This is a genomic window from Terrabacter sp. 2TAF16 (assembly GCF_052115065.1).
Taxonomy (GTDB): Bacteria; Actinomycetota; Actinomycetes; order Actinomycetales; family Dermatophilaceae; genus Terrabacter.
The window spans coordinates 55,957-105,160 of sequence record NZ_JBFRFZ010000013.1 but is presented as its reverse complement, the minus strand read 5'-3'; the positions used below and the strand labels follow the sequence as shown (position 1 = coordinate 105,160).

39 protein-coding genes and 4 tRNA genes are annotated in these 49,204 nt (G+C 68.2%); 18 read left to right on the top strand and 25 right to left on the bottom strand.

Annotated features, from left to right (window positions below):
• A partial coding sequence (locus tag AB4Z14_RS18410; protein WP_442276462.1) for a hypothetical protein occupies nucleotides 1-481 on the bottom strand: 481 nt, incomplete at its 3' end.
• 346 nt (nucleotides 482-827) lie between these two features.
• Here AB4Z14_RS18410 and AB4Z14_RS18405 point away from each other — a divergent pair.
• Nucleotides 828-2,018, top strand: a complete 1,191-nt coding sequence (locus tag AB4Z14_RS18405; RefSeq protein ID WP_442276461.1) for a TRAFAC clade GTPase domain-containing protein — start codon at nucleotides 828-830, stop codon at nucleotides 2,016-2,018.
• A 1,155-nt stretch (nucleotides 2,019-3,173) separates the two neighbouring features.
• A complete protein-coding gene (locus AB4Z14_RS18400; protein WP_442276460.1) occupies nucleotides 3,174-3,809 on the top strand; it encodes a hypothetical protein in 636 nt (211 codons plus the stop codon).
• 214 nt (nucleotides 3,810-4,023) lie between these two features.
• Here AB4Z14_RS18400 and AB4Z14_RS18395 read toward each other — a convergent pair whose 3' ends face one another.
• On the bottom strand, nucleotides 4,024-5,187 hold the full coding sequence (locus AB4Z14_RS18395; RefSeq protein WP_442276459.1) for a hypothetical protein: 1,164 nt from the start codon (nucleotides 5,185-5,187) through the stop codon (nucleotides 4,024-4,026).
• A gap of 1,589 nt (nucleotides 5,188-6,776) precedes the next feature.
• Entirely contained in the window at nucleotides 6,777-7,106 is a 330-nt protein-coding gene (locus AB4Z14_RS18390; RefSeq protein ID WP_442276458.1) for a histone-like nucleoid-structuring protein Lsr2, read from the bottom strand.
• Between the two features lie 296 nt (nucleotides 7,107-7,402).
• Between AB4Z14_RS18390 and AB4Z14_RS18385 the strand changes: the two genes are divergently transcribed.
• Complete coding sequence (locus tag AB4Z14_RS18385; RefSeq protein WP_056756236.1) at nucleotides 7,403-7,627, top strand: helix-turn-helix domain-containing protein; 225 nt, start codon at nucleotides 7,403-7,405, stop codon at nucleotides 7,625-7,627.
• Entirely contained in the window at nucleotides 7,624-8,892 is a 1,269-nt protein-coding gene (locus AB4Z14_RS18380) for a site-specific integrase (protein WP_442276457.1), read from the top strand. The genes AB4Z14_RS18385 and AB4Z14_RS18380 overlap by 4 nt, the downstream gene beginning before the upstream one ends.
• Before the next feature lie 73 nt (nucleotides 8,893-8,965).
• On the opposite strand, the gene AB4Z14_RS18375 is transcribed toward AB4Z14_RS18380, so the two are convergent.
• Nucleotides 8,966-9,055 (bottom strand) — tRNA-Ser (locus tag AB4Z14_RS18375).
• A gap of 10 nt (nucleotides 9,056-9,065) precedes the next feature.
• Nucleotides 9,066-9,569, bottom strand: a complete 504-nt coding sequence (locus AB4Z14_RS18370; RefSeq protein ID WP_442276456.1) for a nucleoside deaminase — start codon at nucleotides 9,567-9,569, stop codon at nucleotides 9,066-9,068.
• Between the two features lie 17 nt (nucleotides 9,570-9,586).
• Here AB4Z14_RS18370 and upp point away from each other — a divergent pair, with 17 nt between their 5' ends.
• On the top strand, nucleotides 9,587-10,225 hold the full coding sequence (gene upp / locus AB4Z14_RS18365; RefSeq protein ID WP_442276455.1) for a uracil phosphoribosyltransferase: 639 nt from the start codon (nucleotides 9,587-9,589) through the stop codon (nucleotides 10,223-10,225).
• Between the two features lie 47 nt (nucleotides 10,226-10,272).
• On the opposite strand, the gene AB4Z14_RS18360 is transcribed toward upp, so the two are convergent.
• From AB4Z14_RS18360 to AB4Z14_RS18350, 3 genes are all read right to left on the bottom strand, one after another.
• Nucleotides 10,273-13,200 (bottom strand): BTAD domain-containing putative transcriptional regulator, encoded by a 2,928-nt coding sequence (locus tag AB4Z14_RS18360; protein WP_442276454.1) that lies wholly within the window; start codon nucleotides 13,198-13,200, stop codon nucleotides 10,273-10,275.
• A gap of 145 nt (nucleotides 13,201-13,345) precedes the next feature.
• Entirely contained in the window at nucleotides 13,346-13,924 is a 579-nt protein-coding gene (locus AB4Z14_RS18355; RefSeq protein WP_442276453.1) for a hypothetical protein, read from the bottom strand.
• 152 nt (nucleotides 13,925-14,076) lie between these two features.
• Nucleotides 14,077-15,066 (bottom strand): small ribosomal subunit Rsm22 family protein, encoded by a 990-nt coding sequence (locus tag AB4Z14_RS18350; protein WP_442276452.1) that lies wholly within the window; start codon nucleotides 15,064-15,066, stop codon nucleotides 14,077-14,079.
• A gap of 150 nt (nucleotides 15,067-15,216) precedes the next feature.
• On the opposite strand from AB4Z14_RS18350, the gene AB4Z14_RS18345 reads away from it, so the two are divergent.
• The 4 genes from AB4Z14_RS18345 (at nucleotide 15,217) to AB4Z14_RS18330 (ending at nucleotide 18,980) form a co-directional block, all read left to right on the top strand.
• Entirely contained in the window at nucleotides 15,217-15,387 is a 171-nt protein-coding gene (locus AB4Z14_RS18345) for a hypothetical protein (RefSeq protein WP_200959120.1), read from the top strand.
• Between the two features lie 18 nt (nucleotides 15,388-15,405).
• The gene (locus AB4Z14_RS18340) at nucleotides 15,406-16,206 is read left to right on the top strand and encodes a PH domain-containing protein (protein ID WP_442276451.1); all 801 of its coding nucleotides are present in this window, start codon (nucleotides 15,406-15,408) and stop codon (nucleotides 16,204-16,206) included.
• A gap of 175 nt (nucleotides 16,207-16,381) precedes the next feature.
• Complete coding sequence (locus AB4Z14_RS18335; protein WP_056826209.1) at nucleotides 16,382-17,881, top strand: APC family permease; 1,500 nt, start codon at nucleotides 16,382-16,384, stop codon at nucleotides 17,879-17,881.
• A gap of 163 nt (nucleotides 17,882-18,044) precedes the next feature.
• Nucleotides 18,045-18,980 carry a hypothetical protein gene (locus AB4Z14_RS18330; protein WP_442276450.1) on the top strand — a complete coding sequence of 312 codons (936 nt, stop codon included), beginning with the start codon at nucleotides 18,045-18,047 and terminating at the stop codon, nucleotides 18,978-18,980.
• A gap of 114 nt (nucleotides 18,981-19,094) precedes the next feature.
• On the opposite strand, the gene pntB is transcribed toward AB4Z14_RS18330, so the two are convergent.
• From pntB to AB4Z14_RS18315, 3 genes are all read right to left on the bottom strand, one after another.
• Nucleotides 19,095-20,483, bottom strand: a complete 1,389-nt coding sequence (gene pntB / locus AB4Z14_RS18325) for a Re/Si-specific NAD(P)(+) transhydrogenase subunit beta (protein ID WP_056774202.1) — start codon at nucleotides 20,481-20,483, stop codon at nucleotides 19,095-19,097.
• A 6-nt stretch (nucleotides 20,484-20,489) separates the two neighbouring features.
• A complete protein-coding gene (locus AB4Z14_RS18320; protein WP_056774205.1) occupies nucleotides 20,490-22,058 on the bottom strand; it encodes a Re/Si-specific NAD(P)(+) transhydrogenase subunit alpha in 1,569 nt (522 codons plus the stop codon).
• Between the two features lie 187 nt (nucleotides 22,059-22,245).
• Complete coding sequence (locus AB4Z14_RS18315) at nucleotides 22,246-23,193, bottom strand: helix-turn-helix domain-containing protein (protein WP_235508688.1); 948 nt, start codon at nucleotides 23,191-23,193, stop codon at nucleotides 22,246-22,248.
• A 309-nt stretch (nucleotides 23,194-23,502) separates the two neighbouring features.
• On the opposite strand from AB4Z14_RS18315, the gene AB4Z14_RS18310 reads away from it, so the two are divergent.
• The 6 genes from AB4Z14_RS18310 to xylB all read left to right on the top strand — a co-directional run bounded on the left by AB4Z14_RS18310 (nucleotide 23,503) and on the right by xylB (nucleotide 30,590).
• Nucleotides 23,503-24,867 carry an ABC transporter substrate-binding protein gene (locus tag AB4Z14_RS18310; protein WP_056774211.1) on the top strand — a complete coding sequence of 455 codons (1,365 nt, stop codon included), beginning with the start codon at nucleotides 23,503-23,505 and terminating at the stop codon, nucleotides 24,865-24,867.
• Between the two features lie 110 nt (nucleotides 24,868-24,977).
• Nucleotides 24,978-25,928 carry a carbohydrate ABC transporter permease gene (locus AB4Z14_RS18305; RefSeq protein WP_056774214.1) on the top strand — a complete coding sequence of 317 codons (951 nt, stop codon included), beginning with the start codon at nucleotides 24,978-24,980 and terminating at the stop codon, nucleotides 25,926-25,928.
• Nucleotides 25,925-26,767: a carbohydrate ABC transporter permease gene (locus tag AB4Z14_RS18300; protein WP_056826203.1), complete on the top strand. Its 843-nt coding sequence runs from the start codon at nucleotides 25,925-25,927 to the stop codon at nucleotides 26,765-26,767. The genes AB4Z14_RS18305 and AB4Z14_RS18300 overlap by 4 nt, the downstream gene beginning before the upstream one ends.
• On the top strand, nucleotides 26,764-27,549 hold the full coding sequence (locus AB4Z14_RS18295) for an SDR family oxidoreductase (protein WP_442276449.1): 786 nt from the start codon (nucleotides 26,764-26,766) through the stop codon (nucleotides 27,547-27,549). The genes AB4Z14_RS18300 and AB4Z14_RS18295 overlap by 4 nt, the downstream gene beginning before the upstream one ends.
• Nucleotides 27,550-27,645: 96 nt before the next feature.
• Nucleotides 27,646-29,172: a mannitol dehydrogenase family protein gene (locus tag AB4Z14_RS18290; protein WP_442276448.1), complete on the top strand. Its 1,527-nt coding sequence runs from the start codon at nucleotides 27,646-27,648 to the stop codon at nucleotides 29,170-29,172.
• A complete protein-coding gene (xylB, locus tag AB4Z14_RS18285) occupies nucleotides 29,145-30,590 on the top strand; it encodes a xylulokinase (protein WP_442276447.1) in 1,446 nt (481 codons plus the stop codon). Before AB4Z14_RS18290 ends, xylB begins: the two co-directional genes overlap by 28 nt.
• Before the next feature lie 121 nt (nucleotides 30,591-30,711).
• Here the strand turns inward: xylB and AB4Z14_RS18280 are convergent, their stop codons facing one another.
• The 8 genes from AB4Z14_RS18280 to AB4Z14_RS18245 all read right to left on the bottom strand — a co-directional run bounded on the left by AB4Z14_RS18280 (nucleotide 30,712) and on the right by AB4Z14_RS18245 (nucleotide 39,934).
• The gene (locus tag AB4Z14_RS18280) at nucleotides 30,712-31,095 is read right to left on the bottom strand and encodes an SHOCT domain-containing protein (protein WP_056826198.1); all 384 of its coding nucleotides are present in this window, start codon (nucleotides 31,093-31,095) and stop codon (nucleotides 30,712-30,714) included.
• A gap of 109 nt (nucleotides 31,096-31,204) precedes the next feature.
• Entirely contained in the window at nucleotides 31,205-31,915 is a 711-nt protein-coding gene (locus tag AB4Z14_RS18275) for a flavodoxin family protein (RefSeq protein WP_442276446.1), read from the bottom strand.
• A gap of 112 nt (nucleotides 31,916-32,027) precedes the next feature.
• A complete protein-coding gene (locus tag AB4Z14_RS18270; RefSeq protein ID WP_442276445.1) occupies nucleotides 32,028-32,843 on the bottom strand; it encodes a DUF4328 domain-containing protein in 816 nt (271 codons plus the stop codon).
• A 122-nt stretch (nucleotides 32,844-32,965) separates the two neighbouring features.
• On the bottom strand, nucleotides 32,966-34,726 hold the full coding sequence (gene argS / locus AB4Z14_RS18265; protein WP_442276444.1) for an arginine--tRNA ligase: 1,761 nt from the start codon (nucleotides 34,724-34,726) through the stop codon (nucleotides 32,966-32,968).
• 192 nt (nucleotides 34,727-34,918) lie between these two features.
• The gene (locus AB4Z14_RS18260; RefSeq protein ID WP_442276443.1) at nucleotides 34,919-36,739 is read right to left on the bottom strand and encodes a sunset domain-containing protein; all 1,821 of its coding nucleotides are present in this window, start codon (nucleotides 36,737-36,739) and stop codon (nucleotides 34,919-34,921) included.
• A gap of 270 nt (nucleotides 36,740-37,009) precedes the next feature.
• Entirely contained in the window at nucleotides 37,010-38,653 is a 1,644-nt protein-coding gene (locus tag AB4Z14_RS18255; RefSeq protein WP_442276442.1) for an AMP-binding protein, read from the bottom strand.
• Between the two features lie 133 nt (nucleotides 38,654-38,786).
• Nucleotides 38,787-39,635, bottom strand: a complete 849-nt coding sequence (locus tag AB4Z14_RS18250; RefSeq protein ID WP_056775249.1) for an alpha/beta fold hydrolase — start codon at nucleotides 39,633-39,635, stop codon at nucleotides 38,787-38,789.
• 226 nt (nucleotides 39,636-39,861) lie between these two features.
• Nucleotides 39,862-39,934: transfer RNA gene (locus AB4Z14_RS18245), tRNA-Arg, on the bottom strand.
• A 442-nt stretch (nucleotides 39,935-40,376) separates the two neighbouring features.
• On the opposite strand from AB4Z14_RS18245, the gene AB4Z14_RS18240 reads away from it, so the two are divergent.
• Both AB4Z14_RS18240 and AB4Z14_RS18235 read left to right on the top strand, forming a co-directional pair.
• Nucleotides 40,377-42,221, top strand: a complete 1,845-nt coding sequence (locus AB4Z14_RS18240) for a phosphoenolpyruvate carboxykinase (GTP) (RefSeq protein WP_442276441.1) — start codon at nucleotides 40,377-40,379, stop codon at nucleotides 42,219-42,221.
• 213 nt (nucleotides 42,222-42,434) lie between these two features.
• Nucleotides 42,435-42,929 (top strand): DUF6328 family protein, encoded by a 495-nt coding sequence (locus AB4Z14_RS18235; RefSeq protein WP_442276440.1) that lies wholly within the window; start codon nucleotides 42,435-42,437, stop codon nucleotides 42,927-42,929.
• A gap of 236 nt (nucleotides 42,930-43,165) precedes the next feature.
• On the opposite strand, the gene AB4Z14_RS18230 is transcribed toward AB4Z14_RS18235, so the two are convergent.
• Nucleotides 43,166-43,252, bottom strand: a tRNA-Ser gene (locus AB4Z14_RS18230).
• A gap of 191 nt (nucleotides 43,253-43,443) precedes the next feature.
• On the opposite strand from AB4Z14_RS18230, the gene AB4Z14_RS18225 reads away from it, so the two are divergent.
• Nucleotides 43,444-44,970, top strand: a complete 1,527-nt coding sequence (locus AB4Z14_RS18225) for an LCP family protein (protein ID WP_442276439.1) — start codon at nucleotides 43,444-43,446, stop codon at nucleotides 44,968-44,970.
• Nucleotides 44,971-45,073: 103 nt separating this feature from the next.
• On the opposite strand, the gene AB4Z14_RS18220 is transcribed toward AB4Z14_RS18225, so the two are convergent.
• The 5 genes from AB4Z14_RS18220 to cysK form a co-directional block, all read right to left on the bottom strand.
• On the bottom strand, nucleotides 45,074-45,277 hold the full coding sequence (locus AB4Z14_RS18220) for a cold-shock protein (RefSeq protein ID WP_013491183.1): 204 nt from the start codon (nucleotides 45,275-45,277) through the stop codon (nucleotides 45,074-45,076).
• A 228-nt stretch (nucleotides 45,278-45,505) separates the two neighbouring features.
• Nucleotides 45,506-46,504 (bottom strand): dihydropteroate synthase, encoded by a 999-nt coding sequence (folP, locus tag AB4Z14_RS18215; RefSeq protein ID WP_442276438.1) that lies wholly within the window; start codon nucleotides 46,502-46,504, stop codon nucleotides 45,506-45,508.
• 616 nt (nucleotides 46,505-47,120) lie between these two features.
• Nucleotides 47,121-47,211, bottom strand: a tRNA-Ser gene (locus AB4Z14_RS18210).
• A gap of 167 nt (nucleotides 47,212-47,378) precedes the next feature.
• Nucleotides 47,379-48,128, bottom strand: a complete 750-nt coding sequence (cysE, locus tag AB4Z14_RS18205) for a serine O-acetyltransferase (protein ID WP_442276437.1) — start codon at nucleotides 48,126-48,128, stop codon at nucleotides 47,379-47,381.
• 49 nt (nucleotides 48,129-48,177) lie between these two features.
• Nucleotides 48,178-49,107 (bottom strand): cysteine synthase A, encoded by a 930-nt coding sequence (gene cysK / locus AB4Z14_RS18200; RefSeq protein ID WP_056774255.1) that lies wholly within the window; start codon nucleotides 49,105-49,107, stop codon nucleotides 48,178-48,180.
• Between the last annotated feature and the right edge of the window lie 97 nt (nucleotides 49,108-49,204).

Sequence of the window (49,204 nt, the reverse complement as noted above, 5' to 3'; positions counted from 1 at the left end):
GTCCCGTGCGACCTGACGCTGCGGAACACCATCCGCAACCAGTCGCCGGATCAGAGCCCAATCCTCCACTGAGATCACCCATCCAATCTGTCTGGGTGGCCTCGTTTTCGACCGTCGCTATGGCCTCGTTTTCAAGCGTCGTCGACACCCGCTTGGCGCGGAGATCTGCGGTCACCGCATCGAGCAGTTGGCCCACGAGTTTGGCTGTCCGCGCGCTCTGCATCATCTGACCGCCCACCTTGCCTACGCCGGAGATTCGTATGGTTGAGCCACTTTGGGAGGGCACGACCTGAGCGGTGAAGTTCTCGCCCCAGGTGAACGCACTGGCTCCGCTACTAAACTGGCAGCTCAGAGTGAAGTCGTCGGCGGCCTTCAACTTGAATCGCTTGCGAACGGAGTCGGTGAGCGCCGTGAATGCCTCTGCCGGAGGCACTGGGAAGTACCGCTCGCTGTTGTCCTGCTGACTACCGAAGATGCCCACGTGAACCCCTGTCTCGATGTTGGTGTCTAGCGGGAAGACGCTAGGTCATGGATGAGTTCCGGGGGTCAAGACGCGCACTTTAGCGATCGAGCATGAGGCGCCGCGTCTGCACCGTGCGGGCTGCTGACCCCTTGCCTTACGTGCCCTGCTGGTGGAGACGGTGCGGCTCTCATCTGCCGCCTTGACACGCCTGCGCGCGACCCCGAGTGGGTCATCCATGGAGCCGGCCACTCAACGGTCGTAGTCCGGCGCAGGCCCAACGGAGCCCGAGCGACGCATGAGCCCGCTCCTATACCGCTCTGCCCCGCATCCGCGGGCCCGCACGCGGGTGAGGTACGTTCCCGCCATGCCGAAATACCCCAGGATCCGAGAGCAGCACATCGCCGTGTTCGGCGAAAGTGGCTCCGGGAAGACCGTGCTGGTGTCGTCCTTCTTCGGACCGACACAGGAGGGCTCGTACTCGAACGACCTGTGGGACCTCGTCGCCGACGACACAGGCCAGGGCAATCGGCTTTACCAGAACTATCTCGGCATGAGAGACCGAGCGACGGCGCCGATGCCCACTCGATTCGCGGCCACGACGTACTACTTCTCTGTGAAGCTGAAGGGCGGCGACAACTCCGCAGGGAAGAAGCGGCCCTTCGACGCCTTGCGGATCGCATGGCACGACTACCCGGGGGAATGGTTCGAAGAGTCGCCGGCCAACGAGGAGGAGGCTGGTCGCCGTGTAAACACCTTCCGGTCCTTGCTGCGGTCCGACGTGGCGCTCTTCCTGGTCGATGGTCAGAAGCTGCTGGACTACCGGGGGGAGGAAGAGCGGTACCTTAAGTCGCTGCTGACGAACTTCCGCCAAGGCCTGCTGCGTTTGAAGGAAGACTTGCTGGCCGAGGAAGACCGTCTGGTCGAGTTCCCGCGCATCTGGGTCCTGGCACTCTCCAAGGCCGATCTCTTTCCAGACTGGGACATCCACTCGTTCCGCGACCTCGTAATCGGCAAGGCCGCAGAGCACATTGAGGCCCTGCGCGCGACGCTCCAAGATCTGGTGGAGACACCCGAAGCGCTGTCAGTCGGCGAAGACTTCATGCTGCTCTCCTCGGCCAGATTTGAGCTTTCCTCGGCCACCCCTGACCCGGTACAGATCGACGTGACGCAGCGGGTCGGACTCGACCTGATCCTGCCCGTGGCCTCGTTGCTCCCCCTTGAGCGCCGAGTCCAGTGGAACGAGCGCATGGAGATCCCCAGGAAAGTACTGGAGACACTTGCTGACGGTGCCGAGACGCTGGCCGTGGCCCTGACCGCCGGCAAGTCGATCGGCGTCGACAGACTGCTGGCCAAGTTGCCCGCGGTCGGGCCCCTCGCGAGCAAGGCAGCGCTCCCCGCCCTGATTGCGGCCGCCAAGATGGGTGGGTCGCAGCTCAAGCAAGTGAACGCCCAGGCCCGCGAGAACCACGACTACCTAAGTGCCACGCTGACGCAGTTCAAACTGGACCTCGATCAGGGCGTCACGGATCGGCTGCTAGTCCGGAGCCGGAAGTGAGCCCTGAGCCTGGGCCGCCCGAGGGGCTCATCTGGGCTACCCGCGGACGTTCCTGGGGATTCCGCTTCCTTCTCGACGGGCGCCTGTCCGACCCGCTTTCCGTCTACGAAGAGCTCTTTGCGAACTTAGAGGACGAGCCGGCGACTTATTGCCGCGCCGCCGAGAGGCTCGCTCTGCGCTTTCCCGATCCATTGGGCCGCAGAGATGCAGCAGGTCGAGTGATTCCGCACGAATTTGTCGTTTTAGGGGACCTAGCCCAGCAGATCCTCTCGGTAGAAGACGGCCTGCGAGAGGTCTGGCCTCGTGTAGCAGCTGCCTATGCCCGGATTTGGGATGCCGCCAGCCCACCCTCGGCCGCAGACCTCGGCTTCGGCACGCAGCTCTAGGCGAGGGCTTGGGCTGTCGTTGAAACCGCCGCCCACCCCACGCCCAGCTCGCCGAATCGCGATGCCGCGAGTGTCACCAACGTCGGACGGGGCAGCCCAATTGCGTCACTTCGCCGCGTAGCGCCCTCGTGGACGCAGCGTCGATCCGCCCACTATGGGCGTGGCAAACCGCCCAGTTTGGTCTGCGAGCTTCTACCCGGCTGCAGGACGAAATCCGCGTATTTGACCCGCGTCGAGGGAGTCACGTCCCGACAGTAGGCGGGCGCCTCCTTGGGTCGTCCGAGAGTCGCATCGGACCATCCGAGACGTCGCCATCCCGGGCCGCCGCCACGACTCGCGTCTTTAAACGAGTGCCTAACCGCAGATGTCGGCTACCGCTAAACGCATTGGCGTGCCTTGGAACTCAGAATCGGGAAGCTTGTCTTTCTCCTTGGGGCAGCGGCCAGTTTCTCGATAAAGGCTTCGTCGTTAAGCATCTCTTGGATGGTCGCGCTAAGCACCTTCGCCTATTTGCAGCCGGGTTGCCTTACTGGCCAGGACGAATCGAGCGTCCTTACCCATGTCGGGATCTCCATCGTCGCCGAAGCGGCCTGTTCGGAACATTACCTCCGCCTGTTCGCAGCCTGTAAATCCTTCGTCCTTCATGTGCGCGTAGTTATACATACTGCGACCTATGTGTCAACGCTGCCTCAGATGACTGTGACGGAACCACTCTGTCTGGGACTGCGTCGATGTAACATTGGGGTCAACGTGCGATGAGGGGGAGTTGATGGGACGCACACGAAAACTGGCTGGTTCTTCGGGGGCTAAGCGCAACAATACGTCGGCGACCGTAGAGGCCGAACGCTACACAGCGCTTAATCGGTACGCACCCATGGTCATAGGCCTGATCGCGGCGATACTCGGGCCCATTGTCTCCGTCGTGATCGTGAATATGCAATCAGACAAGACCATAGATGAGGCCCGCTTCACAAAACTGTACGATGAGCGCAAGGCGGCATACGCCAAACTGATAGCAGACGTGGAGCGACTGTCGAACGTACGGAATGATCTGCAACTTCTCAGCAGCAAGACCTTCCCGATCCCGGACAATGCGCCACAGCTTAGAAAGTACATGGCTGACTCGGGAACGATGCTCGCGACGATCGTCCTCGACATGTCTGCTATTTCATTCGTAGGGGGCGACAAGACCATTTACTCAGCAAACCTCATGACAAACGGGCTCTTCCAGACAGTGACTGACCTCGAGTGTGGTTTGAGTACCGGGACCATCTGCAAAACAGGCAAGTCAGCATCGAGGGATGAAGTCATCGAGGACCAGAATAATCAGTGGGTCCTCATCGACCAAACGAAGGAGCAGTTCCTGAGGGATGCACGCGCAGAACTTGTGGGAGAAGGTAACTGAAACCCCGGAGTGCAAGTCAGTCTGCCAGCGGGGTGAGCGCGCCTGCGGCCATCGGGCGGACGCGTTTGCCTGTCCAGGGCACCAGCACCGGTGCATATCCCACCGGCCTGCCCTCCACGTTCCGATCTCGGTCTTTCCTGGACGAGCACGGCTCCGTGGTTGTTGGCCGAGTCGACCTCAACACCTCCATCAGGTGCAGGACCCAACGCTTCCGCTAACGCAACTGAATGTTGAATTTTACGCGCCACCGCCCACCACTGCCGCTAAATATGTACGTGAATGGGAATCCTCTGAGCGGGGCCTTGCCTTTCAGGGAGGCATCATGCCCCATAAAGGTGAAGAGCCTAAATTCAAATGCGTCGTTTGCAAGCGTCACAAGACGGGTCTGGCTGCCGATGAGGTCGTCATCGTTATCAAATATATCGAAGAACCAGTCGACAATGTCATCGAACCAAGACTTGACGTACGAAGCGATGAATTTTGCGACGGCAGGTGGGATGGGGATGCCCACCCACGCCCCTCCTACAATGATCCCTCTCTCGACCAGTTCTTGAGTTACGATGTCTTGGATGTACTTTTCGGCCTCACGCAGAACAGCATCGTACGTGCCATCATCCTTCTCCACTGCATCGATCTTGAAGGATAGCGTTCGAGGAAACTTCTTGCTCGTGGTGTCCAAATCGATCGTAGCCAGTACTGGATTCGGGTAAGCTTGATTCGGAAAAGTGACAAGAGTTCCTTCATCTCGACTACCCAACCGGTTCAAAACTGAGTCCACCTTGCCGCTCTCACTGATAGTGGTAACCGCGAGGTGGACGGTGTCCGTCGCATGATGCAGCCAATCGTCATCGTTTGAATTCTCGACAGTTAGCTCTTCAATGACCAGGTCGACGTGACGAACCCTTGGATCCTTCGGCGCGACTTTCAAGGGCGCTTGACTATGCGTCCGCGCTGCCTTGGCGTCCTCGAGCTGGGTTCGCACAAGGCTCGGTATCGTTGCGAAGCTTCGTGCGGGAACTGCATGGCTACGATTGCTCAGAGAATCCAACTCTGAGCGAACAGCCGAGTTCAACCCCGGCAGGCCTCGCGTCGTCCGCGCATTGAGAGGCGTGGAGATCTCGAGCTTAACGAACGGCCCTAGGAGCGCTGCGCGCTGGGATAGGTCGAGGTTGGCTTGACGCCTGAAGTAACCCTCCACATTTGGTCGTACCGTCCGCGGCAATGTTGCAAACATATCTGCGAATCGTCTCTCAGCACCTGGCCTCTTAAATTCGCCAATAACGTGCCGTTCGCCGGCCAGGAGAAACTCCTGGAAAGCCCGGTGGCCCAGCGCGAGACCAGCTGCCGAGACTGGCAGATCGTCGGATGTTGCTGCCATGATAATTCCCCTCATTCCGCATTGATGCAGTCAGCCCAGTGGACTCGGCCAAACCCCTATGCTCCTCGCGCGGTCTAACAACTGTCAACGCTCATGCAACGACCGTCCCGAATGGGCATGGATAGTGGAATATTGACAATTGTCATGCTTTTTCATGCCGAGCTACAAACAGCGTTAATTGAAGCGTTTACCATTGGCCGGCGGGATAGAGTCTGCTGGTTCGCCTGTCCTATGGCGGATCTCTCGACGGGGCAACTGCCGTTTTACGAGCTGACCACTCAACCGTCCCAGGTCCCTCAGCGGCACTCCTCGCCGCGGACCTTCGGCAACCGCGGCGGCTCGGCCCGTCCGCCCACCACGCAGCATCGCCATGACGAGGCTCAGCTCGTTCCGCGTGACAGGCCAGCCAAGCGCACCACAGCAGGCCAAGTGCTCCCTTAAGCCGCAGTCTGCGAGATTCAGAGTGAGTCTTTCCGCCGCGATTTCTCCTAGGACCGCACCTAAACCGCGACCTTGAACAAGGGGACGGGCGCCACTTTACTCCGGCCCTACTGCCGCGGAAACGGGGTGACAAGTATGCTCAAGACTACGTTCGAGCAGCGCGTCCGAAATGTCTAGTTGGGAGACTGATGAACTCTCAGGGAAGTAGTAACAACACGGTCGCATGGGCTGGGCTAGTTGTAGCCGTCCTAGCCGCACTCGGTACGATCGCACAAGCCGCTCTCACAATCCCGGCGGTGCAACAGTCTGTCACTGTCCCATGGGCCCCTCAAGGAAAGATTGAGAGTCCCGGGGTAGATGGCCATATCACCAAGCGGACTACTCTGGTCTCAGGGAGCTCGAATCACATCCCTGCAGACTTCTCCCTGGTTCTGGTCGTCATGCCAACTGACGACACGTCCTATTACCCGGAATTCCCTTTTCGACCCACAACCGAAGACTGGACCCTAGCAAAAGTCGATTTCGGCGGGGTGGGCGCCCAGAAGAAGCCAGATCACTTCCTTCTCTCACTTTATAGTGCCACGCCTGATGCTGCGCGCCTAGTAGCGAATCTTATCAATGCGAGCCGCGAGGGTGGTCTCAAGTCTCTACCCTCCACGGGACTGTCCCTCCTTGATCAACACTATGTAACTCGCGACAAATAGTGCTCGCTGGCTTCGATGCCGGTTCGACCGACAGCAGATCGCCCTGAGCACCCGGCTGATGCCCCGAGCCCCAACACGCAACCTGCGTCACATCGCCGCGAAGCGACTCCTCAGCTCGGAGAAGATTGGTTGTGGACCACTCCGCAGAGGCCGCGGAGTTACAGTCGGCGGTCTGGTTGCTCACGTGTGAAGTGAGGTCATCCACGTCGCGCCATCCCTCCCACGCTGCCTGACGCGTGAGTCCGACGGGCGGCGGCGCAACCTCCGACCACGCAACTGCGCCTTGGCGGGCTGTGCGCACCAGTCGGGTCTGGGCCCTTGCGTGTTACGTGCGACAGCGGGCCCGCTGCACTGACCAATCCCTCGGGAGCGAGAATCACTGAAAGCACGACGAACGCGAAGGTCGCCCGCCCTTGCCGGGGCGGGCGATCTTCGTCGCTGGTCTCAGCGAGAGGCGTTGAAGGCGTCCTGAACGTCTTGGCTGATCCGGCCCCGGTCTGAGACTTTGTGGCCGTTGGCGCGCGCCCAATCCCGGATGACCTGAAGCTGGCTCTTGTCCGTCTTTCCGGCGGGCGACCTGGTCGACGAGCGGCGCCCACCGCCGATCTTCCGCGCTCTGCTCGTGAACGGCTCGAGCGCCGCGATCAGCTTCTCCTCGTTCTCCTTGGAGAGGTCGATCTCGTACTGAGTGCCTTGGAGGCTGAACTGGATCGTGGAATCGGCGGGTCCACCGTCGATGTCATCGTCCAGAATCGTCTGAATTCGCTGTGCCATGCCTTGGGTTCTCCAACTGTTTGATGAATCCCTGCGGCAGCATCGAAGCACACGCAATGGGCGGCTGGCTACTTCGTCGCGAGTGGAAGGCGACGCATACGGACGACAACGCTTTCTGCTGCTCCATCCGCGGGCTGTGTTGAGCAGAGAGGCACCCTCTCCTAGACAGAGCCGGGCCCGCTCATCAACCGATGGTCGGGATGGCGCGTCACATAGATCAGGATGCACACGAAACGCGTGGTGCCCCGCTCGGGTCGGTCTTGGTTCTATCAGTACGCCAACGTTCAGGAGTCACCATGTCCGTTCAGACGGAGCGCATCGTCTACACGGTGGAAGAAGCCGCAGAGAGGCTCGGCGTCGGGCGCACGCTTGTCTACGCGCTCGTGCGCAGCGGCGACATCGAGTCAATCGCCATCGGTCGCCTGCGTCGCATCCCGTGCGACGCCCTCGACGACTTCGTGGCCCGCCTTCGCGCGCTCGCTTCTTCGCCCGGCGACAGTGGCGACTCCGGCATCGGATGACACTGACGATGACCTCGTCAATGTCACGACAGCCAAATGGCCGCTCGTCTATCTACAAGGGCAGCGACGGATCATGGCATGGACGTGTGACCGTCGGCATTCGCGACGACGGAAGGCCTGACCGTCGCCACGTCCGGTCCGCGACGAAGGCTGGCGTAACCGAGAAGGTGCGTAGGCTCGAGAAGCACCGTGAGCAGCGCACGGTTCCGACAGCCGGCACCCGGTGGACCGTTGAGAGTTGGCTCACGCACTGGCTCGACAACGTCGTGACCGGGCACGTCAAAGCCACGACGCTGTCGGCGTACCGCGTCGCCGTAGGTCACCACCTCATCCCCGGGATAGGCGCACACCGTCTCGAGCTCCTGGAGCCCGAGCACCTCGAATCCCTCTATCGCCGGATCCTGACCCAGCCCACCAAGTTCAGCGCCGAGACGAAGCCCGCAACCGTCCACCAGGTTCACCGCACCATCCGAACCGCGCTCAACGAAGCCGTCCGCCGTGGCCACCTACCCCGGAATCCGGCCACCATCGCCCGAGCACCCCGGGTCGTCCCACCCGACATCGAGCCGTTCACCGTAGATGAGATCCGGAGACTGTTCGTCGCGGCCGCTGAGTCACGCAACGGCGTCCGCTGGGTCATGGCCCTCGCCCTTGGCCTGCGCCAGGGCGAGGTACTTGGCCTCAAGTGGACCGACATCGACCTCGACAACGGGGTCCTGACCGCTCGCCGCTCACTCCTGCGCCCCAAGTACGCCCACGGCTGCGAGGGCACGTGCGGCAAGGCGCAGGCCGGCCACTGCCCAGAGCGTGTCCGCATCAACCCGGAGACAGACACGACGAAGTCCCGCGCCGGCAACCGGCAGGTAGGTCTGCCACCGCAGCTCGCCACCCTTCTCCAGCACCACTTGCACGTCCAACAGGAAGCGCACGTCCACGCCGGCAACGCATGGCATGAGGGCGGGTGGGTGTTCACCACCGAGACGGGCGACCCCATCAACCCCCGCACCGACTGGTCTCACTGGAAGGTCCTGCTCCAGCGGGCAGGCATCCGTGATGGACGACTTCACGACGCTCGCCACACCGCAGCGACCGTGCTGCTCATGCTCGGGGTGAGCCAAACCACGATGATGAGCATCATGGGCTGGTCCAACCCCGCCATGGCCCAGCGCTACGCCCACGTTGTCGCACCGATCCGGGACGACGTCGCACGCCAAGTCGACGGGCTCCTGTGGCCGGGGCTCGAGAGCCCGGCGGACCTCGAATGAGACCACAACTGAGACCGCCACGAGAAACGCCGGTCCGGGCCCTGAGGCTCGAACCGGCGTTTCTGCAGGTGACTGGCGGTGGCGGTGGGATTTGAACCCACGGTGGAGTTACCCCCACACACGCTTTCGAGGCGTGCTCCTTAGGCCGCTCGGACACGCCACCGGGAGAGACCTTACCCGAGCCTCCGGCCCTCGAAGAAATCGACCAGCAGGGCCGCCGACTCCTCCGCTCGGACGCCCCCGACGACGTCCACGACGTGCGTCGCGAGCGGGTCCCGCGTCAGGTCCCAGACCGATCCGCACGCCCCCGCCTTGGGGTCCCAGGCGCCGAAGACGACCCGCTCGACCCGCGCCGCCATCGCCGCACCGGCGCACATGACGCACGGCTCCAGCGTCACGACGAGCGTGCAGCCGTCAAGTCGCCAGGAGCCGAGCGATTGCGCCGCCTCACGCAGCGCGACGACCTCGGCATGGCCCGTCGGGTCACCCCGCTCCTCACGGATGTTCCGCCCGCGCCCCATGACTCCGCCCTCGGGGCCGACGACGAGGGCGCCGACGGGGACGTCCTGCGAGCCGACGGTCGCCGCTGCGAGGTCGAGCGCCTGGCCGACCCAGGCCGCATACGTCTCCGGGGCCGGGACGGAGCTCTTGTCGGGGGTCTCGGATCTCTTCGCCACGCGATAAGTTTCCACCCATGGACGTCCATGTCGCAGACCACCCGCTCATCGCCCACAAGCTGACCTACCTGCGCGACAAGCGGACCGACAGCCCGACCTTCCGGCGCCTCGCCGAGGAGCTCGTCACCCTGCTCGCCTACGAGGCCACGCGCGACGTCCGTGTCGAGCCGTTCGAGATCGAGACGCCGGTCGCGCCGACCACCGGCATCAAGCTCTCCAACCCCAAGCCGATCATCGTCCCGATCCTGCGCGCGGGGCTCGGCATGCTCGACGGCATGGTCAAGCTGCTCCCGAGCGCCGAGGTCGGATTCCTCGGGATGATCCGCAACGAGGAGACGCTCGAGGTCTCGACCTACGCGAACCGCCTGCCCGACGACCTCAACGGCCGACAGGTGTTCATCCTCGACCCGATGCTCGCCACCGGCGGCACGCTCGTCATGGCGATCGACTACCTCACGGCCAAGGGCGCCCGCGACATCACCGCAGTCTGCCTGCTCGCCGCGCCCGAGGGCATCCAGCACCTCGAGGACGAGCTCGCCGACAGCGACATCCCCGTCAAGGTCGTGCTCGGCACCATCGACGAGAAGCTCAACGAGAAGGGCTACATCGTGCCCGGGCTCGGCGACGCTGGCGACCGCCTCTACGGCGTCGTCTGACCCGACACCCCCGGCGTATGCCGTTGGGCATCGTGTGACGACAGGGCTCAGTCGCGTTGTGGCGGGGTCGCGCTAATGCCGGCATCGGCGCCCCGGCGCCCGAATCCGGCTGCGAACTCGATCGCCTGCTCGACCAGTTCGGGGACGCCACCCGGCGCCGGGAGCGCCCCGCGCTCCAAGGTGGCCGTGACCTCGTGTCGTTCCGCCGTCGACAGCAGGGGGTCACTCAGGGCACAGTCGACGCCGAAGTGCTTCTGCGCCAAGGCTGCCGAGCGCTGGAGAAGCCTCCGCCCGGGCTGGTCCTGGCCGGCTATGCAGGCCGCCAGCCCGATGGCCGCGACACTCTCGAGCAGGAAGCCCGAGTCGTGGTGCGACGGTGCGGTCCGCAGACCCGCGAGCAGCACCTCCGCGGCGCCGAACGCGTCTCCTGCCTGGAGGAGGGCGAAACCGAGCTGCTGCTGGGACTGTGCGAGCGGGAACGACGGTCCGAGGCGCAGACTGAGGCGGAGGGCCTCGGTCGCGACCTCGAGAGCGGCCTCGGTCGCCTCTCGGAAGAGCTCCACGAGGGTCACGTCCTGCAGGGCGAGCACCGTCTCCGCGTCGCCGGACGCGAGCCCGAGCTGTGCCAGGGCGTGGTCGCGCGCATCGTCGTAGCGCCCGCTGCGCAGCGCGGCCCAGCCGGCGGCGGAGTGCGCGACCCGGAGCAGCGGCCGGCTGCCGCTCGCCTCGGCTCGGGCCAGGCCCTCGCGTGCATGCCGTAGGGCGCCCTCCGCATCGGAGCCGTCCGCGTGCAGGGCGCACAGCGAGGTGTGCCCGATGACAAGCCACGTGACATCGTCGTCGGGCACGTCGACGACCGCCGCCAGCAGCTCCTCGGCCCGCGGGTCGCTGGTCACGTAGGCCGCAGAGCCCGCCCCGACCATTGCCTTGGCCCGCGCCGGGTGGGAGATCCCGGCGTCGAGGGCCGAGAGGAGGCCGGCGAGTGTCTCGTCGGCAAGGCCCAGCACCGCGTAGACCCGCCGACCGCGCAGCAGGATCTCGGCCGCCTCGTCCGCCCGCCCGCTGCCCGTCAGGTGCTGCAGCGCCCATCGGGTCGTCGAAAGGTCCGCCCGCGCGGCTGCGAGAGTACGCGCATCGGGCTGATCCAGCGGGTCGCTGCGACGGGCCCGCTCGACCCAGAGGGCCGCCACCGCATCCGCCACCGCATCCGGCCCCGACCGGTCTCTCCCCGTGTCACGCGCCGCGCGGGCCACCGCACGCACCGTGTTGAGCATGGTGAACCGGCGCCCGGCCTCGGTCTCGATGGCTCGCAACAGGGCCGCGCGAACGAGCTCGGCCACGACCGCCCGCGCTGCTGGAACATCGAGCCCGGCAACGGAGCCGACGGCCACCGCGGTCTCGAGGTCGAACGTCTCGGGCAGCGACGCCAGGTCCTCGAAGCACCGCCGAGACTGGACGGGCAGCAGGTCGAGGCTCCAGCCCACGAGGTCCTCGAGCGAGTCCTGTCGCCCGTGGCCGCCCAACGTACGTGGCACGCCCGTGGCGGGATCGAGCTCCGCGAGCAGGTCGTTGGGTCCTAGGACCGTGAGGCGGGCGCTCACGAGCTCGATGGCCAGCGGGAGGCCGTCCACGCGCTCGCAGATCCGGGTGATGACGGGTCGCCACGCCTCGACGTCGAACGAGGGCAGGTGCGCCCGCGCCCGCTCCCCGAAGAGCTCGACGCCGTCCGTCCCGGGGTCGAGCGGCTCGACCTCGATGACCACCTCACCGAGGACCCCCAGTGGCGACCGGCTCGTGGCCAGCACCCGGAGGGTTGGGACCGCCTCGAGCAGCACTTGCAGGGGTGCGCCGAGACCCGGCAGCTGCTCGAGGTTGTCGAGGACGAGGACGTCGTCCCGGCCCGACAGCATCGCGGCGTCGGCGTGCAGGTCGTCGACGCCGAGCACCGCCGCGATCGCCGCCGACGCCTCACGCAGGTCGGTCAGGTGCTCGAGTGGCAGCCACGCCAGCGGTCGACGGGCTTCCTGCAGCTCGGCCGCGACGGCGAGCGCCAACCGGGTCTTTCCCACACCACCTGGCCCGGTCAGGACGACGAGACGGTCACCGCCGTTCAGGTGGGAGAGCACTCGGGCCATCCGGTCTGTCCCGCCGACAACCGCCGTGAGGGGCACCGGGACCGTGCCCGACTCGGACGACACCGGGGCCGAGGCGATCAGGGACGGGTCCTGGTTCAGGATCCGGTCCGCGAGCTGGCGCAGGTCGGGGCCGGGGTCGATGCCCGACTCGTCGAGCAGGTGCTCGCGCGCCGACCGGTATGCCTCCATCGCCTCGCCCTGACGACCGGACCGGTAGAGGGCGAGCATGAGGTGCTGCCACGGCCGCTCCCGGTCGGGGTGCTCGCGCACGAGCCCCTGGAGCTCGGCCACGAGCGTCGCTGCCCGACCACGAGCCAGGTCAGCCTCGATGCGGTCGTCGAGGGCGGCCATCCGCTCCTCGAGCAGCTCGGACACCCAGTCGGCTGCGAAGGGCTCGTCCGCCAGATCGGCGAGCGGCGTGCCTCGCCACTCTTCGAGGCCTTGGGCGAGAAGGGTCGCCGCCGTCTCGGGCCGGCCCTGGGCGAGCAGCTCGCGACCGCCTCGGACCGCCCTCCGGAAGCGCTCCACGTCGACCTGGTCGGGCGCCGCCACGAGCTCGTAGGCCTCCCGGTGACCGATGATGCAGCTCGGGGCGCGCGCGGGACGGTTGGGTTCGAGCACCCGCCTCAGGGTCGAGACGTAGACCTGCACGTTCTGGCGGTAGCGCGGCGGCACCTGCTCGCCCCACACACCCTCGGCCAGCCGGTCGAGGGACACGGCCACGTTGGCCCGCAGCGCCAGCTGGGCCAGCACCCCTCGCTGCTTGGCGCCACCGACGTCGAGGGACCGCCCGTCGTCGCCGAGCACCTCCGTCGGTCCGAGAAGTCTGATCAGCACCACGGCCCCCACGTGACGACGCAGCCAAGGGCCGGCCCTGCGGCCCGTTGGTCGGAAGACTAGACCCGGCGGGGTCGCGTCACGGCCACAACGCAGAGGTCGGCCCGCGCCCGTGCGGGCGACCGGCCGACCTCCCTCGCTTCCCAGATCAGGGGATGTAGCAGTAGGAGCTCGTGGAACGCGAGTAGGAGGCGTAGGTGAAGTTGCCCTGCGCGACCTGGTGGGGGAAGAAGACGTCCTTGCCGACGAGGCCCGCGCTGTTCGCACCGATCCAGCCATAGGTCATGCGCACCTGGTAGTACGCGTTGTGCGGCAGACCGTAGAACGTCCACGAGGTCGGCATCCAGCTGCCGGTGATCGTCCACGGGTTGCTGTTCAGGTTGTCGCCGAGCGCGGCCTGCGTCGCTCCGGTCCGGTAGGACTGCCACCCGTACGACGTCCAGATGTACAACCTGGGCGACCACGCCACCGCGTTGTTCGGGTAGTAGCGCATGTCCGGGGCCACGGCGGTCACTGCGGACGCGCCGCACTCCGTGTGGAAGTTCGTCGAAGGGGCGATGGCCGCGGAGGCCGAGGCGGCTGTGGCGACGCTGAGGCCGACGATGGCCCCGGCGACCAGGAGCAGCGCCAGGAGGCGGCTGCGGATGCGGGTGAGCGTGGTGCTGGCGGTGGTGCGGACGGTGGTGGGGGCGGTCTCGGTGATCGCGGTGCCCGACGTGGTGCTCATCTCTGTCTCCTTGATCGGGGCTTCGGCCGGAGCCTCCGCCGCTCGTTCTGGCTGATGACAGCAACACTGGCGAGCGGCACTTCAGCCCGACTTCAGGCACGACTTCAGCCGGCGAGGTGAGGGGCGACGCGAGGGGCGACCCCGACAAGACCTCAGGGAAGGACGTCGCCCCACTCGGCGTCGCGCGCCCTGCGGTAGCGCTCCCCCGACTTCTTGGAGACGACCTCGCGACCCGCGGTCCCGTCGGGGCGGCAGACCTGGAACTCGACGAGTCCCTTGCGCTTCAACGGGTGTCGGAGGATGCGCCCCGAGATCTCCTCTGGGGTCGGAGGTTCGAGCACGCCGGGAGCGGCGGCCGCGACCCACGAGAACTTCTCGTCCTCGTAGGACAGCTCCGCTCCCTTGAGCCGACGATGCTCGGCGGACCGGCTCACCCGAGCCGCGAAGTGGCACCAGTCCCCTGGTGCGAGAGGGCATTCCATCGAATGCGGACACGGGCCGAGCAGGGTCCAGCCGGCCCCGAGCAGAGCCGATCGGACGCGGAGCACCCGGGCGTAGCCGTCGGGCGTCCCCGGCTCGGCGACGACGACGGCGCGGCCGCGGCGCATCGCGTCGGCGACGAGCCCGTCCTGCTGGGTCTCGTCGAGCTCGCTCAACACGTACGACACCGTCACGAGATCGGCGTCGAGCTCGGGCCAGGCGCCGGCGACACCGCGCCGGAACGTCGCGCCCGTCAGCGCGGGCGACGTCGCGTCGGCGACGAGGTCACGGCCGAGGGCCAGGGCGTCCTCCACCTGGTCGAGCACCGTGACCGACTCGAGCGAGTCGAAGGCGCCCGCGGCCGCCCACGCCGCCGCGCCCGTGCCGCCACCGAGGTCGAGCATCGAGCGCGGCGCCAGACCGCGGTCGGCGAGGTCGACCATGACCCGCGAGAGCGCCGCGTGCGTCGCCGGCATCCGGTAGGCGGCATACGCGGCGACGTGCACCCGCGAGGCGAGGATCGGCGCCGACGCAGGGGCGACCGACCGGTAGCGCGACACGAGCGCCTCGGTCGCCCGGGTCAGCTCGCGTCCGTCGACCCCACGCGTGGCGCGGCTCAGAGCGGCGCGCAGCTCGGCGGCATACGCTGGCGTTCGCGACACTCGTGGAGGATAGCGGCGACGTGGAGGTCAAGCCGACACGCGGGCGCCGGTGCCGCACCCCACCAGTCACGTACGGCACACTGGTCCCACCCCTGTGCCGTGGGGCTGTCAGGGCAGCGCCAGCACCTTCCCTCCAAGGAGCGACACACCATGGGCCCCAAGGCCAAGAAGATCATCCTGATCATCGTGCTCGCGTTCTTCGTCTACGCCGTGTTCACGTCCCCCGACAAGGCTGCCGACATCGTCAGCAACATCTGGGGTGTCCTCGTCGACGGCTTCAACGCGATCCTCAGGTTCTTCAACTCCTTGCTCAACCGCTGAAGCGAGCACACTGAGCTCATGGCCTTGATGCGGAGCACGGAGGTGCCGGCGGGACTGGCGCCGATCCTGCTCCCGGGCGAGCGACTCGTCACCGCGGTGCGTGCGCACTGGGGCAAGCTCGCCGAGCCCGTCGCGACGATGCTCCTGGGACTCACCGCTGCCGTGTGGGTCGACTCCAACGTCACCAAGGCCACCCAGGCCGTCGGCACCATCTTCTGGTGGCTCTTCTTCGGGCTGCTCGCCCGCCTCCTGTGGTGCCTGCTCGACTGGAGCCACAACTGGTTCGTGGCCACCGACAAGCGGCTGCTGTTGCGCTACGGTCTCATCTCCCACAAGGTCGCGATGATGCCGTTGCTCAAGGTCACCGACATGAGCTACGTCCGCTCCATACCCGGCCAGTTCCTCGGCTACGGCAAGTTCGTCCTCGAGAGCGCGGGCCAGGACCAGGCCCTCCGCGAGGTCAAGTGGGTGCCCAACCCCGACCAGACCTACCGCGACATCTGCGCGGAGATCTTCCACATCGTCCCGCCACCCGGCGACGAGGACTTCGAGGAGATCGATGACGAGTTCCCTGACGACACAGGGCAGCCCGGCGGTCAGATACCGCCAGTGAGCCCGATCGCCCCAGGTGGCGGCACGGCATATCCCGACGTCCACCGCACCCACAACCCGATCCAGGACCGTCTCGACTCCTACTCGCGGGCCGTCCCGATCCAGCGGCCGTCCGGCGGGAGCGAGACCGTCTACGAGAGCGACGACCGCAAGCGTCGCCGGCGCGGCGCTGACACCGGCCCGATCTGGCCGCGCTCCGACGACTGAGCCGCTCCAGCAAGATCGTCCTCCGAGTGAGCGGAATCCGTCGGGGCGGGTACCACTGGGTAGTCGCGGCATCCCCGCGGCGCGCGGCCAACGACGCCCGGGCAGGACTCGCAGGCGGTCGCGCTCCCCGCTAGTTTGTGATGATCCGCCCGTCACCGACCGCTCGGAGGTCAGCATGAGCGTGTTCCGCACCAAGTCGGTCGAGGCCTCGATGGCCTCGTCCGAAGAAGCCGACCACAAGCTGAAGAGGACACTCAGCGCCCTTGACCTCACGGTCTTCGGCATCGGTGTCATCATCGGCGCCGGCATCTTCACGCTGACCGGCAGAGCCGCCAAGGACTACGCCGGTCCGTCCATCGCCCTGTCGTTCGTCATCGGTGCGATCGTCTGTGGCCTCGCCGCGCTCTGCTACGCCGAGTTCGCGTCGACGGTTCCCGTCTCCGGTTCGGCCTACACCTTCTCCTACGCGACGCTCGGCGAGCTCGTCGCGTGGATCATCGGCTGGGACCTGCTTCTCGAGCTCATGCTCGGCGCGAGCGTCGTCGCCCAGGGGTGGTCGCAGTACTTCGTGACCTTCCTGGAGCAGCTGGGAGTGACCTGGCCGGAATCGGTCGGGCCGGGGTCGCACTTCGACCTGCCGGCCTTCCTGCTCATCGCCGGCCTGACGCTGCTCATCGCCTGGGGCATCAAGGAGTCGCTGCGCGTCAACCTCGTGCTCGTCGGCGTCAAGCTCTTCATCGTGCTCTTCGTCATCTTCGCGGGCATCCAGTTCATCAACCGCGACAACTGGTCGCCGTTCATCCCGCCGTCCCAGCCGGGCAAGGCCGCAGAGGGCCTGACGACGCCGCTGCTCCAGGTCATCACCGGCATGACTCCCGCGACGTACGGCGTCATGGGCATCATGGCCGGCGCCGCCATCGTCTTCTTCGCCTACATCGGCTTCGACGTCGTCGCGACGACGGCCGAAGAGGCCAAGAACCCGCAGCGTGACCTGCCCCGTGGCATCCTCGGCTCGCTCGCCATCTGCACCCTGCTCTACGTGGCCGTCACGCTCGTCATCACCGGCATGCAGAACTACAAGGACATCGACCCCGATGCGGCGCTCGCCACGGCGTTCAAGTCCGTGGGCAAGGAGGGCTACGCCACGCTCATCTCGGCCGGCGCCGTCGCCGGCCTCACCACAGTGGTCATGACCCTCATCATCGGCGCGACCCGCGTGACGTTCGCGATGAGCCGTGACCGCCTGATCCCGGCCGGACTGGGCCGGACCAACCCGCGCACGAGCACCCCGGTCAGGCTCACGCTCATCATCGGCACCGTCGTCGCCCTCATCGCCTCGCTGACCCCCATCGGCAAGCTCGAGGAAATGGTCAACATCGGCACGTTGACCGCCTTCATGCTGGTCTCGCTCGCCGTCCCGATCCTGCGCAAGCGGCGCCCCGACCTCAAGCGCTCGTTCAAGGTGCCCGGCAACCCGGTGGTGCCGTGGCTGTCCGCGGCCGCCTGCTTCTACCTCGTGCTCAACCTCTCGGTCGAGACGTGGATCCGGTTCGTCATCTGGATGCTGCTGGGCTTCCTCATCTACTTCCTCTACTCCCGCCACCACAGCAAGCTGGCAACGGGCGAGGAGGAGGAAGGTCGCCGAGCAGCCCCCGAGGTCCTCAGCGAACGCTGACCTCGCCCCACCTCGCCCCACCTCTCCCACCGAACGCGGCGTTCGGTCTCGAACTCACTGCTAGAACAGAGCTTTCGAGACCGAACGCCGCGTTCGGTCTGTTGGGGGTGAGTTGTCCACAGGCCCTTGGCAGGCAGATCGCGTATGCCGCCACGATGGGCCCATGAACCTGCACCATCTCGCTCCCTCCGGGGTCTTCTCCGCCGCAGCAGCGCGCATGAGCGGGATCAGCGGCGCTCTGCTGCGGAGTCTGGTCGCGCGCGGCGAGTGCCACCCGCTCCATCGAGGCTGGTACTCCGTGCAGCGGCCGACCAGCGACAAGCACCGCCACCGGCTGCGTGTGACGGCCCTGCTCGAGGAGTACGCGGGTCTGGTGATGGCCTCCCACGCCTCGGCTGTGGCGGTGCTGGACCTGCCGGACGAGGGCATCGACTGGGGGACGGTGCACCTCATGTGGCGAGACCCCGAACGCCCCTTTCGTGCCTTCAGCCGCGTCCACATCCACGAGCTCGTCGAGCACCCGCGACTGCAGCACCGAGGCCAAACGGTCGACCTCGGCCTGGCTGCCGTCCAGGTCGGGCTGCACAGCCAGATCGGCATGCTGGTCGTCGCCGACCACTGTCTGCGCAAGGGGTTGACGACGAGCGAGTCCCTCACTGCGGCGGCTCGGAGCCTACGCGGCCACCGCGGTGTCACACGTGCCAAGGCGGCCGTCTCGTGGTGCGACTCGAGACACGAGTGGCCGGGCGAGACGCTGACCGCCCACGTGCTTCGAGGGCTGGGCTATGCCTTCACTCCCCAGCTCGAGATCGCCCGGCGCGAGCACCCCGGACGGTCCTTCTACGCCGACTTCCACCTCGATGGCACCAACGTCCTGGTCGAGTTCGACGGGAAGGTGAAGTACGACCCCGAGACGAATCCTGACGCCGCGAGAGCCAACTTCGACGAGAAGCTCCGAGAGGACGAGCTGCGCCGTCTCGGGTTCGTCGTCGTCCGCCTCACCCGGGCGGACCTGGCGCGCCCCGCCCTCGTGAGGACCCGCATCGAGGCCGCGATCCGCGACTCCCGACCCGCCCGGCCCGAGCTCCCCCTGGCCTGAGCTCCCCCTCCCCTGAGCCCCTCCCTGTGACCGAACGCAGCGTTCGGTCACGAACTCGCTGTTAGAACGCTGAGTTCGCGACCGAACGCWGCGTTCGGTGGGGAAGGGGATGGGTCAGAGGGCCTTGATGATGTCTTCGACGCGTTCCTTGGCGTCGCCGAAGAGCATCGCCGAGTTGTCGCGGAAGAAGAGCGGGTTCTGGACTCCGGCGTAGCCGGCGTTCATCGAGCGCTTGAAGACGACGACGTCCTTGGCGTTCCACACCTGCAGGACCGGCATCCCGGCGATCGGTGACGTGGGGTCCTCGGCGGCCGCCGGGTTGACGGTGTCGTTGGCGCCGATGACGAGCACGACGTCGGTGTCCGGGAAGTCGTCGTTGACCTCGTCCATCTCGAGGACGATGTCGTACGGCACGCGAGCCTCGGCGAGCAGCACGTTCATGTGACCGGGCAGGCGGCCAGCCACCGGGTGAATGCCGAACCGGACGTCCACGCCGCGCTCCCGGAGCTTGGCCGTCAGCTCGGCGACGGGGTACTGCGCCTGTGCGACCGCCATGCCGTAGCCGGGCGTGATGACGACCGACGACGCGTTCTTGAGCAGGTCGGCGACTTCTGATGCGTTCGTCTCACGGTGGTCCCCGTAGTCGACGTCAGAGTCGAAGACCGCTCCGTCGGAGCCGAACCCGCCGGCGATGACCGAGACGAACGACCGGTTCATGGCCTTGCACATGATGTACGAGAGGTAGGCACCCGACGAGCCGACGAGCGCACCGGTGACGATGAGCAGGTCGTTGCCGAGCATGAACCCCGCGGCGGCGGCGGCCCAGCCCGAGTAGCTGTTGAGCATCGACACGACGACGGGCATGTCACCGCCGCCGATGGAGGCGACGAGGTGCCAGCCGAACGCGAGCGCGATCGCCGTCATGACGAGGAGCGGCACGATCGAGTGGGCCGCCACGAACCACACGAGCAGCCCGGCGGACACGACGAGCGCGGCGAGGTTGAGCCAGTGGCGTGCCGGCAGCATCAGCGGCTTGCTCGAGATGCGCGCCGACAGCTTGAGGAACGCGACGATCGATCCGGTGAACGTCACCGCTCCGATGAAGACGCCGAGGAAGATCTCGACGAGATGAACGGCCTCACCCTCGACCCCGACGAGGTCGGACGTCGCGACGAACGTGTTGATGCCGACGAGCACCGCCGCGGCCCCGACGAACGAGTGCAGCATCGCGATGAGCTCGGGCATGCCGGTCATCTCGACCTTGCGCGCCCGGGCGATCCCGATCGCGGCACCGATGACCATGGCGACGGCGATGAGCAGCCAGGCCGACCACGCGGCATCGCGCAGGGAGAGCCAGAGCGTCGCGACGAGGGCGATGCCCATGCCGACCATGCCGAGGACGTTGCCGTCACGGGCGGTCTCGTGCTTCGAGAGGCCGGCTAGCGACATGATGAAGAGCAGCGCCGCGACGATGTATGCCGCCTGGATGAGTGCGGTGTCCATGTGCGGTCAGCCCTTCCGGAACATCGTCAGCATGCGGCGGGTCACGGTGAAGCCACCGAAGATGTTGATGCTGGCCAGGAGCGCAGCCACGAAGCCCAGCACCATGATCACGACACCCTTCGTGCCGCCCACCGACCCGGCCGAGCCGAGCTGGAGCAGCGCGCCGACGACGATGATGCCGCTGATCGCGTTGGTGACGGACATCAGAGGCGTGTGCAGGGCGTGGTGGACGTTGCCGATGACGTAGTAGCCGATGACGACGGCGAGCGCGAAGACGGTGAAGTGCCCGAGGAAGCTCGGCGGCGAGACGGCGGCCACCGCCCCGAAGACGACGGCTCCGATCGCCATCCCGGCGTACCTGCGGCGTGGGTCCTTCGGTGGCTCAGGTTCTTTCACGACCTTCGTCCCGGACGCCGTCTGGGCCACCGGGGCTGCTGCGCTCACCTGGATCGCGGGCGGCGGCCACAGCAGCTCACCGTCGCGGGCCACCGTCATGTTGCGCTGCACGACGTCGTCGAAGTCGAGGACGAGCTCGCCGTCCTTGCCCGGCGTCAGCAGCTTCATGAGGTTGACGAGGTTCGTGCCGTAGAGCTGGGAGGCCTGCGTGGGCAGCCGGGCCGCGAGGTCGGTGTAACCGATGATCGTCACCCCGTTGTCGGTGACGACCATCTCGTCGGCGACGGCGCCCTCGACGTTGCCGCCGTTGGCTGCGGCCATGTCGACGATGACCGAGCCGGGCTTCATCGACGCCACCATCTCGCCGGTGATGAGCCGCGGCGCCGGGCGTCCGGGGATGAGCGCCGTCGTGACGATGATGTCGACGTCGGGCGCCTGGGCGGCATACAGCTCAGCGGCCCGTCGGTTGTACTCCTCGCCCATCTCCTTGGCGTAGCCGTCGCTCGACGCGGCAGCGGCGTCGACCTCGGGCATCTGGACGGCGAGGAAGTCGGCGCCCATCGACTCGACCTGCTCGGCCACCTCGGCGCGGGCGTCGGTCGCGCGGACGATCGCCCCGAGCGAGCGGGCCGTGCCGATCGCGGCGAGGCCCGCCACGCCGGCCCCAGCGACGAGCACCTTGGCGGGCGGCACCTTGCCGGCCGCCGTGACCTGCCCGGTGAAGAAGGAGCCGAACTCGTGGGCGGCCTCGACGACGGCGCGGTAGCCGGCGATGTTGGCCATCGACGACAGGACGTCGAGCGACTGGGCCCGGCTGATGCGCGGCACCGCGTCCATCGCCATGGCGGTGACGCCCGCGGCGCGCAGCCTCTCGACGAGGTCGGGGCTGATGGCCGGCGCCATGAGCGAGACGAGGACGGTACCGGGGCGGAGCCGCGCGATGTCCTCGTCCGAGGGCGCGTTGACCTGGTGGACGATCGGCGAGCCCCACGCCTCCTCGGCCGTGACGACGCGAGCGCCGGCGGCGGCATACGCCTCGTCGGAGAAGCTCGCCCGCTCCCCCGCCCCGCTCTCGACGGCGACGTCGTAACCGAGTCCGACGAGCTGTTCGACGGTCTTGGGCGTCGCGGCGACACGTGTCTCGCGGGCACGGGTCTCACGGGGGACACCGATCTGCACGCTGGGCTCCTTCGCGCGGAGGGCTGGTGGGCACTGGTTCACGAACCTAGAGCACGACCCACGGGTATTGGCAGGTCTGCCGGGCACGTCACACAAATGACACGCGACCGGACCCGAACGTCTCTGAGCGTGGGCAGACAGAGGGTCGGCGAGGCTGCCCCGGTGAGCTCGACGTGAACCCGGACGGTCAGTGCGACGGCGCCCGACGACCGAGGCTGAACACCTCGGGCGGCGGCTTCTGGTCGGACTCGAGCCGTCGGTAGGCGCTCGGCGTGGTCCCCACCTCCGCGAGGAACTGCCGGTTGAAGTTGGCCATGTTGTGGTAGCCGCTCATCTCGGCGACCTGGGCCACGGAGTGGTCGGTCGTGTCGAGCAGGCGTCGGGAGTAGGCGATCCGCAGCTTCTTGACCATGCTCGAGAAGGTCATGCCGGTCGCGGACTTGAAGTACTTCGAGAACGTCGGCTCCGACATGTACGCCAGACGTGCGGCCGTCGACAGCCGGATGTCGCCCGTCAGGTTGTCGGAGATGTAGCTGAGCCCCGCCTCGCCGGCGTCGCGCGACGCCGCGTCGGTCGGTCGGCCCATCCACTCGCTCGCCACGAGGTCGTACTCCTCGGGCGGGGCGTGCGCGAAGAGCGCGAGGAGCTTGAAGAGGTGGCCGAGCTGCTCGACGCCCTGGCTGTGCACGCAGGCGAGGATCGTCTCGGCGGCCCGCCAGGCCGTGGCACCGGAGAAGACGATCCCGCGGGTCGAGCGCTGGAGCACCTCCGTCACCTCGGCCAGCTCCGGCAGGTGCTCCATCGCCGCGTGGATCCACTCGTCGCTGAACTGGATGACCGCGTCGCGGTCGACCGCCACCTGCCCTTCCGCGAGGTCGCTGACCCAGTCGTGCGGCAGGTTCGGGCCGATCAGGCTGACGTGACCCGGCGCGAAGGTGCCGATGTGGTCGCCGGCGATGAAGCTGCCACGCGTCTTGGTGATGAGGTGGATCTCGTACTCGGGATGGAAGCCCCAGCCGCAGATCTCGCTCGGGAAGTCGTGCGTCAGCACCCGTGCCGAGGCCTGCGGGTGGTGCGGGATGTACTCCCGCCGGACCGGCTGCCCCAGGATCGGGCCCGACGGTACGGAACGCATCGACTCGACGTCGGTCGTGCGGGAAGCGCCATCCGAAGACTGGCCGGATCGATACGAAATCTTCGTCTCCTTCGCCGCGCTGGACAGCACCGTCGCCATCCCGTGCGGGGCTGCGACCGATTCGTCACCTGCAGCTCCCACCCGTCCGCAAAATCGTATCAACGACAGGGGGCTCATGGTGCTTGTTGCCCCGACTCGCGCGTCGTTACCGTTCCGGCAAGTTCCCGTCAAGAAACGAAGCGGAGATCGCCGCAGGGCCAGGTGGAACCGGCCGACGGAAACGAGGAATGCCTACCAAAGGAGTTAGGAATGCTTGCGAACAAGCGCATGCTCGCGCTGGGGACGGGCGCGGTGGCGGTCGCCATGACGGTGGCTGCCTGTTCGTCCGGGGCGGTGCAGTCCGGCAACGGGTCCACGGGCGCCGCCGGAGGCGCCGTCACCCTCAAGGTGGCCACCGTGAACAACGGCCAGATGAAGGACATGGAGAAGCTCAAGTCCGAGTACGAGAAGGCGAACCCCGGCGTCACGGTCAACTTCCAGGTCATGGAGGAGGGCGACCTCCGCGCCGCCGTGACGGCGGACGTCGCGAGCGGCGCCGGCCAGTACGACATCGTCACCATCGGCGCCTACGAGACGCCGCAGTGGGGTGCCAACGGTTGGCTCGTCGACCTCACCCCGGAGCTCCAGTCCGACTCGTCGTACGACGTCAACGACCTGCTTCCCCCGGTCCGCGACGTCAACACCTTCGACAACAAGCTCTTCGCCGTCCCGTTCTACGGGGAGTCCTCGATCCTCATGTACAACAAGGAGGTCATGGACAAGGCCGGGGTCACGATCCCGCAGAACCCCACGTGGCAGCAGGTCGCGGATGCGGCCAAGAAGGTCAACACCGCCGACATGGCCGGGATCTGCATGCGCGGCAAGCCCGGCTGGGGAGACCTCTTCGCCCCGCTGACCACCGTCGTGCAGACCTTCGGGGGCAACTGGTACGACAGCAGCTGGAAGGCCACCGTCGACACCCCGGAGTGGAAGCAGGCGGTCAGCTTCTACAAGACGATGCTCGACCAGTCCGGTGAGAAGGACCCCGTCTCCTACAGCTTCAACGAGTGCCTCACGGCCCTCAAGGAGGGCAAGGCCGCGATGTGGGCCGACGCCTCCGTCGCAGCGTCGATGCTCGAGGCGGCCGACTCGCCCGTCAAGGGCAAGATGGGCTACGCGCACATGCCGGTCGACAAGACCAAGGAGTCCGGCTGGCTCTGGAGCTGGAACCTCGCGATCCCGACGTCGACCAAGCAGAAGGACGCGGCGGTCAAGTTCGTCAAGTGGGCCACGAGCAAGGACTACATCAAGCTCGTCGGCACGAAGATCGGCTGGTCCAACGTCCCGCCGGGCTCGCGGACCTCGACGTACGACATCCCCGAGTACAAGGACGCCGCCAAGGCGTACGCACCCATCACGCTCGACGTCATGAGCTCGGTCAACCCGAAGCAGCCGGGCGTCAACCCGCAGGGCTGGGTCGGCATCCAGTACGTCTCGATCCCCGAGTTCCAGGACGTCGGCAACCAGTGCGCCCAGCTCGTCGCGGACTACCTGGCCAACCGCGGCACGATCGACGACGCGCTCAGCAAGTGCCAGTCCATCGCCCAGGCTGCGGGCGACAAGCACAAGAAGTGACCTCCTGTTGACGAACAGGTGACACGTGGTGCCGGGCCCGGCACGCCCCGGGCCCGGCACCACACCCCCTCCAACCCGCAGTCGCACGAGCCGCACAAGGGAGTGCCGACATGACGACGACCACCACCACGCAACCATCCGAGCTCGAGGACGTCCGGGCCAGCACCGCGACCGACAAGCGGCGCGTGCAGCGGACGGAGCTCTGGCGCAACCGGGGACTGCTGCTCCCGGCCGTCATCTTCCTCATCCTGCTGACGCAGATCCCGTTCCTGACGACCATCGGGTTCTCACTGACGAAGTGGAACCTGCTCTACCCCAACGACCGTGCGTTCGCCGGATTCGACAACTACACGAGCGCACTCACCTCGGGCGACCTGTGGCCCTCGATCCGCGCCACGGTGCTCATCACGGCCTTCTCGGTCACCCTGGCGGTCCTCTTCGGCCTGCTCTTCGCCGTCCTGCTCGACCGCCCGTTCCGCGGTCGCGCCCTCGCCCGGACCCTGATGATCACGCCCTTCCTCATCATGCCGGCGGCGGCCTCGCTCATCTGGAAGTACTCGATGTTCGACACCAACATCGGGATGCTCAACTGGGTCTTCCGGACCCTGCACCTGCCGGTCGTCGCCTGGAGCACCGAGCACCCGATGGCCACGGTGGTCATCGTGCTGACGTGGCAGTTCACGCCGTTCATGATGCTCATCCTGCTGGCCGGTCTCCAGGGCCAGGACAAGGGCATCCTCGAAGCCGCCCAGGTCGACGGGGCCGGCACGTGGCGGACCTTCACCTGGATCACGCTGCCCCACCTACGGATGTACATCGAGATCGGGGTGCTCCTCGGCTCGGTCATCATCCTGCAGGTCTTCGACCCGATCGCGATCCTCACCAAGGGGACCGGCGGCACGAAGACCCTCGCCTATCTCCTCTACGAGCGGGCCTTCATCGGGCTCGACGTCGGGCAGGCAGCGGCATACGGCGTCGTGACCGTCGTCCTCACGATCATCGTCGCGACCATCGCTCTCAAGAGCGTCTTCAAGGTCTTCATGGCAGGAGGAAGCCGATGAACGGCTCAGGCAGCACCACGAGGTCGAAGACATCGGCCCGAGGAGCCCTCACGACGCTCGTCACGTGGATCCTCGTGCTCATCTTCTTCTTCCCCGTCTTCTGGATGGTCCTCAACGGGTTCAAGCCGGAGTCGCTCGCGTCGTCCGTCAACCCGACGTTCATCTTCAAACCCGTCACGGAGGGCTACCAGCTCGCGATGGACCGCGGGATGGCCGGCTACCTCCAGAACTCGCTGACCGCCGCTGTCATCGCGACGATCATCTCGGTGGTGCTCGCGATCCCCGCCGCGTACGCCCTGTCGATCCGGCGGGTCAAGAACGTCGAGAACTCGCTCTCGTTCTTCATCTCGACCCGGTTCATGCCGCTCGCCGCGATCGTGCTGCCGCTCTTCATGATCTTCAAGACCGTCGGGCTGCTCGACAACATCTACATGCTCGCCATCGTCTACGGCGCCATGAACCTGCCCGTGACGGTGTGGATGATGCGCTCGTTCTTCCTCGAGGTGCCCTACGAGATCATCGAGGCGGCCCGGGTCGACGGGGCCGGCATGTTCCGTGAGATCGTGCGGATCGTCCTGCCGCTCGTCCTCCCCGGGGTCGCGGCCGCAGCGCTCATCAGCTTCATCTTCGCGTGGAACGAGTACTTCCTCGCCCTGCTGCTGACGAGCTCGGCCGCCCGCACGACGCCGCCCTTCCTCGGCAGCTTCGTCGACGGCCGAGGACAGTTCCTCGCCGTCCTGTCCGCCGCAGCGACCATCGCGGCCCTCCCCGTCATCATCGCGGGCTGGGCGGCCCAGAAGCAGCTCGTCCGCGGCCTGTCGATGGGGGCGATCAAGTGACCGGCACCAGCACCACGCCGGGGCCCGTCACGCCCCCCGCCGTCGACCGTGGACGGAGCCTCGAGGACTCGGTCGTCGTCGTCACCGGTGCCGGCGGTGGCATCGGTGGCGCGATCGCCCGGCTCGTCCTCGAAGCGGGCGGTCGCGTCGTCGCCGGTGACCTCCGGCCCGACGCCCTCAGCTCGCTCCGCGACGCCTGGGGCGAGGACCGGCTGGCCGTCGGCCTCGGCGACGTCCGGGACGAGAGCACCGCCGACGCGCTCGTCACCGCGGGAGTCCAGGCCTTCGGTCGGGTCGACTCCGTCGTCGCCAACGCCGCCGTCGGCTTCTACGGCGGGATCCTCGACTACTCGGCCGAGCAGGCCTCGCTCATGGTCGACGTCAACGTCAAGGGCACCGTGTGGCTGGCGCGGGCGGCCGTGCGCCAGTTCCGCGCCCAGGGCGGAGGTGGTGACATCGTCATCATCGGCTCGGTCGCCGGACTCCTCATCGGGGGCGGCAAGGAGGCGGTCTACTCCGCCACCAAGGCTGCGCAGATCAACCTCGGCTACGCCCTCGACCGCGAGCTGCGCTCGGAGGGGATCCGCACGACGACCATCGCACCGGCCGGCGTCAACACCCCCTTCGCCGCCGCCGACGGACGCTTCGGCGACCGCGACCCGTCCGAGGGCGACTTCATGGAACCGGAGGACATCGCCCAGGCCGTCGCCTACACCCTCCGACAGCCACGACGGATGCGCACCGAGCTGTGGACGATGTGGAGCCTGTCCGAGACGCACTGACGACCGTCAGCCGCGCGTCGAGGACTACCGGCTCCCCCGTGTCCGGCCACCCCGCCGCCGACGACATCCCTTTCCTCCGAGAGGACCCAGACGACCATGACCACCACGCCCGCCACCTCGCCCCCGCGGCCCACGACTCTCGCGAGCGCGACGCTCGACGCACTCCCCGAGGCGGTGGGCCGACCCACCTACGACCGGGCGGCCGTCACCGCGAGCATCGTCCACTTCGGCGTCGGCGGCTTCCACCGCGCCCACGAGGCGATGTACGTCGACCGGCTCATGGAGCTGGGCGTCCCCGGAGCCCTGGACTGGGGCATCTGCGGCGTCGGGGCCCTCCCCCACGACCGGCGCATCGTCGACACCCTCACGGCGCAGGACGGCCTCTACACCCTCGTCGTCAAGCACCCGGACGGCCACCGGGAGCCGCGCGTCGTCGGGAGCCTCGTCGAGCTCGTGTTCGCGCCGGACGACCCGCAAGCCGTCGTCGACCGACTGGCCCACCCCCGGACGCGGATCGTGTCGCTGACCATCACCGAGGGTGGCTACCTCGTCAACCAGGTCACGGGCGAGTTCGACGCCGCCGACCCGGCGATCCGGGCGGACCTCGAGGAGGGCGCCGTCCCGCGCACCGTCTTCGGCTACGTCGTCGCGGGTCTCGCGGCCCGCCGCGACGCGGGGCAGGAGCCCTTCACCGTCATGTCGTGCGACAACCTGCCGGGGAACGGTGACGTCGCGCGGACGATGATGACGGCATACGCCCGCCTCAAGGACCCCGCGCTCGCGGACTGGATGGACGAGCACGTCTCCTTCCCCAACGGCATGGTCGACCGCATCACACCCGTCACGGTGCAGGACGACATCGACCGCCTCGTCGAGGAGTTCGGGGTCGAGGACGGGTGGCCCGTCGTGTGCGAGCCGTTCACGCAGTGGGTCCTCGAGGACCACTTCACCCAGGGGCGTCCTCCCCTCGAAGCGGCCGGCGTGCAGCTCGTCGAGGACGTCGTGCCCTACGAGCTGATGAAGCTGCGCCTGCTCAACGCGAGCCACCAGGCCCTCTGCTACCTCGGCTACCTGTCCGGCTACCGCTACGCCCACGAGGTCTGCCAGGACCCCCTCTTCGTCGACTTCCTGCTCGGCTACATGGAGCACGAGGGCAGTCCGACGCTCCCCGACGTGCCGGGGGTCGACCTCGACGCCTACCGGCACGAGCTCATCGCGCGCTTCGCCAACCCGGAGGTGCGTGACACGCTGGCACGCCTCTGCGCCGAGAGCTCGGACCGCATCCCGAAGTGGCTCGTCCCGGTCATCAGGCGCAACCTCGAGACGGGCGGGCAGATCGACCGCTCCGCGCTCGTCGTCGCCTCGTGGGCGCGCTACGCGGAGGGCGTCGACGAGCAGGGCGAACCGATCGAGGTCGTCGACCGCGTCAAGGACCGGGTCATGGCCGCCGCCGCGCAGCAGGGCACCGACCCGCTCGCCTTCCTCCGCGACCGGGACCTCTTCGGCGACCTCGTCGACGACGAGCGGTTCACCTCGGTGTTCACGCGAGCCCTGTCGGCCTTGCACACCAGGGGCGCTCGGGAGACCCTGCAGTCATGGACCGGGCGGAGCAGCACGACGTGACCGATGGACGCACCCTCGTGGCGGGGGTCGACAGCTCGACCCAGTCGACGAAGATCGTCGTCTGCGACGCCCAGACGGGGCAGGTCGTGCGCACGGCCCGGGCCCCTCACCCCGACGGCACCGAGGTGCACCCCGACCGGTGGTGGGAGGCCTACGAGCACGCGTGCGGCGACGGCGTCCTCGACGGGGTGGCCGCCATCGCCGTCGGCGGCCAGCAGCACGGCATGGTGACGCTCGACGAGGACGACACCGTCGTGCGCGACGCCCTGCTGTGGAACGACACCCGCAGCGCGGGGGCAGCCCGCGACCTCACGACCGAGCTCGGCGGCGTCAGTGCATGGGTCGACGCCGTCGGCCTCGTCCCCGTCGCGAGCTTCACCGTCACGAAGCTGCGATGGCTCGCCGAGCACGAGCCCGACCTGGCTGCGCGGGTGGCCCGCGTGGTCCTCCCACATGACTGGCTCACCGGCCGGATCCTTCAACGGGGCAACGGTTTCGAGCGCTGGAGCACCGACCGCGGAGACGCGTCCGGCACGGGCTACTGGTCGGCCGCCGACGGCGACTACCGGCTCGACCTGCTCGACCGGGCGTTCGGCCGGACCCTCGAGGTCCCCGAGGTGCTCTCTCCCGCCCAGGCTGCCGGCCGCACGGCCGACGGCCTGCTCGTCGCCGCCGGCACGGGCGACAACATGGGTGCCGCTCTCGGCCTGACGCTCCACCCCGGTGACGTCGTCGTCTCGCTCGGCACGAGCGGTACGGTCTTCACGCCGCACGGCTCGGCGATCCGCGACGAGACCGGTGCCATCGCCGGCTTGGCCGATGCGACCGGTCACCACCTCCCGCTCATGTGCACCCTCAATGCGGCCCGCGTGCTGACCGCGGCCGCATCGATGCTCGGTGTTGACCTCGCAGAGCTCGACCGTCTTGCGCTGCAGGCGATCCCGGGCGCGGGTGGCCTGACCCTCCTGCCCTACCTCGACGGCGAGCGCACCCCTGACCTCCCGGAAGCAACCGGCACGCTGAGCGGGCTCACCCGCACGAACGCGACACCGGAGAACCTCGCCCGGGCGGCGGTCGAGGGGATGCTGTGCAACCTCGTCGCGGGGGTCGACGCCCTGCGCGACCACGACGTCGAGGTCGGACGCATCCTGCTCATCGGCGGAGCGGCCGCGTCACGTGCCGTCCGCGAGATCGCGCCGGGCCTCTTCCGCGCCCCGGTCGTCGTGCCGGCACCAGCCGAGTACGTCGGCGTCGGCGCCGCGCGCCAAGCCGCGTGGGCCCTTTCGGGAGAGGCGGACCCACCGACGTGGGCCCTCGCGATCGACTCGGAGTATGCCGTCCCGAGGAGTGACGAGCAGGCGCACGTCGACGTCGTGGCGCGCTACCAGGACCTCGTGTCCCGCACCCACGGGGTCTGAGCCACCAGCGCTCGGGACGCGAGCGGCATACGCCCTCATGCCTCGCGGAGGCTCGGCGCGACGGCCGAGCCTTCGGGGGGCGCCTACGGGTGGTGCCGTGACAGGACGGCGAACCCAGCCGTCAGGCGAGGGCCTTCGCCTTGAGGGCAGCGAACTCGTCGGCGGAGATGGTGCCCGCGTCGAGCAGCTCCTTCGCCTTGGCGATCTGCTCCGGTGCCGAGGTGCTCGAGGCCCCAGCGACGGAACGAACGTAGTCCTCCTGCGCCTGGCGGGCCTCCGCGTACTTCTGAGTCGAACGCTCGTTCATGCCGCGACCGCGGACGATGAGGTAGACGATCGCGGTGATGAAGGTGAAGAAGACGAGGCACACGACCCACAGCGCCTTCATCCCGCCGGAGACCTGGGGGTCGCGGAACAGGTCGGCCACGATCGAGAACAGCACCAGGAGGTAGGTCGCGAACGCGAAGAAGATGACGATGAACCAGACGATGTCCCAGAACGACATGGGGCGACCTTTCTCGGAGGGCAGCACGGAAGCGGTGCTCACCCCCATGGTCGTGACGCGCAGCCACCGTCGACATCATCCACACGGGGTGACCGCGCGGCCCGGCGCCTCAGCGGTACTCAGGGTTGTGCCAGCCGAAGTGCTCGCCGGCGTTCCAGGCCGACCGCAGGTTGCCGTAGGCCGGCACGCCCCCCGCGTCGTGGAGCATCCTCGCGAGGTGCATGAGGTTCCACGTCATGAAGGTCGTGTTGCGGTTGGTGAAGTCGTTCTCCGGGCCACCGCTGCCGGGGTCGAGATAGCTCGGGCCCGGACCGGCCTCGCCGATCCAGCCGGCGTCGGCGTTCGGCGGGATCGTGTAGCCGACGTGCTGGAGGCTGTAGAGCACGTTCTGGGCGCAGTGCTTGATCCCGTCCTCGTTGCCGGTGATGAGGCAGCCGGCGACCCTGCCGTAGAAGAGGTACTGCCCCTGGTCGTTGAGCATCCCGCTCAACGAGTAGATGCGCTCGATGAAGCGCTTCGTGACGCTCGAGTTGTCGCCGAGCCAGATGGGGCCGGCGACGACGAGGATCTGGCTGTCGAGGATGCCGGGGTAGAGGTCGGGCCACGCGTCGCTCTCCCAGCCGTGCTCGCGCATGTCGGGGTAGACGCCCGTGGCGACGTCGTGGTCGACGAGGCGGATCTCGTCGACGGTGACCCCGTGCTCGCGCATGATGGCCGCGCTCGCGTCGACGAGCCCCTGAGTGTGGCTCGGCTCGGGGCTCTTCTTCAGCGTGCAGTTGACGTAGGTGGCCTTGAGGCCGGTGAAGTCCCAGTCGGTCATGGCGTCGACTTTCCTCCGTGGCAGCCCGCCGCCGCAATGGCCCGGATGTGACGAGTTGCTGACGTCCTCGCGGTCGTCAGCACCTCCGGTCACGTCTCAGGACGTCAGGTGGTCAGCGACGCGTGAAGCCCATGACCTTGCGGATGAGCAGGATGCCGACGACGCCGCCGGCGGCCCCGAAGACGCCGCCGAGGGCCTCGTACGTCAGGCCCGTCTGGAGCGAGGAGACGAGGGAGTCGAGGGAGTCGGGCTGCTCGATCCCTCGCTGCGCGGCGCGTCCGAGCATCGCGAGGACGAGGTTGACGGCGAGCACGACCCAGAGGGCGATGATCAGCGGCGGGGTCGTCGACGGACGATCGTGGCGGGTGCGCGGGTTCGCGTGCTCGGTGCCCCAGAGGACGTCGCGGAGGGCCAGCGGGCCCAGGACGACGTTGGCGAAGGGGATGAACCAGCCGCCGATGGCCATGCCGGTGCCACGCGTGTAGAGCGCGTGGTCGGACCGGTCGGAGGTCCAGACCCGGTGGAGCCAGACGAGCATGACGATGCCGGCCAGCCCGGCGAGGGCGAGGATCGGCAGGTAGAGGGCGTCGGCGCTCTCGGCCTCGCTGACGACGGCGTCGAAGTCACCGTCGCTGAGCAGCCCCTTGATCCGGATGTCGAACCAGGCCAGGTAGAGGTTGGCGACGGCCGCGACCGCGAAGAGGGCTTGCGCGATGATGGCGAGCACGGCGGTGGACTGCTTCCACGGGCGCACCTTGACGGTCTTGGAGTTGGCGGTCAGGCCCGGCTCGGGGGTCGGCGCCGGCTGGGCCGGTCCGGTCGGCGCGGGCAGGTGGCCCTGCGGGGCCATGTTGCCCTGCGGGGCGATCGGGACGGGCGCCGCCGCAGCCGGGACCGGGGGTTCGTGAGGTGCAGCGGGTTGGGTCATGAGTGTTCTCCCCTGTCGATGAACGTGTGCGCCCGAAAGCTACAGCAGCAGGCGCGCCGACAGGAGCGAAGAAGGGGGGGCGACCCGCCGCGACCGGGCCGACACCGACGCGACCTCGAAGATCACATCTGTTCGGGGGACTCCAGTCCGAGCAGGTCGAGACCGGTCGTCATGACCCGGAAGACGAGCGCGCACAACGTCAGTCGCGACTCCTTGACCTCGTCGAGCTCGGCCTTGAGCACGGGACAGTTCTCGTAGAACGCCGAGAACGCCTGCGCCAGCTCGAAGAGGTACCCGGCGAGCCGGTGCGGCTCGTAGGTGTCGCCGACCTCGGCGACGACGTCACCGAAACCGAGCAGGTGCGTGGCGAGGGCACGCTCGTGCGGCTCGCCGAGCAGGATCGGCGCGCGCTGGGCGGCCGGGTCGAGCCCGATCTGGCGGAAGATCGACCGGACGCGGGCGACGACGTACTGGAGGTACGGCCCGGTGTTGCCGGTGAGCGCGACCATGCGGTCGAGGTCGAAGACGTACTCGCTGTCGTGCGCGACGGACAGGTCGGCGTACTTCACGGCGCCGATGCCGATCTGCCGGGCGATGGTGGCGCGCACGGTCTCGTCGAGGTCGGGCCGCGTGCCGTCGATGACGGTCCGGGCCTTCTCGACGGCCTCGTCGAGCAGGGCCATGAGCCGCAGCGGCTTGCCGGAGCGGGTCTTGAGGATCTTGCGGTCGTCGCCGAGCACGTTGCCGATCTGGACGTGGACGGGCACGACGTCGTCGGGCAGCCAGCCGGCCTTGCGCGCGGTGTCCCACACCATGTTGAGGTGCAGGGCCTGCGGGGCGCCGATGACGTAGAGCACCCGGTGCGCCTTGAGGTCCTCGACGCGGTGCTTGATCGTCGCGAGGTCGGTCGTGCCGTAGTTGTAGCCGCCGTCGCTCTTGCGGATGATGAGCGGCACCGGCTTGCCCTCACGGCCGGTGTAGCCGTCGAGGAAGACGCACAGGGCGCCGTCCGAGACGGTCGCGATGCCCTTGGCCTCGAGCTCGGCACAGAGGTCGGCGAGCACCTCGTTGTAGGTGGACTCGCCGGCGAGGTCGTCGTCGGTGAGCGTGATGCCGAGCGTCGAGTAGATCTTGTTGAAGTAGATCTTCGACAGGTCGACGAGCTCACGCCACAGGGCGAGGGTCTCGGGGTCGCCGGCCTGGAGGCTGACGACCCGGGTGCGGGCCCGCACGTTGAAGTCGCCCTCGCTGCCGGCCGGCTCGGCCTTGTCCGCGCGGTCGAACTTGACCCGGGCCGCCTGGTAGAAGGCGTTGGGGTCGGTGACGAGGAGGTCGGCCTCCTCGGAGTCTCGACCGACATCGAGCAGGTGCTCGATGAGCATGCCGAAGGGCGTGCCCCAGTCGCCGATGTGGTTCTGCCGGATGACGTGGTGCCCGAGGTGCTCGAGGGTGCGGGCCAGCGAGTCGCCGACGACGGTCGTGCGCAGGTGCCCGACGTGCATCTCCTTGGCGACGTTGGGCGCGGAGTAGTCGATCGGGATGTTCTGCGTCGCCTGGAGCGCGACACCGCCCCGCTCGTCGGCCTCGACGTCCTGCAGCAGTCCGGCGATCCACGAGCTCGAGAAGGTGAGGTTGATGAAGCCGGGACCGCTCACCTCGACGGAGTCGCACACACCGTCGAGGTCGAGGGCGTCGACGATCCTGGCCGCGACCTCGCGCGGCGGCATCCCGACCTTCTTGGCCAGGGCGAGCGCTGCGTTGACCTGCACGTCGGCGAACTGCGACGGACGCAGCACCGGGTCGGCCTCGCGGAAGTCGTCACCGAGGGCGGCGGCGATCGCGGACTGGACCTTGGGCGTGAGCGCGACGAGCGGGGAAACCATGCCGGCAAGTCTATTTGCGCCGACCGGGTGCCCGCGCCACCGTTTCGGACCGGCCCACCGAGGGCGTATGCCGTGTCGCCCGGACCCTGCCCGAGCGCGAGCCGAGCGTGGTGGCCCCGCGGAGAGGTCCCGGGCACGAGCGTGGCCGCGTGCACACCGTTGTGCACGCGGCCACTGTCCGTCAGGGAGCGGTCACTCCCCGTCGCGGTGGAAGCCCGCGCGCCGGGCCGCCTCCTCGCTGTAGAACCACACGTCGGGCTCGACGTCGTCGTAGCCGGCGTCGTCGGGGCCGACGAAGGTCGTGCCGTCGCGCCGGCCCTTGACGGCGTGACCGAGCGGCTGCGCCCCGTCCGCGATGGGTGCGGCCGAGCCCAGGCCGAACCCGCCGTCGGCGACCTCGTCGAACCCGGAGACGCGTCGCCCGGAGGCCGCCGGCTCCTCGGCAGAGTCCGTGTCATCGGCCGTGTCGTCACCGGTGTCATCGGCCGTGTCGTCGGCCGTGCCGTCCACGGTGTCATCCGTGGCGTCGGAGGTCTCCGCGTCAGCGGTCCTCGTGTCGGCGTCGGTCACGGCGGTGTCGTCGTCCGTGCGGGCGTCGGCCGCGTCCTGGTCGGACTCGTGCGCCGGCTCCGCCAGCTCCTCGTCGTCCTCACTCTCGTGCGAGTGCGGCGCCATGTCGACGTCGAGGCCGTCGTCGACGGTGTCGTCGTCGAAGTCGGTGCCCTCCTCGGGACCCCGCTCGCCCGGTGTCGTCGCCCACGGCTGACCGCGGTGGTCACCGGGGTCGTCGGTCGGGGTGCCGCCACCGGTCACGACCTCGTCGCGATCGTCGAGCGCGGGCACCTCGACGGACTCCGTGTCCGCGTCGGCCTGCGCCGGAACGCTCTGCGGCGTCGGGTTCTCCGAGGCGGTCGCGTCGGCGGCCAGGTCTGCAGGCTCATCGTCGGCGTGCTCGTCGTGGACGGGCTGCTCGTCGTGGTCGTGGTCGTGGTCGTCGTCGCTCGACGCCAGCGCGGCAGCAGCAGCCACACCTCCGGCCGCAGCCCCGACCTGCGGGGCCTCGTCCCGCGCGTCAGCACCCGCGTCGGCACCACCATCGGCACCCGCGTCCGCATCCGTCGCGGACCAGTCGTGACCGCCCGACTCTCCCGCAGCGTCAGCACCGGCGTCGGCACCACCATCGGCACCCGCGTCGGCATCCGTCGTGGACCAGTCGTGACTGCCCGCCTCCTCCGCGGCGTCAGCACCCGCGTCGGCACCACCATCGGCATCCGCGTCGGCGTCGGTCGACGACGCTGCCGCCGTCGCTCCGCCGGTGACCTCGGGCTCGTCGGTGACCTCGGGCTCGTCGGTGGCATAGGAGGACTGCTCCTCGTCGGCGCGAAGGTCCGCCTCGCTCGCGAGGTCCGTGCGCTGCGTGGCCGACTCGCCGTCCGTGGCGGACGCGCTGGGCGCGAAGGGGTTCTCGGCGTCCGCGAGGTCGTCCTCGTCGTCGTCGTGTGCGAAGGCCGCGGCCCCGACCGCTGCCGCACCGGCAGCGCCGGCCGCACCGGCGGCGGACCCGGCACCGCGCGGCGGCTCCTGACCCGGCAGGCGGTTCCCGGCGTCGTCGACGCGGTAGCCCTCGTCGTCGGTGGCGACGTCGGGGTCGACGCGGTCGGCCTCACGCTCGAGACCCGCGTGCTCGACGCGGGCGGACTCGGCGGAGGCGCGGTGCGCCTCGGCCTGATCCTCGAGCCGCCGCGCCTCCGCGGCGACCCGCTCGGCCTCGGCAGCCTTGCGCTCGGCCTCGGCGCGGGCATCAGCAGCCATCGCGGCCGTCACTGACGCGCGGTCCTCGGTGTCCTGCACCTCGGGCAGGCGCTCCTCGACCTTGGCTCGCAGCTCGCCGGCCTCGAAGCGGCGTGCCTCGACCTCGCGACGCCGCCCTGCCGAGACGAACAACCAGATGATCACTGCAATGACGACGATCGCCACCACGATCCACAGAATCGTCTTGCCTGTGTCGGACATGCCATCCCCTTACGGATTACGGGCCCTCACGACCACTTCCCCCGAAACCTACTGCGCTGGGGGACCTCTGCGGCACCCAGCGCGCCGACGTCGTCGTGCACGTACCCCGAACCGTGGGCACGACCGCCCGGTTCGCACCCCGACGAGCGCGCGTATGCCGTCCGGCCGGGCGGACGGCATACGCCATCGGTGCTCGGGTGCAGCCCCGCACGCTGCTCGTGCGCGCGAATCCCGTTGCTCCGCGGCCCCACTCGGGTCCGCCCGGGGCGCTCAGCCGAGTCCGAGCTTCTTCGCCGTGGTCTCGCGCATCTCGACCTTGCGGATCTTGCCCGTCACGGTCATCGGGAACTCGTCGACGATCTCGACGTAACGCGGGATCTTGTAGTGGGCGAGCTGACCTGTGCAGAACTCGCGCAGCGACTCGGCGGTCAGCGGGGTGGCGCCCTCCTTCATCCGCACCCAGGCGCACAGCTCCTCGCCGTACTTCTCGTCCGGGACGCCGATGACCTGCGCGTCGAGGATGTCCGGGTGCGTGTAGAGGAACTCCTCGATCTCGCGTGGGTAGACGTTCTCGCCACCGCGGATGACCATGTCCTTGATGCGCCCGGTGATCTCGACGTAGCCGTCGTCGTGCATCACCCCGATGTCGCCCGTGTGCATCCACCCGTCCTCGATGGCCTCCGCCGTCTTGTCGGGCTGCTCCCAGTAGCCGAGCATCACCGAGTAGCCCTTCGTCAGGAACTCGCCGGCCTTCCCCCGGGGCAGCGTCTCGCCGGTCACGGGGTCGACGATCTTGATCTCGAGGTGCGGGCCGACCCGACCGACCGTGCCGACCTTCTGCTCGAACGTGTCGTTCGTGCGGTTCTGGGTCGACACCGGCGACGTCTCGGTCATCCCGTAGCAGATCGTCATCTCCTCGATGCCGGCCGCGATGAGCTGCTTCATCAGCTCTGCGGGACAAGGGGATCCGGCCATGATGCCGGTGCGCACGGTGGACAGGTCGTAGTCGGCGAAGGAGGGAAGGTTCCACTCGGCGATGAACATCGTCGGCACGCCGTAGAGCGAGGTGACCTTCTCGTCCTGGGTGGCCTGGAGGGTCAGCGCGGGGTCGAAGCCGGGCGCCGGGATCACCATGCAGGCACCGTGCGTCGTGCAGGCGAGGTTGCCCATGACCATGCCGAAGCAGTGGTAGAAGGGCACCGGGATGCAGACGCGGTCGGCCTCGGTGTAGTCGCACAGCTCGCCGACGAAGTAGCCGTTGTTGAGGATGTTGCGATGGCTCAGCGTCGCACCCTTCGGGAATCCCGTGGTGCCCGAGGTGTACTGGATGTTGATCGGGTCGGTGTTCGAGAGTCCCGCCTGGACGCGCGCGAGCTCCTCCGGGGCGACCTCGTCGGCACGGGCGACGAGGTCGGCCCAGTCGGACGTCCCGATGTAGACGACGCGCTCGAGGCCGTCGACCTCGTCGCGCACCTCGTCGACCATCTGCCGGTAGTTGCTCGACTTGAAGGACTCCGCCGCCACGAGGGTGGAGATGCCGGCCTGCCCGAGGACGTACTGCAGCTCGTGGGACCGGTAGGCCGGGTTGATGTTGACGAGGATGGCGCCGATCTTGGCCGTCGCGTACTGCACGAGCGTCCACTCGGAGCAGTTCGGCGCCCAGATGCCGACCCGGTCCCCCGTGGCGACGCCGACGGCGAGCAGCGCGCGGGCCAGCCGGTCCACGTCGGCCCGCAGCTCGGCATACGTCCACCGGCGGCCCTGGGTGACGTCGACGAGGGCGTCACGCTCGCCGAACCGCTCGGCCGTGGCGTCGAAGCTGTCGCCGATCGTCGTCTCGAGCAGCGGGGTGTCCGTCTCGCCGCGGGTGTGCGAGAGGTTCGGGTCGAGCGTGACGGGCGGTGCGGCGGTCATCGGTGGCCTCCCGGCGTGCGGCGGTGGACGGTCTCACCACACCCAACCCCGGCACGACCCGGCGCACAAGGGAAAGCGCGCGAGGTGGAGCGAACTCACATGGTGCGCCGGGTGGACGTGCCCGTCGGCGACCTCACGCGTCGGCGGCCGGAGGCGCGTGCACTCCCCGGTGGATCTCGTAGGCCCGGGCGTCACCGGGCGAGTCCGGGTCGTCCCGGATCGGTCGGTCCGACATGAAGAGCCGCGTCACGTTGGCCAGCTCGCCGGGGTGGCTGAAGTTGATGGCGTGCGCGGCGCCGTGGATGACGACGAGGATCACGTGGCTGTCGGTCTGCCCGGCGACCTCCTTGATCCGGGGGGGCGCGGGCATGAGCGGGTCGGCGCTCCCGACCACGACGAGCGTCGGGATGTCGAGCGCGAGGAGGCGGTCGAGCGCCGGGTAGCGGGTCAGGGCCCGGAACATCCGCACGGTGCTCGGCACCCCGAACCGCAGGTAGTCGGGCACGGCCACCGGGATGAGGCCGAACGGCTCGCGTATGCCGTCGCGCGCGAGCTGCTGCACGGCCCGGCGCAGCGGCTGGTTGTGAAGGCCACCCGCCGGCGCGACGAGCACGGCCCGCTCGAGACGCTCCGGGTAGAGGTGGGCGAACTCGCAGATGACGGCGCAGCCCATCGAGTTGCCGACGAGGGTGACCCGCTCGACACCTCGGTCGTCGAGGAACGCCGCTGCCGCGTGGGCGAGCTCGGGCACGTCGAGAGGCTCGCGCGGCCGACCGCTGCGACCGAAGCCGGGCAGGTCCGGGACGAGGGTGCGGAACTCTCCCGCGAGCCGCTCCGCCGTCGGCAGCAGGTAGCGACCGGAGAGACCGAAGCCGTGCAGGTGCATCATCGGTGCGGCGCCCGGCGGCCCGGGCGACTCGCGGTAGAAGAGCTTGACCCCGTCGATCACCGTCCATCGCTCGGCGAGCGCCGGCGCGGCCACGGTCAGGCCTCGCCGGGCAGGGACGAGTGGCGTCGCGTCCAGGACCGCGAGGATCGGACGGATGCCGGTACGGGTGGGTGAGTCGACACCGGACCAGAGTCCGCCCCCGGCACGCGTGCCGCGTCACCCCCACAGGATGAACGCGGACCGCCGAGGCAACTCCGGACAGCACGACGCCCCGGCCGGGAGACCCGGTCGGGGCGTGGTGTTCTGTCTCAACACAGAGTGCACCCGTAGGGATTCGAACCCCAAACCTTCTGATCCGTAGTCAGATGCTCTATCCGTTGAGCTACGGGTGCGTCGTTCCGTCACTCGGAGGAACGAAAAGTTACCTTAGCGCCTCGGGTCCGCATCCACGAAATCCGCCCCGGTCCGAGCCTGACGACCCCGCCCGGCACCCCACGACCAGCAGCCCGCGGACGCCGCCTCACGGCATACGCGGTCGGCCCGAGAGGGTGCCACGTTCACCCGCTGCCCGGTACCGGCGAGTACTGAAATTCCTGCAAGAAACCGACAATGGAGCGTCGTTTTTCTTGCGGGCCAGAGCCCATGTGAGGCGTCTCACCGCCTTGGCGCCCGCATGCGGTCAACGGCGTCCACGACGGCGCGTACCTTGAAGACATCACGTCATCTGTTCAGCATGTGGACACCTGCAGCCCGATCCGGGCTCGTCCAGGATCCACCTGTGGAGCAGCTTCACACCGGCACGACGTGGTGCCGGGCGGCACCGCGCGCGAAGGGATGGGCCCCGAGTTGACCACGACCCACGAGAAACAGACACACACGACGCACGCGGGTCTTGCCGCGTGGGTCGAGCAGGTCGCCGAGCTGACGCAGCCGCGCGACATCCGCTGGATCACCGGCTCCCCCGAGGAGTGGACCGAGCTGACCGACCACCTCGTCGAGGCCGGCACCTTCGTCCGGCTCGACGAGAGCAAGAAGCCGAACTCCTTCTACTGCGCCTCCGACCCCAGTGACGTCGCGCGCGTCGAGGGGCAGACCTACATCTGCTCCGTCGACGAGAAGGACTCCGGGCCCACCAACAACTGGATGGCGCCCGACGAGATGAAGGCTCGGATGACCGAGCTGTACCGCGGCAGCATGGCGGGCCGCACGATGTACGTCATCCCGTTCGTCATGGGTCACCTCGAGGCCAAGGTCCCGATGTTCGGCGTCGAGATCACCGACTCCGCCTACGTCGTCGTCTCCATGCTCGTCATGGCCCGCTGCGGCGACAAGGTGCTCCACAAGATCGAGGAGACGAACGCCGACTACGTGCCGGCGCTCCACTCGGTCGGCGCCCCGCTCGCCGAGGGCCAGGCCGACGTCGCATGGCCGTGCTCCGACACGAAGTACATCGTCCACTTCCCCGAGGAGCGCACGATCTGGAGCTACGGCTCCGGCTACGGCGGCAACGCCCTGCTCGGCAAGAAGTGCTACTCGCTGCGCATCGCCTCGGCCATCGCCCGCGACGAGGGCTGGATGGCCGAGCACATGCTCATCCTCAAGCTCACCTCGCCCAAGGGGTCCGTCCACTACATCGCGGCGGCCTTCCCGTCCGCCTGTGGCAAGACGAACCTCGCGATGATCACGCCGACCATCCCCGGCTGGAAGGCCGAGATGGTCGGCGACGACATCGCCTGGATGCGCTTCGGTGAGGACGGCCGCCTCTACGCCGTGAACCCGGAGTTCGGGCTCTTCGGCGTCGCCCCCGGCACGGGCGAGTCGACCAACCCCAACGCGATGGCCACCATCGAGAAGGGCAACTCGGTCTTCACCAACGTCGCCCTGACCGACGACGGCGACGTGTGGTGGGAGGGCATGACCGACGAGCCGCCGGCACACCTCACCGACTGGCACGGCAACAGCTGGACGCCCGAGGACGGCAAGGCGGGGACGCTCTCGAGCCACCCGAACAGCCGCTTCTGCACGCCGGCCTCGCAGTGCCCGATGATCGCCCCGGAGTACGACAACCCCGACGGCGTGCCGATCGACGCGATCCTCTTCGGCGGCCGCCGCAAGACGACCGTGCCGCTCGTCTACGAGTCGCGCGACTGGCAGCACGGCACGTTCATCGGCGCCACGCTCTCCTCGGAGACCACCGCCGCCGCAACCGGCGCCGTCGGCGTCGTGCGCCGCGACCCGATGGCGATGCTGCCCTTCATCGGCTACCACGCCGGCGACTACATGAACCACTGGCTCGAGATCGGCAAGAGCGCGGACGCCTCCAAGCTCCCCCGCATCTTCGGCGTCAACTGGTTCCGTCGCGACGAGGAGGACGGCTCCTTCCTCTGGCCCGGGTTCGGCGAGAACAGCCGTGTCCTCAAGTGGGTCATCGAGCGCCTCGACGGCGACGCCGATGCCGTGGAGACCCCGATCGGGTTCGTGCCGACCGAGGGCGCCATCGACATCGACGGGCTCGACATGACGCCCGAGCAGGTCGCCAAGGCCATTCGGGTCGACGCGGCCGACTGGGAGAAGGAGCTGCCCCTCATCCAGGAGTGGTTCGACAAGTTCGGCGAGCAGCTCCCCGCGGAGCTGTGGGCCGAGTTCGACGCCCTCAAGGCCCGCGTCAGCGTGCGCTGAGAGGTCGGTCCACCGCCTGCTGGCCGGCGGGCGGCGGACGACGTGATGCAGGGCCCGGCACCTCAGGGTGCCGGGCCCTCCGTCACGCCACGGGCCCGTGGCGTCGTAGGCCCGCACGGCACCGAGGGCGTATGCCGTGTCGCCGAGCACGCGGCATACGTTGCCTCTCGTGTCCGCTGTCCTCGAGGGCACTCCGTGGGGTACTTGTGAGCCATGAGCGACTCACAGCCCTACACCCGCGACGAGACCGAGGCCGAGCGGCTCGATCGCAACTTCGGCGAGCAGCTGCAGGAGCTGCGCATCGTCCAGACGGGCGTGCAGATCCTCTTCGCCTTCCTGCTGACCATCCCGTTCCAGCAGCGGTTCACCAGCCTCTCGGACCTGCAGCGGAGCATCTACATCGTCACCCTGCTGTGCATGACGATCGCCACGCTGCTGTTCATGACCCCCGTGGCCATGCACCGGATGCTCTTCCGCGAGGGCCTCAAGGACTTCGTGGTGCGGCACACGGACACCCTCATCGGCACGGGACTCTTCTTCCTCGGATCCGGCATGATCGGCGGCGTCGTGCTCGTCCTCGACGTCCTGCTGCACAGCTCCACGGCATTCTGGATCGGTGGCGTGCTGGCGCTGCTCGGGGTCGCCTTGTGGGTCCTGCTCCCTCTGGCGCAGCGCCGCCGTGGGCGGCGCGAGGACGCCCTGGACTGAACGGTCGAGAGGCCACGTCCTACACCCCACGCGTTCGACCAGCATCAGACAGAAGGACCCCGACGAAAAGCGTGTCGGGGTCCTTCTGTCTGGTGCTGGCGGAGGCGGCGGGAGCCGTCGCGCTGGTCGTGGCTCGTTCCTCACCACGACCAGCCGCTCCTCCCGGCATCGCGCCGCCTCCGTGGAAGAACGCCGAATGCCCCCGAGCTCGCTCGGGGGCATTCGGCGTTCTGGAGCGGAGGCGGCGGGATTTGAACCCGCGAGAGGTTTTATCCTCAACCCGCTTAGCAGGCGGGCGCACTAGGCCACTATGCGACGCCTCCGTGCCCGCGACGAGGCCGCCGAGGCGGCGTCCGATGCACGGGCGAGCACAGGCTACCGGCACCGGTGCGCCCGACCCAAACCGGGGGTGGACGCGTCCAGACGCCTTACCCAACTCGATGAGGCATATATCAGGTTGGCAGGGCACAATGTGCATCGGCTCGTGCGCACGGGCCGATGCAGAGAGGACTCCATGACCTACCCGAACACGCGAGGTCCGGCTGCGCCCCCGACCCGTGAGGCGCTGCGACGCGAGCTCAAGTCAGGCTTCCGCCGCGCCGTCGGGCTCACGGCCCTCGGCACCGTCGTCCCGGGAGCAGGCCTGACGCAGACCCGTAGCCGCAAGTTCGGCTGGCTGCTGCTCGCCCTCGCCATCGTCAGCCTCGGCGTCGGCGCGTACTACGTGATGCGCACCGGCGTGACGAACGCCGCGCTGTCGATCGTCGCGCGCCCCACGGTGCTGCAGACGCTCGCGGTCGCCTTCGTCATCGGCGGCATCCTCTGGTGCGGCTCGATCATCCTCACTGCCGTGCAGTCGCGCCCCACGAGGCTCGACCGCGCCCGCACGCGCCTGCTCGCCGGCTTCACCACCCTGATGGTCTTCGTCGTCGCCGGCTCGTCGTTCAAGTTCGCCGAGTACGCCACGATCACGCAGAGCACCGTGGCGCAGGTCTTCGGCAAGACCCCCACGACCCCCGGAGCCGGAGCCCAGGTCTCCGAGGGCGAGGACCCCTGGGCCGAGCAGGCCCGCGTCAACATCCTGCTGCTCGGCTCCGACGCCGGCGCCGACCGCGTCGGCATCCGCACCGACTCGATGATCCTCGCGAGCATCGACACCAAGACCGGACGCACCGCGCTCATCTCGATGCCGCGCAACCTGCTCAACGCGCCGTTGGCGGCGAAGAGCCCGCTGCGCGCCATCTACCCCTCCGGCACGTTCGGCTCGCCCGACAGCTCCTGTGACCAGGGCCCCGGCCAGTGCATGCTGACCAACCTCTACGTCGACGCCGAGAACTACGCCAAGGCCCACCCGGGTGCCTACCCCTCGGGTGACCAGCCCGGGCGCGTCGAGCTGCGTGGGACCGTCCAGGAGATCACCGGGCTCGAGGTCGACCAGATGGTCGTCATCGACCTCAAGGGCTTTTCGCGCCTCATCGACGCCATGGGTGGACTCGACATCAACGTCAAGCTGAGCGGCTACGGCACCAAGCTGACCATCGGCGGCGAGCACGCCCCCGACGGCAGCGTCTTCGGCGTCAAGGGCTATTTCGAGCCCGGCCGCCAGCACCTCGATGGCTACCACTCCCTCTGGTACGCCCGCTCACGCGCCGCCGACAGCGACACGTTCCGCCAGATGCGCCAGCGCTGCGTCGTCCAGGCGATCGTCCAGCAGGTCAACCCGGCCCAGATGGTCTCGAAGTACCCCGAGGTCGCGAGCATCCTCAAGGACAACATCTACACCGACATCCCGGTGCAGAACCTCCCGGCCTTCGTCGAGCTCGTCGAGCGTGTGCAGAAGTCGAAGATCAACAGCGTGGCCCTGACGCAGAAGCAGAAGGTCTACTCCAACGACCCCGACTACGCGCTCATCCGCGAGCTGATCCAGAAGGGCATCGCGCCGCCGAAGGCGACGCCCAAGCCCTCCTCGACGTCGACGAGCACGCCGACGAAGACGAAGACCCCGACCACGTCGAGCACCGACTCCTACGAGACCTGCTGACCCGCAGGCCCGCCGACCCACAACAAAGCCCCCGGCCGCTGGCCGGGGGCTTTGTCACAAACGACTGAGGTTGGTGTCGCTCGTTGCTGTTGCTCTCGAGTGATCAGAGCGGGCGAACTGCGTCGGCCTGCGGGCCCTTGGGACCCTGCGTGACCTCGAACTCGACTCGCTGCGCCTCGTCCAGCGAACGGTAACCGTTCGACTGAATGGCCGAGTAGTGGACGAAAACGTCGGGGCCGCCGCCGTCCTGGGCGATGAAGCCGAAGCCCTTTTCAGCGTTGAACCACTTGACGGTGCCCTGTGCCATACGGGTAACTCTTCCTTCTTTAGCGTGTGGGACAACGCACCTCGCGCATCCCAAGCTGCCGCATTGACTCCACTCGACGGGCGCGAACCCACCGAAGCCGAAAGGAAACCCGTCACCGTTGTGGATGACGGGCACCTGCTCGACTGCGAGGAACTGCAACTGCAACCGCGACGAACCTAGCAGAATACCGGCCGGTCGGCCCGTCGGATGACACTCGTTTTTGGGCGTTCAGGAACCGTTCGTCGCGACGTCTCGTCGGGTGCCTCGCAGCGCGAGCCGCGGGGGTCGGTCGCCGCGGATCGTCGCGACCATGTCGAGGACGCGCCGGGTCGCCCGGACGTCGTGCGCGCGGAACACCGTTGCCCCCAGCCAGGCCGCCACCGCGGTCGCCGCGAGGGACCCCTCGAGGCGCTCCTCGGCCGGCAGGTCGAGCGATTCCCCGACGAAGTCCTTCCGCGACATCGCCTGCAGCACAGGGTAGTTCAGGGCAGTGATGTCGGCCGTGTGCCTCAGGACCTCGAGCGAGTGCGCCGTGGTCTTGCCGAAGTCGAGCGTGGGGTCGACGAGGATGCGCTCACGAGGTATGCCGGCACGCTCGGCCGCGAGGGCGCCGTCGGCCAGGGTGCGCACGACGTCCCGCACGACGTCGAGCGGGTCGTCGCCGTAGGTGACGTCGACCGGATCGGTCCGGGGCGGAAGGCCGCCGGTATGTGAGATGACGTAGCCGGCACCGATGCCCGACGCGACGTGGACGAGCTCGGGGTCGTGCCCGGCCCACGTGTCGTTGACGAGGTCCACGACCCCGGCCGCCTCACGGGCCACCTCCGACCTCCACGTGTCGAGGCTCAGCAGGACCTCCGGGTGCGCGGCTCGCGCCCACTGCAGGAACGGTACGACCCGCCGGATCTCCTCGTCGGCGTCGACGACCTCGCCCTCCTGACCGGCGCGCACGCCACCGACGTCGACGAGGTCCGCGCCGAGCTCGACGGCCTCGACGACGGCCGCCTTGGCGGACTCGAGGTCGGCGTGGCGGTTGCCGCTGAAGAAGGAGTCAGGGGTCCGGTTGACGATGGCCATGACGGCGGGCGAGGCAGCGTCGAAGCGGCGCCCCCGCAGGACGAGAGGGCTCGCCGACGGGAGCTCGAGAGGGGCCAGCCGGCTCAGGATCTCGGCGGTGTCGGGCGCGGGATCCGAGCCGGAATGTCTGGTCACACTGTCGTATCTCATGGGGCCATCCAAAGGTCAACGGCAGTCCGGAGCATGGTTGCGGAACTGTTACCATTGTGGAGCAGACATCGCCCACGGCCCGGCCACGCTCCCGGCCGGGTCGCGGGTGGTCCGCCGGTCCTGATCGTCCCGCAATGACGGTCGACCAACCGGGTCCGCGACGACGCGTCGGCGGGCCCAGTCACCAAGGAAACTGAATACAGAGATGTCGTACATCGTGTCGTTCTTCGCGGCCATGAACCGTCCGTCCACGTCGATGCCGGTCGGTCAGTACAACTCCAGCACGACGTTCGAGGAGAGGCTCGGCCTGCTCTGAGAGCGCGTGCAACCGCTGGGCTCACCGTCGAGGCCGGTGCATGAGAACAAAAGGGACTCCGGATCTCCGGAGGCCCTTTTTTCATGCCCGGATCCGGTCCGAGGCCAGGCCGGAGGAGTGGGGTCGTGAGGTCGCGCGTGAGGTCGCGCGTGAGACCGCGCACGAGGTCGTGCGTCTGCTGCGCCCTGGCGACACGAACTGCGCGATCTCCCGCGCTGTCTGGGTGCACCCGTGGCCTCCGGCGTGGCGACGCTCCGGCCAGCGTGCGGAGGGCGTGGGACTCCGCGCCTACGGAGCAGTTGGCGGAGGGCGTGGGATTCGAACCCACGATGGGCTGTGAACCCATAGCGGTTTTCAAGACCGCCGCACTCGGCCACTATGCGAGCCCTCCAGTGTCCGCGGAAGTCTAGCCGCGGGCGACCCACCCGGCCGAATCATCCCGGCGCCGACCATGACGCGCCTGATGACACGCCTCATGATGCTGCGTCTGGTGTGGTCATCACCCCACCAGCGGCAGGACCATCCGCAGGACCATGACGGCACTGCCGGAGCTGTGGGTCAGATGTACATCGCCGGGTCGAGCCACTGGTTGGTCGCGTCGCGCTTCGGGAACCGGATGACCGCCGGGATGCCGGTCGCCACCGCGCCGGAAGGGACGTCCTTGACGACGACGGAGTTGGCGCCGATCTGGACGTCGTCACCGACGCGGATGGGCCCGAGCACGCGGGCACCGGCGCCGATGGTGACGCGATTGCCGACCGTGGGGTGCCGCTTGACGTGTTCCATCGACCGGCCGCCGAGGGTGACCCCGTGGTAGATCATGACGTCGTCGCCGACCTCGGCGGTCTCGCCGATGACGACTCCCATGCCGTGGTCGATGAAGAACCGCCGGCCGAGCCGGGCTGCCGGGTGGATCTCGACGCCGGTGATCGAGCGCGTCACCGTCGCGAGGACCCGCGCCGGCAGCCGTCCGCCCGGGCGCTTCCACAGCTCGTGCAGGCCGCGGTGCGCCCAGATGGCGTGCAGCCCAGGAGAGGTCAGGACCATCTCGAGCCGGGAGTTGGCCGCGGGGTCGCGCTCGATCGCGCCGTCGACGTCCTCGCGGGCCCGATCGGCGAGCTTGCGCACGAGGCCGAGCGGGCCGGCATACGGCCGCTCGCCGGGGACGACGGCGGCTGCGTGGGAGGTCACAGTCGCCGCCGGCTCCCCGGCCACCCCGACCACCTCGGCCGCGCCGTCACCGCGCACGAGCGTCAGCGGCTTCTCGGCCGGCCGGGGCTCGTGGTCGATCTGTGGTGCGGTGCTCATGCACGACCCCTTGGTGGCATTGCAGGTGGGACGGGCGAACGAGGGGACGTCAGTCGACGAGGCCCTCGAAGAGGATCGTCGACAGGTAGCGCTCACCGAACGACGGGATGATGACGACGATCGTCTTGCCGGCATTCTCGGGACGCTGGGCGACCTGGACGGCGGCGGCGATGGCGGCACCGGACGACAGGCCGACGAGCAGGCCCTCCTCGGTCGCGGCGCGGCGGGCCCATTTGACGGAGGTCTCGGCGTTGACGTCGATGACCTCGTCGTAGACCTCGGTGTCGAGGATCTCGGGGACGAAGTTGGCGCCGATGCCCTGGATCTTGTGCGGACCGGGCTGGCCGCCGTTGAGGATCGGGCTCTCCTCGGGCTCGACGGCGATGATCTGGACGCTCGGCTTGCGGGCCTTGAGCACCTGGCCGACGCCGGTGATGGTGCCGCCCGTGCCGATGCCGGCGACGACGATGTCGACCTCGCCGTCGGTGTCCTTCCAGATCTCCTCCGCGGTGGTCCTGCGGTGGATCTCGGGGTTGGCCTCGTTGGCGAACTGGCGAGCCAGCACGCCGCCGCGCTCGGCGACGATCTCGTCGGCCTTGGCGACCGCGCCCTTCATGCCGGTCGACGGGTCGGTGAGGACGAGCTCGGCGCCGAAGGCGCGCAGCAGCGCGCGGCGCTCCTTGCTCATCGACTCGGGCATCGTCAGCACGACCTTGTAGCCACGGGCGGCGCCGACCATGGCGAGCGCGATGCCGGTGTTGCCGGAGGTGGCCTCGACGATGGTGCCGCCGGGCTCGAGCTGCCCGCTCGCCTCGGCGGCGTCGATGATGGCGACGCCGATGCGGTCCTTGACGGAGTTGGCGGGGTTGTAGAACTCGAGCTTGGCGGCAACGGTCGCCTGCGCCCCGTCGGTGACCTTGTTGAGGCGCACGAGCGGCGTGTTGCCGATCAGCTTGGTCACGTCGTCGTAGATCGGCATTGCTGGAGCCCTTTCGGCTGGGTACGGCGGAACGGTCTGTCGCCTCGATTGTCTCCGACAACCGAGTTCTCGTTATGCATATTCCAACACGTCGTTA

What these genes read in the sequence shown, in the direction of transcription:
- AB4Z14_RS18405 (WP_442276461.1), top strand. Translation starts at nt 828, where the DNA reads ATGCCGAAATACCCCAGGATCCGAGAGCAGCACATCGCCGTGTTCGGC.
- AB4Z14_RS18400 (WP_442276460.1), top strand. Translation starts at nt 3,174, where the DNA reads ATGGGACGCACACGAAAACTGGCTGGTTCTTCGGGGGCTAAGCGCAAC.
- AB4Z14_RS18395 (WP_442276459.1), bottom strand. Translation starts at nt 5,187, where the DNA reads ATGGCAGCAACATCCGACGATCTGCCAGTCTCGGCAGCTGGTCTCGCG.
- AB4Z14_RS18390 (WP_442276458.1), bottom strand. Translation starts at nt 7,106, where the DNA reads ATGGCACAGCGAATTCAGACGATTCTGGACGATGACATCGACGGTGGA.
- AB4Z14_RS18385 (WP_056756236.1), top strand. Translation starts at nt 7,403, where the DNA reads ATGTCCGTTCAGACGGAGCGCATCGTCTACACGGTGGAAGAAGCCGCA.
- AB4Z14_RS18380 (WP_442276457.1), top strand. Translation starts at nt 7,624, where the DNA reads ATGACACTGACGATGACCTCGTCAATGTCACGACAGCCAAATGGCCGC.
- upp (WP_442276455.1), top strand. Translation starts at nt 9,587, where the DNA reads ATGGACGTCCATGTCGCAGACCACCCGCTCATCGCCCACAAGCTGACC.
- AB4Z14_RS18355 (WP_442276453.1), bottom strand. Translation starts at nt 13,924, where the DNA reads ATGAGCACCACGTCGGGCACCGCGATCACCGAGACCGCCCCCACCACC.
- AB4Z14_RS18345 (WP_200959120.1), top strand. Translation starts at nt 15,217, where the DNA reads ATGGGCCCCAAGGCCAAGAAGATCATCCTGATCATCGTGCTCGCGTTC.
- AB4Z14_RS18340 (WP_442276451.1), top strand. Translation starts at nt 15,406, where the DNA reads ATGGCCTTGATGCGGAGCACGGAGGTGCCGGCGGGACTGGCGCCGATC.
- AB4Z14_RS18335 (WP_056826209.1), top strand. Translation starts at nt 16,382, where the DNA reads ATGAGCGTGTTCCGCACCAAGTCGGTCGAGGCCTCGATGGCCTCGTCC.
- AB4Z14_RS18330 (WP_442276450.1), top strand. Translation starts at nt 18,045, where the DNA reads ATGAACCTGCACCATCTCGCTCCCTCCGGGGTCTTCTCCGCCGCAGCA.
- pntB (WP_056774202.1), bottom strand. Translation starts at nt 20,483, where the DNA reads ATGGACACCGCACTCATCCAGGCGGCATACATCGTCGCGGCGCTGCTC.
- AB4Z14_RS18315 (WP_235508688.1), bottom strand. Translation starts at nt 23,193, where the DNA reads ATGCGTTCCGTACCGTCGGGCCCGATCCTGGGGCAGCCGGTCCGGCGG.
- AB4Z14_RS18310 (WP_056774211.1), top strand. Translation starts at nt 23,503, where the DNA reads ATGCTTGCGAACAAGCGCATGCTCGCGCTGGGGACGGGCGCGGTGGCG.
- AB4Z14_RS18305 (WP_056774214.1), top strand. Translation starts at nt 24,978, where the DNA reads ATGACGACGACCACCACCACGCAACCATCCGAGCTCGAGGACGTCCGG.
- AB4Z14_RS18300 (WP_056826203.1), top strand. Translation starts at nt 25,925, where the DNA reads ATGAACGGCTCAGGCAGCACCACGAGGTCGAAGACATCGGCCCGAGGA.
- AB4Z14_RS18290 (WP_442276448.1), top strand. Translation starts at nt 27,646, where the DNA reads ATGACCACCACGCCCGCCACCTCGCCCCCGCGGCCCACGACTCTCGCG.
- xylB (WP_442276447.1), top strand. Translation starts at nt 29,145, where the DNA reads ATGGACCGGGCGGAGCAGCACGACGTGACCGATGGACGCACCCTCGTG.
- AB4Z14_RS18280 (WP_056826198.1), bottom strand. Translation starts at nt 31,095, where the DNA reads ATGTCGTTCTGGGACATCGTCTGGTTCATCGTCATCTTCTTCGCGTTC.
- AB4Z14_RS18275 (WP_442276446.1), bottom strand. Translation starts at nt 31,915, where the DNA reads ATGACCGACTGGGACTTCACCGGCCTCAAGGCCACCTACGTCAACTGC.
- AB4Z14_RS18270 (WP_442276445.1), bottom strand. Translation starts at nt 32,843, where the DNA reads ATGACCCAACCCGCTGCACCTCACGAACCCCCGGTCCCGGCTGCGGCG.
- argS (WP_442276444.1), bottom strand. Translation starts at nt 34,726, where the DNA reads ATGGTTTCCCCGCTCGTCGCGCTCACGCCCAAGGTCCAGTCCGCGATC.
- AB4Z14_RS18260 (WP_442276443.1), bottom strand. Translation starts at nt 36,739, where the DNA reads ATGTCCGACACAGGCAAGACGATTCTGTGGATCGTGGTGGCGATCGTC.
- AB4Z14_RS18255 (WP_442276442.1), bottom strand. Translation starts at nt 38,653, where the DNA reads ATGACCGCCGCACCGCCCGTCACGCTCGACCCGAACCTCTCGCACACC.
- AB4Z14_RS18240 (WP_442276441.1), top strand. Translation starts at nt 40,377, where the DNA reads ATGGGCCCCGAGTTGACCACGACCCACGAGAAACAGACACACACGACG.
- AB4Z14_RS18235 (WP_442276440.1), top strand. Translation starts at nt 42,435, where the DNA reads ATGAGCGACTCACAGCCCTACACCCGCGACGAGACCGAGGCCGAGCGG.
- AB4Z14_RS18225 (WP_442276439.1), top strand. Translation starts at nt 43,444, where the DNA reads ATGACCTACCCGAACACGCGAGGTCCGGCTGCGCCCCCGACCCGTGAG.
- AB4Z14_RS18220 (WP_013491183.1), bottom strand. Translation starts at nt 45,277, where the DNA reads ATGGCACAGGGCACCGTCAAGTGGTTCAACGCTGAAAAGGGCTTCGGC.
- folP (WP_442276438.1), bottom strand. Translation starts at nt 46,504, where the DNA reads ATGAGATACGACAGTGTGACCAGACATTCCGGCTCGGATCCCGCGCCC.
- cysE (WP_442276437.1), bottom strand. Translation starts at nt 48,128, where the DNA reads ATGAGCACCGCACCACAGATCGACCACGAGCCCCGGCCGGCCGAGAAG.
- cysK (WP_056774255.1), bottom strand. Translation starts at nt 49,107, where the DNA reads ATGCCGATCTACGACGACGTGACCAAGCTGATCGGCAACACGCCGCTC.